This window comes from Streptomyces sp. NPDC006798 (assembly GCF_040635975.1).
GTDB lineage: Bacteria > Actinomycetota > Actinomycetes > Streptomycetales > Streptomycetaceae > Streptomyces.
Genome location: NZ_JBEYIS010000045.1, coordinates 1 through 56,619, shown reverse-complemented (window position 1 = coordinate 56,619; position 56,619 = coordinate 1). Strand labels below are relative to the sequence as shown.

General features: G+C 72.2%; 52 protein-coding genes and 2 pseudogenes. 34 read left to right on the top strand and 20 right to left on the bottom strand.

Features of this window, described 5'->3' with window-relative positions; genetic code table 11:
- Positions 1-136 precede the first annotated feature (136 nt).
- The gene (locus tag ABZ714_RS26390; RefSeq protein WP_358827816.1) at positions 137-1,621 is read left to right on the top strand and encodes a gluconate:H+ symporter; all 1,485 of its coding nucleotides are present in this window, start codon (positions 137-139) and stop codon (positions 1,619-1,621) included.
- Between the two features lie 363 nt (positions 1,622-1,984).
- Here the strand turns inward: ABZ714_RS26390 and ABZ714_RS26385 are convergent, their stop codons facing one another.
- The 3 genes and pseudogenes from ABZ714_RS26385 to ABZ714_RS26375 form a co-directional block, all read right to left on the bottom strand.
- The gene (locus tag ABZ714_RS26385; protein WP_358827815.1) at positions 1,985-2,806 is read right to left on the bottom strand and encodes a phosphotransferase; all 822 of its coding nucleotides are present in this window, start codon (positions 2,804-2,806) and stop codon (positions 1,985-1,987) included.
- A 59-nt stretch (positions 2,807-2,865) separates the two neighbouring features.
- Entirely contained in the window at positions 2,866-4,095 is a 1,230-nt protein-coding gene (locus ABZ714_RS26380; protein ID WP_358827814.1) for an NUDIX hydrolase, read from the bottom strand.
- Positions 4,096-4,538: 443 nt separating this feature from the next.
- Positions 4,539-4,820 (bottom strand): annotated as a pseudogene (locus ABZ714_RS26375) (transposase); the annotation flags it as partial.
- Positions 4,821-4,920: 100 nt separating this feature from the next.
- On the opposite strand from ABZ714_RS26375, the gene ABZ714_RS26370 reads away from it, so the two are divergent.
- Positions 4,921-5,469 carry a DUF3995 domain-containing protein gene (locus ABZ714_RS26370; protein ID WP_358827813.1) on the top strand — a complete coding sequence of 183 codons (549 nt, stop codon included), beginning with the start codon at positions 4,921-4,923 and terminating at the stop codon, positions 5,467-5,469.
- Positions 5,470-5,952: 483 nt separating this feature from the next.
- On the opposite strand, the gene ABZ714_RS26365 is transcribed toward ABZ714_RS26370, so the two are convergent.
- Positions 5,953-6,732, bottom strand: coding sequence for a sporulation protein (locus ABZ714_RS26365; RefSeq protein ID WP_358827812.1), 780 nt, complete (start codon positions 6,730-6,732; stop codon positions 5,953-5,955).
- 1,081 nt (positions 6,733-7,813) lie between these two features.
- On the bottom strand, positions 7,814-8,266 hold the full coding sequence (locus ABZ714_RS26360) for a MarR family transcriptional regulator (RefSeq protein ID WP_358827811.1): 453 nt from the start codon (positions 8,264-8,266) through the stop codon (positions 7,814-7,816).
- 52 nt (positions 8,267-8,318) lie between these two features.
- Here ABZ714_RS26360 and ABZ714_RS26355 point away from each other — a divergent pair, with 52 nt between their 5' ends.
- From ABZ714_RS26355 to ABZ714_RS26335, 5 genes are all read left to right on the top strand, one after another.
- Positions 8,319-8,834 (top strand): hypothetical protein, encoded by a 516-nt coding sequence (locus tag ABZ714_RS26355; protein WP_358827810.1) that lies wholly within the window; start codon positions 8,319-8,321, stop codon positions 8,832-8,834.
- A 487-nt stretch (positions 8,835-9,321) separates the two neighbouring features.
- A complete protein-coding gene (locus ABZ714_RS26350) occupies positions 9,322-9,759 on the top strand; it encodes a hypothetical protein (protein WP_358827809.1) in 438 nt (145 codons plus the stop codon).
- Between the two features lie 96 nt (positions 9,760-9,855).
- On the top strand, positions 9,856-10,305 hold the full coding sequence (locus tag ABZ714_RS26345) for an NUDIX domain-containing protein (RefSeq protein ID WP_358827833.1): 450 nt from the start codon (positions 9,856-9,858) through the stop codon (positions 10,303-10,305).
- A 367-nt stretch (positions 10,306-10,672) separates the two neighbouring features.
- Positions 10,673-11,455, top strand: coding sequence for a hypothetical protein (locus ABZ714_RS26340; protein WP_358827808.1), 783 nt, complete (start codon positions 10,673-10,675; stop codon positions 11,453-11,455).
- A 191-nt stretch (positions 11,456-11,646) separates the two neighbouring features.
- Complete coding sequence (locus tag ABZ714_RS26335; protein WP_358827807.1) at positions 11,647-12,069, top strand: hypothetical protein; 423 nt, start codon at positions 11,647-11,649, stop codon at positions 12,067-12,069.
- A 20-nt stretch (positions 12,070-12,089) separates the two neighbouring features.
- Here ABZ714_RS26335 and ABZ714_RS26330 read toward each other — a convergent pair whose 3' ends face one another.
- Positions 12,090-12,518 carry an NUDIX domain-containing protein gene (locus ABZ714_RS26330; protein WP_358827806.1) on the bottom strand — a complete coding sequence of 143 codons (429 nt, stop codon included), beginning with the start codon at positions 12,516-12,518 and terminating at the stop codon, positions 12,090-12,092.
- Between the two features lie 694 nt (positions 12,519-13,212).
- On the opposite strand from ABZ714_RS26330, the gene ABZ714_RS26325 reads away from it, so the two are divergent.
- Together ABZ714_RS26325 and ABZ714_RS26320 are read left to right on the top strand one after the other, a co-directional pair.
- Positions 13,213-14,217, top strand: coding sequence for a hypothetical protein (locus tag ABZ714_RS26325; protein ID WP_358827805.1), 1,005 nt, complete (start codon positions 13,213-13,215; stop codon positions 14,215-14,217).
- Between the two features lie 2 nt (positions 14,218-14,219).
- Positions 14,220-14,765: a GNAT family N-acetyltransferase gene (locus ABZ714_RS26320; protein ID WP_358827804.1), complete on the top strand. Its 546-nt coding sequence runs from the start codon at positions 14,220-14,222 to the stop codon at positions 14,763-14,765.
- On the opposite strand, the gene ABZ714_RS26315 is transcribed toward ABZ714_RS26320, so the two are convergent.
- Positions 14,755-15,666, bottom strand: a complete 912-nt coding sequence (locus tag ABZ714_RS26315; RefSeq protein WP_358827803.1) for a GNAT family N-acetyltransferase — start codon at positions 15,664-15,666, stop codon at positions 14,755-14,757. The two genes, ABZ714_RS26320 and ABZ714_RS26315, sit on opposite strands and share 11 nt — an antisense overlap.
- An 84-nt stretch (positions 15,667-15,750) precedes the next feature.
- On the opposite strand from ABZ714_RS26315, the gene ABZ714_RS26310 reads away from it, so the two are divergent.
- Positions 15,751-16,551 carry an aminotransferase class IV gene (locus ABZ714_RS26310; RefSeq protein WP_358827802.1) on the top strand — a complete coding sequence of 267 codons (801 nt, stop codon included), beginning with the start codon at positions 15,751-15,753 and terminating at the stop codon, positions 16,549-16,551.
- 50 nt (positions 16,552-16,601) lie between these two features.
- On the opposite strand, the gene ABZ714_RS26305 is transcribed toward ABZ714_RS26310, so the two are convergent.
- The 8 genes from ABZ714_RS26305 to ABZ714_RS26270 all read right to left on the bottom strand — a co-directional run bounded on the left by ABZ714_RS26305 (position 16,602) and on the right by ABZ714_RS26270 (position 25,859).
- Positions 16,602-17,861 carry a cytochrome P450 gene (locus tag ABZ714_RS26305; protein WP_358827801.1) on the bottom strand — a complete coding sequence of 420 codons (1,260 nt, stop codon included), beginning with the start codon at positions 17,859-17,861 and terminating at the stop codon, positions 16,602-16,604.
- Positions 17,858-19,123 (bottom strand): cytochrome P450, encoded by a 1,266-nt coding sequence (locus ABZ714_RS26300; RefSeq protein ID WP_358827800.1) that lies wholly within the window; start codon positions 19,121-19,123, stop codon positions 17,858-17,860. The genes ABZ714_RS26305 and ABZ714_RS26300 overlap by 4 nt, the downstream gene beginning before the upstream one ends.
- A complete protein-coding gene (locus tag ABZ714_RS26295; RefSeq protein WP_358827799.1) occupies positions 19,123-19,743 on the bottom strand; it encodes an ATP/GTP-binding protein in 621 nt (206 codons plus the stop codon). The genes ABZ714_RS26300 and ABZ714_RS26295 overlap by 1 nt, the downstream gene beginning before the upstream one ends.
- On the bottom strand, positions 19,724-20,080 hold the full coding sequence (locus ABZ714_RS26290; protein ID WP_358827798.1) for a DUF742 domain-containing protein: 357 nt from the start codon (positions 20,078-20,080) through the stop codon (positions 19,724-19,726). The genes ABZ714_RS26295 and ABZ714_RS26290 overlap by 20 nt, the downstream gene beginning before the upstream one ends.
- 5 nt (positions 20,081-20,085) lie before the next feature.
- Positions 20,086-20,511, bottom strand: coding sequence for a roadblock/LC7 domain-containing protein (locus tag ABZ714_RS26285; RefSeq protein ID WP_358827797.1), 426 nt, complete (start codon positions 20,509-20,511; stop codon positions 20,086-20,088).
- Positions 20,508-21,887 (bottom strand): ATP-binding protein, encoded by a 1,380-nt coding sequence (locus ABZ714_RS26280; protein ID WP_358827832.1) that lies wholly within the window; start codon positions 21,885-21,887, stop codon positions 20,508-20,510. The genes ABZ714_RS26285 and ABZ714_RS26280 overlap by 4 nt, the downstream gene beginning before the upstream one ends.
- Before the next feature lie 539 nt (positions 21,888-22,426).
- Positions 22,427-23,791 carry a M14 family metallopeptidase gene (locus tag ABZ714_RS26275; protein ID WP_358827796.1) on the bottom strand — a complete coding sequence of 455 codons (1,365 nt, stop codon included), beginning with the start codon at positions 23,789-23,791 and terminating at the stop codon, positions 22,427-22,429.
- 373 nt (positions 23,792-24,164) lie between these two features.
- Positions 24,165-25,859: a glycoside hydrolase family 18 protein gene (locus ABZ714_RS26270; protein ID WP_358827795.1), complete on the bottom strand. Its 1,695-nt coding sequence runs from the start codon at positions 25,857-25,859 to the stop codon at positions 24,165-24,167.
- A gap of 652 nt (positions 25,860-26,511) precedes the next feature.
- Between ABZ714_RS26270 and ABZ714_RS26265 the strand changes: the two genes are divergently transcribed.
- From ABZ714_RS26265 to ABZ714_RS26205, 13 genes and pseudogenes are all read left to right on the top strand, one after another.
- A complete protein-coding gene (locus ABZ714_RS26265) occupies positions 26,512-27,369 on the top strand; it encodes a hypothetical protein (protein WP_358827831.1) in 858 nt (285 codons plus the stop codon).
- Between the two features lie 384 nt (positions 27,370-27,753).
- The gene (gene cpaB, locus ABZ714_RS26260) at positions 27,754-28,467 is read left to right on the top strand and encodes a Flp pilus assembly protein CpaB (protein WP_358827794.1); all 714 of its coding nucleotides are present in this window, start codon (positions 27,754-27,756) and stop codon (positions 28,465-28,467) included.
- A 7-nt stretch (positions 28,468-28,474) separates the two neighbouring features.
- Entirely contained in the window at positions 28,475-29,728 is a 1,254-nt protein-coding gene (locus ABZ714_RS26255; RefSeq protein ID WP_358827793.1) for a P-loop NTPase, read from the top strand.
- Between the two features lie 148 nt (positions 29,729-29,876).
- Positions 29,877-30,248, top strand: a complete 372-nt coding sequence (locus tag ABZ714_RS26250; protein WP_358827792.1) for a TadE/TadG family type IV pilus assembly protein — start codon at positions 29,877-29,879, stop codon at positions 30,246-30,248.
- Between the two features lie 173 nt (positions 30,249-30,421).
- The gene (locus tag ABZ714_RS26245) at positions 30,422-30,871 is read left to right on the top strand and encodes a TadE/TadG family type IV pilus assembly protein (RefSeq protein ID WP_358827791.1); all 450 of its coding nucleotides are present in this window, start codon (positions 30,422-30,424) and stop codon (positions 30,869-30,871) included.
- Positions 30,872-30,980: 109 nt separating this feature from the next.
- Positions 30,981-32,324, top strand: coding sequence for a CpaF family protein (locus tag ABZ714_RS26240; protein ID WP_358827830.1), 1,344 nt, complete (start codon positions 30,981-30,983; stop codon positions 32,322-32,324).
- 127 nt (positions 32,325-32,451) lie between these two features.
- On the top strand, positions 32,452-33,393 hold the full coding sequence (locus ABZ714_RS26235) for a type II secretion system F family protein (RefSeq protein WP_358827790.1): 942 nt from the start codon (positions 32,452-32,454) through the stop codon (positions 33,391-33,393).
- Between the two features lie 18 nt (positions 33,394-33,411).
- Positions 33,412-34,302 (top strand): DUF5936 domain-containing protein, encoded by an 891-nt coding sequence (locus tag ABZ714_RS26230; protein ID WP_358827789.1) that lies wholly within the window; start codon positions 33,412-33,414, stop codon positions 34,300-34,302.
- Between the two features lie 513 nt (positions 34,303-34,815).
- Positions 34,816-35,064, top strand: coding sequence for a hypothetical protein (locus ABZ714_RS26225; RefSeq protein ID WP_358827829.1), 249 nt, complete (start codon positions 34,816-34,818; stop codon positions 35,062-35,064).
- 62 nt (positions 35,065-35,126) lie between these two features.
- Positions 35,127-35,768 (top strand): annotated as a pseudogene (locus ABZ714_RS26220) (pilus assembly protein TadG-related protein); the annotation flags it as partial.
- Between the two features lie 29 nt (positions 35,769-35,797).
- Entirely contained in the window at positions 35,798-36,430 is a 633-nt protein-coding gene (locus ABZ714_RS26215) for a hypothetical protein (RefSeq protein WP_358827788.1), read from the top strand.
- Positions 36,427-37,089: an OmpA family protein gene (locus ABZ714_RS26210; RefSeq protein ID WP_358827787.1), complete on the top strand. Its 663-nt coding sequence runs from the start codon at positions 36,427-36,429 to the stop codon at positions 37,087-37,089. Before ABZ714_RS26215 ends, ABZ714_RS26210 begins: the two co-directional genes overlap by 4 nt.
- Before the next feature lie 449 nt (positions 37,090-37,538).
- Positions 37,539-38,990 (top strand): hypothetical protein, encoded by a 1,452-nt coding sequence (locus ABZ714_RS26205; protein WP_358827786.1) that lies wholly within the window; start codon positions 37,539-37,541, stop codon positions 38,988-38,990.
- A 45-nt stretch (positions 38,991-39,035) separates the two neighbouring features.
- Here the strand turns inward: ABZ714_RS26205 and ABZ714_RS26200 are convergent, their stop codons facing one another.
- A complete protein-coding gene (locus tag ABZ714_RS26200; RefSeq protein ID WP_358827785.1) occupies positions 39,036-39,428 on the bottom strand; it encodes a DUF192 domain-containing protein in 393 nt (130 codons plus the stop codon).
- A gap of 128 nt (positions 39,429-39,556) precedes the next feature.
- On the opposite strand from ABZ714_RS26200, the gene ABZ714_RS26195 reads away from it, so the two are divergent.
- From ABZ714_RS26195 to ABZ714_RS26185, 3 genes are all read left to right on the top strand, one after another.
- Positions 39,557-40,318 (top strand): A24 family peptidase, encoded by a 762-nt coding sequence (locus ABZ714_RS26195; protein ID WP_358827784.1) that lies wholly within the window; start codon positions 39,557-39,559, stop codon positions 40,316-40,318.
- A gap of 101 nt (positions 40,319-40,419) precedes the next feature.
- Positions 40,420-42,054, top strand: a complete 1,635-nt coding sequence (locus ABZ714_RS26190; RefSeq protein WP_358827783.1) for a DUF2079 domain-containing protein — start codon at positions 40,420-40,422, stop codon at positions 42,052-42,054.
- A gap of 99 nt (positions 42,055-42,153) precedes the next feature.
- Positions 42,154-42,504, top strand: coding sequence for a helix-turn-helix domain-containing protein (locus ABZ714_RS26185; protein ID WP_358827782.1), 351 nt, complete (start codon positions 42,154-42,156; stop codon positions 42,502-42,504).
- Positions 42,505-43,043: 539 nt separating this feature from the next.
- On the opposite strand, the gene mgrA is transcribed toward ABZ714_RS26185, so the two are convergent.
- Positions 43,044-44,087, bottom strand: a complete 1,044-nt coding sequence (gene mgrA, locus ABZ714_RS26180) for an L-glyceraldehyde 3-phosphate reductase (protein WP_358827781.1) — start codon at positions 44,085-44,087, stop codon at positions 43,044-43,046.
- A 244-nt stretch (positions 44,088-44,331) separates the two neighbouring features.
- Here mgrA and ABZ714_RS26175 point away from each other — a divergent pair, with 244 nt between their 5' ends.
- The 5 genes from ABZ714_RS26175 (at position 44,332) to ABZ714_RS26155 (ending at position 50,595) form a co-directional block, all read left to right on the top strand.
- Complete coding sequence (locus ABZ714_RS26175) at positions 44,332-45,093, top strand: isoprenyl transferase (RefSeq protein WP_358827780.1); 762 nt, start codon at positions 44,332-44,334, stop codon at positions 45,091-45,093.
- A gap of 378 nt (positions 45,094-45,471) precedes the next feature.
- Positions 45,472-46,797 carry a PhoH family protein gene (locus tag ABZ714_RS26170; protein WP_358827779.1) on the top strand — a complete coding sequence of 442 codons (1,326 nt, stop codon included), beginning with the start codon at positions 45,472-45,474 and terminating at the stop codon, positions 46,795-46,797.
- Positions 46,798-47,279: 482 nt separating this feature from the next.
- On the top strand, positions 47,280-47,999 hold the full coding sequence (locus ABZ714_RS26165) for a transglycosylase SLT domain-containing protein (protein WP_358827828.1): 720 nt from the start codon (positions 47,280-47,282) through the stop codon (positions 47,997-47,999).
- A 170-nt stretch (positions 48,000-48,169) separates the two neighbouring features.
- The gene (locus tag ABZ714_RS26160; protein ID WP_358827778.1) at positions 48,170-49,786 is read left to right on the top strand and encodes an AI-2E family transporter; all 1,617 of its coding nucleotides are present in this window, start codon (positions 48,170-48,172) and stop codon (positions 49,784-49,786) included.
- Positions 49,783-50,595 (top strand): hypothetical protein, encoded by an 813-nt coding sequence (locus tag ABZ714_RS26155; protein WP_358827777.1) that lies wholly within the window; start codon positions 49,783-49,785, stop codon positions 50,593-50,595. The genes ABZ714_RS26160 and ABZ714_RS26155 overlap by 4 nt, the downstream gene beginning before the upstream one ends.
- A gap of 88 nt (positions 50,596-50,683) precedes the next feature.
- Here the strand turns inward: ABZ714_RS26155 and ABZ714_RS26150 are convergent, their stop codons facing one another.
- The 3 genes from ABZ714_RS26150 to ABZ714_RS26140 form a co-directional block, all read right to left on the bottom strand.
- Positions 50,684-51,220, bottom strand: a complete 537-nt coding sequence (locus tag ABZ714_RS26150; RefSeq protein WP_358827776.1) for an alkyl hydroperoxide reductase — start codon at positions 51,218-51,220, stop codon at positions 50,684-50,686.
- Positions 51,221-51,223: 3 nt separating this feature from the next.
- Entirely contained in the window at positions 51,224-51,778 is a 555-nt protein-coding gene (locus tag ABZ714_RS26145) for a peroxiredoxin (protein ID WP_358827775.1), read from the bottom strand.
- A gap of 163 nt (positions 51,779-51,941) precedes the next feature.
- On the bottom strand, positions 51,942-52,310 hold the full coding sequence (locus ABZ714_RS26140) for a hypothetical protein (protein WP_358827774.1): 369 nt from the start codon (positions 52,308-52,310) through the stop codon (positions 51,942-51,944).
- A gap of 469 nt (positions 52,311-52,779) precedes the next feature.
- On the opposite strand from ABZ714_RS26140, the gene ABZ714_RS26135 reads away from it, so the two are divergent.
- The 3 genes from ABZ714_RS26135 to ABZ714_RS26125 are packed head-to-tail and all read left to right on the top strand — an operon-like array spanning position 52,780 to position 56,422.
- The gene (locus ABZ714_RS26135; RefSeq protein ID WP_358827773.1) at positions 52,780-53,304 is read left to right on the top strand and encodes a PadR family transcriptional regulator; all 525 of its coding nucleotides are present in this window, start codon (positions 52,780-52,782) and stop codon (positions 53,302-53,304) included.
- 38 nt (positions 53,305-53,342) lie between these two features.
- Positions 53,343-54,026, top strand: a complete 684-nt coding sequence (locus ABZ714_RS26130) for an ABC transporter ATP-binding protein (RefSeq protein ID WP_358827827.1) — start codon at positions 53,343-53,345, stop codon at positions 54,024-54,026.
- Positions 54,023-56,422: an FtsX-like permease family protein gene (locus ABZ714_RS26125; RefSeq protein ID WP_358827772.1), complete on the top strand. Its 2,400-nt coding sequence runs from the start codon at positions 54,023-54,025 to the stop codon at positions 56,420-56,422. The genes ABZ714_RS26130 and ABZ714_RS26125 overlap by 4 nt, the downstream gene beginning before the upstream one ends.
- The last annotated feature ends 197 nt before the right edge of the window (positions 56,423-56,619 follow it).

Sequence of the window (56,619 nt, the reverse complement as noted above, 5' to 3'; positions counted from 1 at the left end):
GAAGCGCCTTCCGAACCATCGACGCACCACCGGTCACACCGGTCACGGCGCGGTCTCCCCGGCTCCTGTCGCCGGAGTGCCGTGCCGCGATCCGCCGTACCCGAGAACCCCTCCACCGACGTAAGGGTTTGTCGTGTTGCCCACCGCCACCATCGCCGCTACGGCGCCCGCCACCGAGGCGCCGCCCCACACCGGAGGACTTCTCCTCCTCATCGACGGCACCGCCGGTCTGCTGACCGTCGCCGCGCTCGGCATCGTGCTGCTGCTGGTCATGATCATCAAGGTCAGACTCCAGCCGTTCGTCGCCCTGCTGGCCGTCTCCATAGCCGTCGGCCTCGCCGCCGGACTCTCCGTCACCGAACTCTTCGGCACCATCCAGCGCTCCGCCGCCACCTCGGTCATCGAGACCGGAATGGGCGGCATCCTCGGCCACGTCGCCATCATCATCGGCCTGGGCACCATGCTCGGCGCGATCCTGGAGGTCTCCGGCGGCGCCGAAGTCCTCAGCAAGCGGCTGCTCGGCCTCTTCGGCGAGAAGCGCGCACCGCTCGCCATGGGTGTGACCGGTGTGATCTTCGGTATCCCGGTCTTCTTCGACGTCGGCATCTTCGTCCTCGCGCCGATCGTCTACGCCGCCGCCAAGCGATCCGGCAAATCGATCCTGCTGTACGCGATGCCGCTGCTGGCCGGTCTCTCCATGACCCACGCCTTCCTGCCCCCGCACCCCGGCCCGGTCGCCGCCGCCGGACTGCTGGACGTCTCCCTGGGCTGGGTCATCCTGATGGGCATCGTCGTCGGCCTCCCGGCCGTCGTCGCGGCCTGGGTCTTCTCCGACTGGATCGGCAAGCGGATCCACGTCGACGTCCCCCAGGACATGCTGGAGGCCGCCGAGGAGGCCAAGGCCACCGTCGCGGCCGAACGCGCCGCCGACGGCAAGGGCGCCCCGGAGGCCGAGGTCTCCCTCGGCACCGTCCTGCTGATCATCGGTACGCCGCTGGTCCTGATCCTCGCCGCGACCTTCTCCTCCATCGCCATGGACGAGTCCACCCCGCGGTCCGTGATCGAGTTCTTCGGCAACCCGTTCGTCGCCCTGACCATCGCCCTGGTGATGGCGTACTACCTGCTGGGCATCCGGCGCGGCTGGTCCCGCAAGTCCCTGGAGCAGGTCTCCACCTCGTCCCTGAAGCCCGTCGGCAACATCCTGCTGGTGGTCGGCGCGGGCGGCGTCTTCGGCGCCGTCCTCAAGGCGAGCGGCGTGGCGCAGGCCCTCTCCGACACCTTCGAGGACGTCGGCCTGCCGCTGATCGTGCTGGCGTACCTGATCTCCCTGGTCCTCCGGGTCGCCCAGGGCTCCGCGACGGTCGCCATCGTCACCACGGCCGGCATCGTCCTCCCCCTGGTCGAGAGCGGCGACCACTCGCAGCCGTTCCTCGCCCTGGTGATCATGGCCATCTCGGCCGGCTCCATCTTCGCCTCCCACGTCAACGACGGCGGCTTCTGGATCGTCGCCAAGTACTTCGGCATATCGGAGCGCGACACCCTCAAGTCGTGGACCGTCCTGGAGTGCGTGCTCTCGGTCGTCGGCTTCGCGGTCGCGGCGGCGCTCAGCCTCTTCGTCTAGACCCCGCCGCCCCGGGCCCCGGTCGGCGGCGCCCGGGGCGGCGGTCGTACACCTACACAGGAAGGGGTGTACGACGAGGGAGGGGGCGTACGGACTCCGGTCCGTACGCCCCCCTTTCGCCTTTCCCGCCCGGGAAAACCCGGCGCCTCGACCATGCCGGGGCGGGACCGAAAGCATCGGTACGGTACGAGCCGACGGCCCCTACGAGGGGAAGCCATGGGCGGATTACCGGGCGAGGCGGCCCTGATCGCCGGTGAGGAGTCCGGGGCCCTCTTCGAGAACTTCGAGCGCACCGCGTTCCGGCTGGAGACGCCGGCCGGGTACGACATCGGGGACGAGCGCGCGGAAATCGCGCGGTTCCTCTCACCGCCTACGGGGAGCGTCACCGCTGACGAGCAGGCGCCGGTAGCAGTTGTTGCTCCACTGGGCCCCCTGTTCTCCCACCACGGCGGTCCAGTGGCGGCAGACGGTCTCCACGAAAGCCCGGACGGCGGCGGGTTCGGCGGCCGGCCAGGACGGTACGGTCGCCAGCCAGCCGAGGGCGGCGGCGGGCGGCTGGTCGAACTCCATGAGCCGTACGGCGGTGTACGCGGCGTCGACCCAGCCGGGCCCCGTGGCGGCCATGGCCCAGTCCACGACGTACGCGCGCGGAGCCCGGTCCTGCTCGGTGACGAGGATGTTGTGCGGATTGGTGTCGGTGTGGAGCAGGGTCTGCCCGGCGAGGAGTTCCGCGTCTCCCGGGCCCAGGAACCCGGCGTACCGCTCGGCGAGCGGGGGTACGGCGACTCCGGCGGGCGGGCGGAGTTCCCGCATCCGGACGAGGACGTCCCGGACGGCGTCCAGGTCACGGCTGCCGGGGCCGAGGCCGGCATGGCGCCCGTCGATCCGATCGAAGGCCAGGACACGCCATCCGTCCGTACGAATGTCATACCGCAGTCGGGGGCCGATGCCGGTGACGGCGGGGTTCAGCAGGGTTTCGCGGTGGAGCGCGGCGGCCTCGTCGTTCGGGCCGTCGGGTACGCCTTTGAGGAAGAGTCCCCCGTGTCGTTCGGTGGCCACGGTCGCCGCGAACCGGCAGTTGAGCCCGTCGACCACGGTCGTCGCGTCGTACACGGCACCTACGAGGTCTTCGATACCGGCCCGCAGACCCGGCGGTAACCCGTCCCAGCCGAGGCGTTCGGTCACTTTCTTCTCCTTCCGGGACCGGGGGCACCGCGTGGGCGCCCCCGGCGTCATCGGTTCCGCTACGACTCCCGGGTGACCCCGCACAGACGGCAGCGCACCTTGCCGCTCCAGCCGACCCAGTCGTGTTCGCACCCGGCGGCGACGGGCCGTCCGACTGTCGCACAGACCGGTACGGGGACTTGGCCCGGGCAGCCGGGCCGAACAGGGGCATCTCCCGGGGCCGTGAGGGCGTTGGTCATATCGGGTCGTCCTTTCCGCTGTGCGGCGCTCACGGCGAGATATCGCCGGACCGGTGGATACACGTCCTGCGTTATGTACTGGTCGAGTTCGCCGTACGGCGCCCAGACGACGGCATCGATCTCGCGGGGCGCGGCGACCCGTGCGGTGGTGTCGGTGCCCCGGACGAGGGCGCAGGCGAGACAGACGAGGCGGCGGCGGGTGCGGGGGTGGTCGCGCTCGCCGAGGACCGGGCCCGCCGTGATCGTCAGGCCCGTCTCCTCGCGGGCCTCGCGGACCGCCGTGACGCCCGGGGGTTCGCCCAGTTCGGCCTTGCCGCCGGGGAACTGCCAGAGCAGCGGGCCCTCGGGCAGCCGACGGCGGACCAGCGGCACCCGGGTGCCATGGGTGATGACGGCGAGGACGACGGGCACGCTCACTGTATGGCCTCCCGGGCGCGGCCGTTGAGCCGGGTGACGGTGTGGTCGGCCAGCAGCCAGCGGAGGCGGGGGTCCTCGTACGGCACCCGGACCGGGTCGTCCGCCGCTCGCAGGCCGGTCCGCCGGGTGGCGTCCGGGCTGTGGAGGACGCCCGTGTACCCCCAGGCGCGGGGGGTAGCGCACTCGTACGGCGATATGACCGCGCAGCAGGGCCGGGCACTGGTCGACGGCGAGTGCGGCGCAGGACGGGCAGACGGGCGGAGTGACGGTGAGTTCGCCTTCGGGAAGGCGTCCGTCGTCGTCGGGGAGCAGCCAGAGGGGGCCGTGGGGGTGCGGGGGCGGCCGATGTCCGCAGATCTGGCAGAGCAGACGCGCGGTCGCCTTCCGCTGGCGGCGGGGGTCGAGCTGCTCGTAGAGCGGACGGCCCGCGACATCGGTGGCCCGGCGGCCCCGGCCCCGGGCGAGCAGGACACCGTCGTCGGTCCGGTCGTGGACGGTCTCGTCCGTATAGACGATCCGCCGTCGTACGGGGTCGAGTGCGAGGGGTTCGGCGAGGTTGGGCGCCCCCGACCAGGGCGTGACCCAGGGGACGACGCGCCCGTGGAAGCGGGGCAGCGGGTGGGGTCCGGTCACGGGAGTGGCCGTACCGACACCGCGATGCGCACCACCATCGCCCACGCCCCCTACGGCCACGGACCCACCGCGCCCCGGCCCCGTTAGCGGGACTACCGCGAGGTCGCCCTCCCCGCCCCAGGCGGTCGTCGTCTACTGCGTCAGCGTCCCGGCCGCCCTCATATCACCGTCGTCCGGCTCATCAGCCTCTGACGAGTTGCCCATAGGCAACCGGAACGCCCCGGTTCGAGGAGGGCAGTCGCCTATGGGCAACTCGTGTAAGAAGCCGTCTCACTTCTTCGCGGGAGTGGCAGAAGTGGCTGCTGGGAGTCCCGACGGCCTCCTGTGCATGCCCCCGGCCCTCCGGAGGAGCCCTGCCCCGGAGCAAGTGCTCCGGTGAGCGGGCCGGGCTCGTTTTCTCAGCCCGTGACCCGATCAAAGATCAGGGGATATGGGACCGCTTCTAACTGCGGGTCCTGGCCGTGGGCTTCTTCGCCGGTCACCCATGATGCACTCACTCCGGTGTCCAGCGCGGCAAGGATCATCTCCTCGGCCAGCCGGGGCTTGGTCGCGAAGGAGAGGTCCTCGGGCACCCCGGCAGCGTGGCGGCGCTCGGGATCGGGGTACCAGGAGCGCTCGGGCAGGTAGAGCCGTCGGTCGATCGGCGCGCGTCCCCGCTCAGTGGCGTAGGCGAGGAACACGCCGACCTGGGAGTTCTCGATCCGGCCCGCTGTGCCGGTGTACTCATCGCGGTCAACCGGCCTCCGCCGCGCGGCGGAGGCCGGTCGACCCCGTTGGTACCCCAGGCCGAAGCCCGGCCCGTGCCTCCTGGCACATGCTCATGCCATGACCTCTCAGGTACTCCCCGCGACCGACCAGCCGGCCGCCGCTCCTCTCCTTCGGGCCGCCGCGAATGCCGCCGTCGCGTGGTCCGTCCTCTTCGGCGTCTTCCACATCTACTGGGCCCTCGGCGGCAGCCTCGGGCTCGGCGACGGCGCACAGGTGAAGGCCGGGCTCACCGGCGGCATGCTCGCCTACGACCTGATGGTGGCCGTGCTCTGCTTCGTCGGAGCCTGGGTCGCCCAGGAATTGGGCAGGGCTCCCGCCGCACGGCCTCTGTTCCCCCGCTGGATGTTCCTCACCATGGCCTGGACGGCCACCATCGCCCTCGTCGCACGTGGTGGCATCGGCATCGCCGACGACATCCTGCGCTCCACCGACATCCTTACCAACGGCCTGAGCGGCCTGACCGTCCAGGACGTGTACGGAGAACCGCACCCCTCCGCGTACACGATGTGGTCGATGCGGATCGTCGACGGCTTCTTCGTCCTCGGCGGGCTGCTCTTCGGCACGGCCCTGCGGGGCCATCTCCGGCTCGCCGGGAAGGCCCGCTGAGCCGAACCGGCGACTTCACGGCGGCGAAAACTTGAGATACCGCCCGACGGCGCGGCCACGAACGCCGCCCTCCAGACAGAACCCCCCAGGCCGACGGCCCGGGGGTTTCGCGTTGCCCGGACCGTCCCAGCCGCCTCGCGCCGGTTCCCCGCCCGGGATACCGCAGCTCGGAGCAGGACTACCCGTACCGCGAGGAGTCGCCGACGGGACGTCGCCCGGTCAATGGTTTTTACCCGCCGGGAGGCTTGAAGGTCCTGACGAGCGGGCGTCGGATCACTCTTCCGGTGCGCCCAATTCGTGGGCCATCGCCCGCAACGGCTCCGGCGGCAGCGGGCGCATGGCGCAGAGATCGATGACGAGGCGCTTGACCACCTGCTGGCCCAAAACAGTTCGGGAGCCGCCCGACGCACCTTCAGTAGCGCGGCCACAGCTTCGTCGGTGGTCTCCGCGAGTGCGGGGATGTTCCCCGGAGTCGGCCCCCCCTTACATGCTTTCCATGAGCGCGATCTCGTCCAGCGCCTTCCGGACGCGCACCCCCAGGTCTGCGTGGCCGACTTCGTGATGCGCCACCGGAAAGCGGCGCACGGGAGGCTTCTCCCGCCAGTCCCGTTTGTTCAGGTCCGCCCGCCTGACGTGCGCCATCGCGCCCACCTGGTTGGTGAGGAACACCACTTCCAGCAGCTCCGGCCGGTCCGTCTCCGGCGCACGGCAGGCGAGTACGAAGGTCTGGTAGTAGCCCCGATGCATCTCCACATCTGGAATGTACGAGTCCATAACGTGCGACTGGTCGCAGAAGTACCCCTGCTCCGCGAAGGCGTCCATCACCACCTCGTGCAGGGGCAGCGCCGAGACGTGCAGCAGGTCGTTGTCGACGTCCGTGCCGTCGTCGTCCCAGTCCCGGAAGTATGTGCTCTTCACGGAGAGGACGACCCCGAGGGCCCTGCCGCCGAGTTCGCTGACCGGAGTCTCCCAGGGCAGCCGTTCCGAGAAGGCGAGCCGCAGCTCCTCGCCCCTGCGCAGGGCATTGCCCGACGGACTGGCGAAGGTGCTGTCGAACTCGTAGTCGCGTTCCTCGCCCCGGTAGTCCACGTAGCGCGCGGACATCTGGAGACGGACGCCCCGGACGGGCGTGTCCCGCGATCCGCCGCGCAGCAGGACCTCGCCCTTCACTGTGCCGCCCGGGTACACCGGGCCGTGGATCTGCGTGTCCACCTCGATCGCCTCGTCCGGGTTCCCCCGTCCGAACAGCCTTCTGAAACCCATGTCGTCCGCCCCGCCCTCGTCCCGCCCGGTGTATCGGCCGCATGCGGCCCGGCCCGGTTCAGCCCCGCTCGTTCTCCGTGGAGATCGGCTCAGTCTAGGGGTGAATGATCAGGCTCCTGCGGCTGCATCGGTGAGTGCCCAGCGGGGCCGGCGGCCCGTGGCGTAGGGGCCGGAGGCCAGCGCCCGGCAGTCGATTGCCGAGCAGCAGCGGCCGCGGGGGCGTGTCGTCGGGGGTGTCGAGCGTTCCCGGTTCTCCTTCCCGGCTGACGCCCCGCGCCCCACGACGACGGCTCTGCCGCCGGCGGTCCTGCCCTGGCCGGGACCCGTGCTGGGCAGAGCGGCCGACGGCCGGGACGCCGACGATCGGGCTGAATCCCGCGCCCGTATATCCCCGCAGGCGCGAGCCGGAGGCCCCGGACGTGGTCCGGGGCACTGCCAGACGCTCATTAGTCCTGCGAGCCACGCTGCCCGAACAGTCCGAGTGCGGTCAGTACGGAGACGCAAAGCGACGTCCAACCGACGAACGCGCCGCCGCCGTACAGTACGGCGCCAGGCGCCGTGGCCCCTGCTTCATGGGACAACGCTCCTGCCACCACCGCTACCAGTAGCGCGGACACCAAGGACAGGAGCAGGAGAAGTACCCGCATGGGGAATGTCAGCCTCACCAGTCGATCCCTTCGCGAAGGTGATCGAGCTGTTGGCGGGCAGCCTCAGCTCGACCACCGATCTTGATGGTCTGCTGAGGCTCTGCGACGGTTGGAGACTCACTGTGCCCACTCCCACCGGCTTCGGCGTGCTGTCCCCCATCGGACACGTCGCCAGCACACCGAGGCTTTCACATGGGCAACACTGACCATAGCGAGCCGCGTTGAGGACTGTCAGGAGTTCCGTCCGAACAGGGGGCGCGGGCCGGCGCGAACAGGGCCGACGTGTCGTCCGCGACGGGTCGGGCTCGGGGAACGCCCGGCGGGCCTTGGGCCGGGCGTCCTGGCTGCGGCCGAGCATCACCAGTACCGGATCCGGTGTGGTCCCCGCGCGTGCGGGGATGTTCCTCGTCGAGCCGACGGCCGCCCTGGCGCGGCTACCGTTCCGGGCTCCGCCGGCTCACCTCGGAGAGCGTGCGCAGGCTCCGCAGGAAGCTCTCCCGGTCGGCGTCCGCCAGTTGTCCGAGCCAGGACTCCTCGCGCTGTTGGATCTCGTCCCGCACGGAGTCCCGCAGTCGGCGGCCTTCGGGCGTGAGGGAGAGCAGCCGGGCCCGGCGGTCCTTCGGGTCAGGCCGGCGGGCGAGCAGCTCGCGCGACTCCAGGTCATCCAGCACGGCGATGATGCGGGTCTTGTCGGCGTTGATGGCCGTCGCCAGCGCGGCCTGGGTACGCAGGGCTGTGTCTCCGAGGGCCGACAGCACGACATACCCCCACATGCTCAGCCCGTGAGCGTCGAGGACGGGTTGCTCGGCGGCCATCAGCGCACGCCCGAGGGGTACGACCATCGCGGCCAGGTCGGGTCGGGGTGCGTCTCCAGTGGCAGCGTTCATGGCGTCGAACCTACCCGTTGACAATTAGTAGGCACAAGTAGATCGTAAGCGCATGCATACTAAAATTCTGAGGTCCTCCTGGACAGCCGGGTCGGCAAACGGCCAGCCCGGCCCCGTCCTGGTGAGCATCACCGACTTCGCGCCCCGCAGGATCACGGACTTGCCCGGGATCTACCGGGCAGCCCGGCGCCTCGCCTCCGGCTGGCAGGAGTTGGACGGGGCGCACGGCATGTGGCTGTGGGCGGAGCGTACCGGCCGCAGATGCGGGGCTGTGGCCGTCTGGCGCGATCATGCCGCGCTGCGCGGGTTCGTCGGCTGGCCGCCGCACATGGACATCATGCGGACCTACCACGGCAGGGGCGAGCTGACCTCGGTCACCTGGACCTCCGACACCTTCCACCCGGGAGCCGTCTGGGCGCGGGCCCAGGCCGAGCTGCTCGCCGCGCGAACGGCCCGACCCGGTCCCGACGGCCCGCCCCGGTACACCTGGCAGACGCCTCGCCGGCCCTGTCGCCGTCATCTGGCTGGACGACCGGATCGCAACAGAGGGCCCCGCCCCGCTCCGTAGCGGGCGGCACGGCACGGCCCGCTGACGCCGACTCTTCGGCGTGGTGGTTTGACCTGCCTCGCGGTAATTCGTTTGATCGGTTCTGGGCCCGTGGGCGCCCGGCCGCGCGAAGGAACAGCCCCGTTGATCCTTTGCCCAGGACCGGTCAGAAGCTCACTCTCGGCAGCTGTTTCATCATCGTCTTGAGCCGTCGCCGCATCGTCGGCCGTGCGGGGCCGGTCCGTCGTGGAAGATCCGGGATGAGCTCACCGAAGGCCCCTGGCCCGTACCGCCGACCGCCGCCGCAGTACCGGCGAGTCGCACCAGGCCCTCGCCCCGCTTCTGCCCTCCGACGAGAGCGTGCTGACCATCCCGGCCGCCCGGCATCAGGAGCAGGCGCGGCTGGAGGCGGAGGTTTCCCCCGGCCTCGGTGGGGTCGGCGGCCTCTCAGCGCACCCGCTCGGCATCGTGCGTCTGCGGCCGGAGCCCGACGGGCTCACCGTCCGGGTTGACCGACGCGCCCTGGGGCGTCATGTGCTGGGCGGACCTCCTTCTCTCCCGCCCCACCGGTGAACACGACAGTGATCCCCGCAACCGGATCACGGGCCCGGCCGGCCTCCGCTACCGACGCGACCACGGCGGCATCCACCTCCACCGGCCCGGTAGGCCCACGAGGATCACCCTCACCGGGTTCCCCGCCCACTGGTGGGACCACGTCACCCGATCCCAGACCACGGGCCGCTACTTCTATCCGGCGAACGGCGGCAACGCCGTCAACTTCATCCACGGTGCCGGCGTTGGGCCGTTCATCTTCCTGGTCCAGGCCGAGATCCTCGCCGCGATCAGAATGCTCACCCGCGGCGACCTCGCCCCCGGCATCCACGAGGTCCCCGCACCCGACCGCGAAGCCACTGCGGCGACCTGGCTCTCCTACTTCAACAGGTGATCACCATGGCCATCACAGCAGACACATCCGCACCACCATCGCCGCCTACCTCGATGAACACCCCGAGGACAGGATGAGCTCGGCCTCGTCCTCGGTCTGATCGACGTCAGCGACGACCTCACCAGCCGTAAGACGCTGCCCGGCCACATCACTGCCGGGGCGATCCTCGTCGGCCCCGACGGCCGCATCCTGCACATTCTCCACAACGCGACCCAGAAGTGGCTCTTGCCCGGTGGCCATCTGGAGCCCTCCGACAACACGCTCGTGCAGGCCGCCGGCCGCGAACTCGCCGAGGAGACCGGTATTCCGCCCCACGTCGTCACCGCGCACGGTGAGATCCCGCTCCATATCGACACCCACCTCATCGGCGCCAACCCCGCCAAGGACGAGCCCGCCCACCACCACTCCGACTTCCGGCTCCTCTTCCGCACCACCGCGGACATCGGCGAGCCACAGGCCGAAGAAGTCTCCGACGCCGCATGGCGAACGGTCGGCGCCCTCCACGACGAGATGTCGAGGGAACGCGTCGCTCATGCACTGAGCTGACTCCAAGACCGGCCGTCCCTGCGCCTGAGCCCCCAACGCGCGTCGGGGCGGCCTTCCGGCCCGCCCAGCGACAGGCCATCAAGGGTGGCCTTCGTCACCTGACGCGGTGATCGTTGCCATGGACAGCGACACGAGGCGCCGTCTCCACGAGACGCGGACCGGAGCGGCAGCCGCCGCCTGAACGACACGACCTGCATAGCGGGCCCGTCACGGGCGGGCCGTGTGTGGTCCTCCGGGGTGAGCCGGCTCCACCGCGCGGAGGAGCCGGATCGCTCCCGGTGGGCGATGTGGCGGGTCTCGAAGGCTGCGATCTTCGGAGCATGCCGGGGGAACCGAGCCCGCGGAACGAACGCCGGAGGGCTGGCGCATGAGCACCCACACCATGAAACGGACTCACGGAGCACCGGCCCCGGCCGGTCGGGTGCGGGCCGCCTGGGCCGCCGCCCACGCCCCGGTGGCCGGAGTTCCCCGCCGGGTGCGCAATGCCGCGCTCGCCGTTCCGCTCGTCGTACTGCCGTCCGGTCTCTGGCGGATCGCCACGGAGTACATCCCCGCCATGGAGAGCGGCGGAGACACGGGCGACGGCGGCCTCCCGGGCTGGCTGCCCGGCGAGGTGTACATCGTTTTGCTGTCCGTCTTCTCGGAGCTGGTGGCGTTCACCGCCGTCGGGCTGATCGCCGCCTGGGGCGAGGTGTTCCCGCGTTGGGTTCCCGTACTGCGCGGACGCGGGGTGCCGCCGCTCGCCGCCGTCGTTCCCGCCGCGATCGGCGCGGTGCTGCTGACGGTCGTCTGGACGGCCGCCTTCGCCGCGGACTTCGCCGGTGTCACGCTCCAAGGGGATCCGACCCCGGCTGGCTACCCCGGCGAGGCGGGCGGCTGGATATCCGCCGTCTACTACGTCTGCTACATCCCGCTGCTGCTCTGGGGGCCGCTGCTCGGCCTGGTCACCGCGGCGTACTGGCGGCGGCGCCGCGCCGGACGGCCGGAGGGGATCGCGGCCCGGCGCCGAGTCGCGGCGGGTGGGACCGGAGGAAGGGGCGCACGCCTCGACCGCTCGCGTTCCGACGGCCGCACCGGGACCGCGTGGCGGCAGCGACCGAAATCCGGTGGTGCGACGCGGCTTCGGCGTCGAGACTCGGTGGATGCGTGAAGTGAATCCGTCTGACGGGATCTCCACCCTGTCGCCGCTGTGCCTCGGTGACACGGCGGGCAGGGTTCACCGCCGGGAAGCAGCCGAAGCAGCCGCCCGGTGACGACGGCACACGGTTCGACCGGTACATCCGGCCCCTGTCCCGGTTGGCGTGATCCGGTCCGCCCCGGGAAGGAACAGGTGACCCACCGATGCGGTTCACGGACGGTCAGGTCGTCTGCCGCGCCCAGTTGAATCTCGCGGACGTCCGTACCGCCGCAGCGGCCCTCGACGCGTGGTCGCCGCTGGTGGCGCGGCTCTCACCGGTCGGCTTTCAGGTGGTCGCCGCGGATACCGGGGCCGGGCTGCGGCGCGGGTTCCTGGGCGAGCTGCTGGTGGCCGTCCCGGCGCGGGACGGTGTGGCGGGTGTGGTCGACGCCGTGGTGGCGCCGGCGCGGGTGCTGGGGCTCGACCCCGGGCGGTTCGTGGTCGACGCCGATGGAGAGGGCGGGACGCTGAGCGCCGAGTCCGGGCCCTGGGGCGCGTATCTGCTGCTCGCCCGGCGGGGCGCCGACCCTCTCGAACCGGAGGGCGAGGAGGCGGACTACACCGGTCGGGGTGACGACCTCCGCTGAGGGTCGGCGCGTTCGGGTGGTCAGTCCTCCTTCCGGGCCGGGGCCGAGGCAGGGGCAGGGGCAGGGTGGAGGTAGCGGCGGACCGGGGCGAAGACGCCGTACGGGACATAGCGGTCGATGCCGTCGTACGGGGCCCAGACCGTGGCCGCGATGTCCCGGGGGGCGGCGAGCCGCGGGGTCGGGTCCGTGCCGCGGGCGATCGCGCAGGCGACGTAGACGAGTCGGCGGCCCGTCCTGGGATGCCGGCGTTCGCCCAGGACCGGGCCCGCGACGACCGTCAGGCCCGTCTCCGCCCGGGTCTCCCGGACCACCGCGGCGGCCGGGGGTTCGGCTCTCTCGTTCTTGCCGCCGGGGAACTGCCACAACAGCACCCCCTTGGGGAGCCGGCGGCGGACGAGGAGCACCCGGGACTCATGGGTGATGATCGCCAGGACCACCGGGGCGGTCACCGCAGGGCTCCTTCCGCAGGCGGCCGGAACACCTCCGCGACCGGTGGCGGTGGCGGGGCGATCGGGCTTGTCCGGCGGACGGGAATACGAGTGGGGGTCGGCGTCAACAGAGAGGCGATAGCATCACGCATACGACTGATCAGCTCCTTGAAAAGCTGGTTGGTCACAGCTCCGGCGGACCGTGGCGACGGCCCGTCGGAGCGCCTTTTCCCCGCCGGGCCGCCCGGTCGGCGAACGGAACAGGGCCCGGCGAATGGTTCCGTCTCCGAGGAAAGCGGGTCCTCGCGGAGTCGAGCCAGGCAATTCGGCCGCCCGGCGTCCGGGGCGGCGGCGGAAATTTTTACCCGCACCCCGGCACGGTCGGTTCCCGCGGGGCTACCTTGGGCTGATGGTGCAGCCGGAGAACACCCGTTTCGCCGCTCATCTGCGCGCCACCGGGCTGTCGCAGGAGGAGTTGGCCGATCGGCTCAACGCTCATATCCAGGTCCTGACCGGCCGGCCCGGCAGCATTACCTCACGACACATCCGTAACTGGCTTACCGGAAAGACGAGGTGGCCCCAGGAACGACAGCGGCTCGCATTGCGGGCGGAGTTCGGATCCGACGCGTATGAGCTGGGATTCAAGCCGAGGAACAGTGCAGCAGTTCACGTTTTTACGGCCGAAGGCTCAGCGGACATGGATCCGGAGGAAATCGTGAAACGCCGTCACTTCACCGTCGCCGGTACCGCCGCAATCGGCGGATCGGCGCTGCCGGGCACCGGGTCCGCCGCGATTCCCCTGCCCCGGTTCGGCATGGCACAGGTCGACGCCCTCGGAAAGGCCTTCGACCGGCTGATCCGGGACGACGACGGCTCGGGCGCCACCGCCCGGCTGGAGGCCGAGGCCCTGGCCTTCAGCGAGCAGGCGCTGGCCCTGCTGCTCTCCGGCGGGATGCTGCCGGAGCGGGTCCGGTCCCGCATCTACGCCCTCGCGTCGTCCTTCACCGGCTTCGCGGTCTGGGCCGCCGTGGACCGCTGCCGCCCCGAACACGCCCAGCGGTACGTGGACCGCGCCCTCACCCTGGCCAGGCTCTCCGGCCGGGCCGAGACCGAACTGCGGATCTGGCGGCACGTCTCGATCCTCGCGGGCCAGCGGGGCGACCACAACGAGGCCATGGCCGCCGCCCAGGTGGCCCGTAACTCCTCCGCCTGCCAGCGGGATCCGCTGCTGGCCGCCATCACCTCCGCCCGGCTGGCCTCCGTCGACGCGGGCACCGGGAACGCCCGCGCCGGGCGGCGCGCCCTCGACAGCGCGCATACCGCCTTCGGCCGCGCCGACCACACGGCGGACCGCGACAGCTGGTGGGCGTTCTTCGACGCGGCCGAACTGCACGGCCTGTCCGCCCTGGTCCTCGCCAAGCTCGGCGAGTACGAGGAGGCGGAGGCCCATCTGCATCGCACCCTCGCCCTGCTCCGCCCCGAATACCGCCGCAACCGGGCCTACTACACCGCCCATCTCGCCCTCACCCAGCTTCGCCAGAAGGACGCCGAGACCGCCTGCGGCACGGCCCTGACCGTGCTGGCGGACCGGAGCGCTCTCACCGGCCGGACCCGTAAGACGCTGCGCAGGTTCGACCGGGGGCTGGCCGGAATCGCTCCCGGAGCCCGGTTCGCCGATGCCTGGGCCGAGCGCTTCCACGATGCGAAGGGGCGGCTCTGACCATGGAGTTCCGCCATCTCGACGCGGGCGGTCTGGAGGCCGTACGGCCCTTGGTCCTCGCCATCCATACCGAGGTCAGACACCAGGACTTCGGTATGACGGGCGACTTCCACAGCGGGGCCCGGTTCGATCTGCGGCTGAGCGCCTACGCCGCCCGCCCCGGCTGGGCCGCCGTCGTCGGCTACGACGACGGCGAGCCCGCCGGGTTCTGCTTCGGTATACCGCTCGCCGCCGACACCCGCTGGTGGCGGAGCATGAATCCGCCGCTCCCCGCCGACCTGGTCCGTGAGGACGGCCGCCGTACGGTCGCCCTCAACGAGATCGTGGTCCGCAAACGCTGGCGCGGCACCGGGGCCGCCCGGCGGCTGCACGACACCTGGCTCGCCCGGCGGACCGAGGAACGTGTCACGTTGCTGGTCGACCCCGTGGCCGGGGGCGGCCGGGTGAAGTCCGTCTACGAGAGCTGGGGCTACCGCACCCTCGGCGACCAGCAGCCCTTCCCCGACTCGCCCCGCTTCACCGCGATGATCAGGCCCGTCAGGCCGTAGCCGTAACCGAATCAGGGGTGGAAGGGTCCGGGTCCGGAGCCGCCGCCGTGAAGTCGTAGACCGCCCATTCGTCGAGGACCCGGAACCCCAGCCGGTGGTAGAGCGCGTTGCTGGTGGGGTTCGCGGCGTCCGTGAAAAGGACGAGGCCGGTGGCGCCCTCCGCGCGGGCCGTCTCGCAGGCCGCCGCGGTCGCCGCCGCCGCGTAGCCGTGGCCCCTGAGGTGGGCGGGGGTGTAGACGGGGTCGATCTGGACCACTCCGGCGACCGGCGGGTTGGCGCCCGCGATGGAGACCGGGGTGCCGTCGGGGGTCTCCCAGAACGTGTAGGTCTTGTCCGCGAAGCGGGTGTCCGGCCAGGTGTCGGTGGTGATGGTGACGGGTTCGCCGACGTCCTCGGCGAACCCCCGGCACCAGTCGACGACCCGCCCGAGGTCGGCGTCCCCGGCACCGCGGCCCCGGCCCGCCGGAAGCGGATCGGGCGGGGTGAGCGTACCGAGCCGGTGCAGGCGGAGTTCGACCCGGAGCGACGCGGTGGCACCGGTACGGCGCCGCCAGGCGGCGGCGAAGGCGACCGCCGTATCGCGGTCGCAGCTCACATAGGGGAGGTCGAGTCCCAGATCGGCCAGCCGGCCGGCGAGGCCGTCGGCCTGTCCGGGGGTGAGGGGGGTGATGCCGAGGCCCCGGCCGGGGAGGCGGTAGCAGACGCCGCGGACCTCGCCCCCGCTCTCCAGCCGCCCGTAGAGGACGGACTGGCCGGGGGCGAGGGTGTAGGTGCCCGCCCGGAGCCGGGCGATCACCGTCAGGGGCATCAGATGGACATCGGGCCGGGAGCGCAGGAAGTCGCCCGCCCCGGTGAGGAAACCGTCGAGGTCTTCGGTGAGGTGCCACTGATCGGAAGGCATCCCGCATGGTGCCGGTCGGCCCCGCCGGTGCTCAAGGCGATTTCGGCCGCAGCCCGAAGGGCCCACCGGTGGCATGCTGGGCGCATGCCGAACCCCGCCGACCAGCCCTTGGACCCCGACCGGCTGCTGCCCCTCGCCCTCACCTCGTACGGGCACTTCACCACCATGCTCGTCGGCGCGGACGGGCGGGTGCGGGGGCTCGGACTGCATCTGGAGCGGCTGGCCCGGGACTCCGAAGCCGTCTTCGGGGCGGGCGTGGACACCGGGCTCGTACGGGAGGCGGTACGGCGGGCCCTCGACGGGCGGGAGCTGCCCGCGGTCGTCCGGGTCACCCACCACGACCCCGGGTTCGACCTCGCCCGGCCGGTGGCGGCCCGGCGGCCCGAGCCGCTGGTCACGGTACGCCCGGCCGGGAGCGGGACGCCGCCGCCGGTACGGCTGCGGAGTGTGGCGTACGGACGCGAACTGCCGTACGTCAAACACTGCGGGCTCTTCGGCGCCCTGCACGCCCGGCGGGCCGCGCAGCTCGCCGGATACGACGACGCCCTGTTCACCGGGGGCGGCGGAGACGCTGGGCCGGTCTCCGAGGGACCGACCTGGAACATCGGATTCGTCACCGGGGACGGGGAGGTCGTCTGGCCCGAGGCGCCCGACGCACCCGCGTTGGCCGGGGTGACCATGGCCCTGCTCCGGCGGGGCTTCGAGCACCGGACCGCCCCCGTCACCGCCGCCGAGGCCCGCGACATGCGGGCCGCGTTCCTGACCAACGCGGCCGTCGGGGTCCGGGCCGTCGCCGCGATCGACGGGACGGACCTGGACCCCGGAGACCCGGTACTGGACGCGCTGCGCGAGGCGTACCGGGCCGTACCGGGCGAGGAGATCTGAGGGGTCCGCCTCACCCGCCCCGTACGGCGGCACGTGTCACCGGTGTCGGGTCAGCCGTGCAGCAGGATCGGGAACGCCTCCAGATCGTTCTGGGTCATCACCGGCATATTGCGCAGCTCGTCCGCCGGGACCGCCAGCCGGAGGTCCGGGTAGCGGGCGAAGAGCGCCGGGAGGGCGATATTCGCCTCCAGCCGGGAGAGCGCCGCGCCGGGGCACATATGCGGGCCGTGGCCGAAGGTCATATGGCGGATCGGCGTGGCCCGGCGGATGTCGAAGGAGTCCGCGTCGCCGCCGTGCCGGTCCCGGTCGCGGCCGATCGCCCGGTACGAGATCACCACACCCTCGCCGCGCTCGATCACGAAGCCGTCCACACCGTCCACGCCGTCGACTTCGATGTCCTCGGTGGCGAACCGCATCAGCAGATGGGTCGTCGGCGGGTCCCAGCGGAGCACCTCCTCGACCACAGTCTCCCAGGACACCTCGCCGGAGCGGACGAGTTCGAGCTGGTCGGGGTGGGTGAGCAGGGCGCGTACGGCATTGAGGACCAGACCGACGGTGGTCTCGTGCCCGGCGCCGATCATGTCCTTGAGGTTCCCCATCACCTCCAGTTGGGTGAGGGGTTCACCGCCCTCGTCGGCGAGGATCAGGGCGCTGGTGAGGTCGTCGCCGGGGGCCTGGGCCTTCTCCGCGACCAGTTCGGTGAAGATCTCGGTCAGCTCGGCGACGGCGGCCAGTCGCTCGTCCTGCGGGGTGAGGAGGGAGAAGAACGCCTTCCAGAGCCGCATCTGGCGGGGGATGGACTCGTCGGGGACGCCCATCAGATTGCAGACGACGCTCATCGGCAGCGGCTGGGCGAAGTAGGTCTTGAGGTCGACCCGGCCGTCGGGACCGGCATGGCCGGGCAGGGCGGCCAGCAGTTCGGCGGTGATGCCCTCCACCACCGGACGCATGGACTCCACCCGGCGGGCGGTGATGGCCTGGGCGGTCTTGGCGCGCAGCCGCCGGTGTTCGGCGCCGTCCACGGAGAACATGGAACGGCCGGTGTCGATCATGCCGACCAGCGGCCAGCGGCGGTCGATCTCACCGGACTGCCAGAGTCTCCACCGGTTGATGTCCTTCACCAGCCGGGCGTCGGTCAGCAGCCGCCGGGCGACGGCGTGTTCGGTGACGGTCCAGGCGGGGGCGCCGAGCAGATCGATCCGGACGAAGGGCCCGGTCTCCCGGAGCCGGGCGGTCTCGCCGTCGAGATCGCGGACCATGGGGTCGATGACCAGGGAGGGAGCGGGGGCGGGCGCGCTGGTACGGCTCATTGCTGATCTCCAGTCGGGCGAATGGGCGTGAACCGAACGGGAATCGCCGTCATGCCCCGCAGAAACGTGGACGGACGGCGGACCAGGGTCTGCGCGGGTACCGCGAGATCGACGTCGGGCAGCCGGTCCAGCAGTACCTCGATGGCGGTACGGGCGACGATCTCGGCGATCTCCTGGGCCGGGAGCGGGCAGCGGTACTCGCCGTGGCTGAAGGAGAAGTGGGCGCTGTTGCCGCCCTGCGAGGGCGCGAACTGCTGCTGGATCAGCGGGTCCGCGTTGGCGGCGGCCAGGCCGAGCATCAGCAGGTCACCGGCCCGGATCTGCCGCCCGGCGAGCAGGGTGTCCCGGGCCGCCCAGCGGCCCGCCAGGATCTGGGTCGGGGTGTCCTCCCAGAGGACCTCGTTCATGGCCTGGCCGATGCTGTGCCGGCCGCCGCCCAGGGCGGCGGCGAACCGGTCGTCGGTGAGCATCAGCCGGATCGAGTTGCCGATCCAGTCGGCGGTGGTGACGAAGCCGGCGCCCAGCACGTCCTTCACATTGAGCGCCACCTCCTCCTCCGTGAAGCCGTCCTGCGCCAGCATCCAGGAGGTGACGTCGTCCCCGGGCTCGTTCCGCTTGGCCTTCACCAGCCGCTGGTTGAGGGCGAGGTACTCGCCGTGGGCGCGCTGGGCGCCCGCGCCGCCGTCGACGAGTTCACCGAGCGCCCTGGCCAGGGTCGTACCGTCCTCGTCGGAGTAGCCGAGGACCCGGGCGAGCGCCAGCACGGGCAGCGGCTTGGCGAACTCGGCCACCAGATCGGCCTCGCCGCGCCCGCAGAACGCGTCGATCAGCCGGTCGGACAGCTCCTCGCAGGTCCGCCGGAGATCGAACGGGTCGATGCTCTCCAGCGCCGGGACCACCAGGGACACATGGCGGCGGTGGTCGGCGCCCGCGGTGAAGTAGATCGACGGCTGGGGCCGCTGGATCATCGGCAGCAGCGGCCAGTCGTCGGGGATGTTCGGCCACTGGTTCCACAGGCCCACGTCGCGCGGGAACAGCTCCGGGTCGCTGGTGACCTGGTGCATCTCGTGGTAGCCGACGATCAGCCAGGCGGGGATGTTCCCCGGCAGCTCGACCGGGACGACCGGCCCGTGCTCCCGGCGCATCTCCCGGTAGAGCTGGTGCGGGTCGGTGTGGAAGCGGGGGCCGCTCAGCGCCACGGGGGAGGTATTCCCCTGATGGGCCGGGCAGCCGCCGGTCCGGGCGGATTCTGGGGTGGTCATCAGGCCGTCTCCGGAGTGCCGACGAGTGCTTGCAGATGCTCGACCAGGGTGATCAGCACCTTCTTGCTGGAGTCCCGGGAGCGGGCGTCGCAGTCGATCAGCGGGATATGCGGATCGAGGTCCAGCGCGTCCCGGATCCGCTCCGCCTCGTGCGGCGGTCCGCCGAAGTCGTTACGGGCCACGATGAACGGCGTCCCGTGGTGCTCCAGCCGGTCGATCGCGTACCAGGAGTCCGCCAGCCTGCGGTCGTCGACCAGGACGACCGCGCCCAGCGTGCCGCTGAAGAGCCGGTCCCACAGGAACCAGAACCGCTCCTGGCCGGGGGCGCCGAAGAGATAGAGCACCGTACGGTCGTCCAGGCTGATCCGGCCGAAGTCGAAGGCGACCGTGGTCGCCGACTTGTTCGGGACCGCCCGCAGATCGTCGATGTCCCGCCCGGCCAGCGTCATGGTCTCCTCGGTGTTCAGCGGACGGATGTCGCTGACCGAGCGGACCATGGTGGTCTTGCCGACCCCGAAGCCGCCGACGATGACGATCTTCAGTCCGTTGTCGGCGGTCCGGCGCAGGGGCGTACGGGACGCCGGGCGCGGCTCGGCGAGGTCAGAGTTCGCGGAGTCCAACGAGCACCTTCTCCAGGGTCGCGTGGTCGGGAAGCCGCGCCGGCGACGCCAGGGTGCGCGGATGGCGGACGGTGATCCGGCCCGCGTCCAGCAGATCGGAGAGCAGGATCTTGGTGATGCTGACCGGTAACCGCAGCTCGGCCGCGATCTCGACGACCGCGACCGGCAGGGGGCAGAGCCGCAGGATGGCGGCGTGCTCCGACTGCATGCCCCGGGCCGGCTCGCACTCGGCGACCACCAGGGTCACCAGGTCGAAGTCATTGCGGCTGGGGCGGCTCCGGCCGCCGGTCAGCGTATAGAGACGGTCCGGGTTCTCGTCCCGGGCGGCGCGGACCATCCGGATCAATCCACGGGGGCGGGATCGGCGGACCGGGGCGGGGCGCTCAGGTGCTCGCCCAACTGCTCGACCAGCTCCAGCATGTTGTGGCCGACGAGTCCGGCGTCGGCGTCCTCGGCGGCGACCACGGCGACATGGCTGCCCGCGCCGGCCTCGGCGATGAAGAGGATGCCGCCGTAGAACTCGGTCATCGACTGGCGTACGCCGCCGGAGCCGTCGCCGAACTCCACGGACGCGCCGTGGGAGAGGCTCTGGATCCCGGCGGAGATCGCGGAGAGCTGGTCGGCCCGGTCGGCGGAGAGCTCGGCGGTATGGCAGAGCTTCAGGCCGTCCCGGGAGAGCACCAGGGCGTGCCGGGTGCCGGGGGTGCGCTCCAGCAGACCTTCCAGCAGCCAGCCGAGGCCAGCCGCGCCGGTGGCGGATACGGTCATCGGTCGTCCTCCGAAAGGGGAGTCGCGGGGGTTGTGGTCGTGGTGGTGCCGGGGCCGGAGTCCGGCGTACGGCCGGTGACGGCCCGGCGGAAGGCGCCGAAGCGGGCTCCGGCTCCGGCGGACTGCGGCCGGGCGCTCGTACCGCCGGAACCGGACTCGGCCGGGGCGGCGGAGCTGGGCAGTCCTTCGGGGTGGGTGGCCGCCAGGGTCCGGCCGCGCCGCCGCTTGGGCAGGTCGGCGGCCGGCCGCGACCGTTCGCCCGGCGTCTTCGCCGGGTCCGGTACGGATACGGGCTCGGGCGCCGGGGCGGCGGCCGGGGCCGGGGCGACGGCCGCCCGGCGGGCGGTGCGCCGCAGGGCGACCGGTACCTGGGGCTCGTCGGGGCGGCTGCGGGTGATCAGCTCCTGGGGGATCATCACGACCACCCCGGTGCCGCCGATGGCCGACGGGCGGAACGAGACCGTCAGTCCGTGCTTCTTCGCCAGCCGCCCGACCACGGCCAGGCCGAGCCTGGTGCCGGTGAGGGTGGAGAGGTCGCCGGAGTTCCCGGTGACCGCCCGCTCGGCCCGGCGCAGCGCCGTCTCGCCCATCACCAGACCGCTGTCCTCGATGGTGATCACGGCCCCGGCCGGGACCTCGGCGACATAGCCGTGGACGTCGGTGGTGGGGGGCGAGAAGTTGCAGGCGTTGTCCAGGAGTTCGGCGAGCAGATGCATCACGCCCTCGGCCGCGTGGCCCGCGACAGCGATGTCGGCGACCGAACGGAGGCGGACCCGCTGATAGCCCGCGATCCGGCCCATGGCCCCGCGCAGGATCGATTCCATCGGGATCGGCTTGGCCCAGCGGCGCCCGGAGCGGGCCCCGCTGAGGACGGCGATGGAGTCGGCGAGCCGCCCGGCCTGGGCGGTGCGGTGGTCGAGGTGGAGCAGATCGGCGAGGACGTCCTCGTCGTCGTGGAGATGCTCCATCTCGCGGAGGTCGGCGAGCATGCCGGTGGTCATGGCCTGCATCCGCCCGGCCGCGTTGGCACAGGCGGCCATCGCGGCGGCCCGGCGCTTCTCACCGAGCCCGGCGTCCGAGACGGCGGCGGCCCGGAGCCGCTCGGCGCGCTCCGCCTCGTCCGCGATCTGCCGCATCACCCGCTGGTAGGCGAGGTGTTCGGGGGCGGGTACGGCCGCGAGTGCCGAGCCCGGTCTCCCGCCCTGCCGGATCGCGGTCATCAGCGCCGGTACCGACTGGTCGGCGAACCGGTCGGCGGCGGTCGCGAGATCGGCCGCGCGGGCCCGTGCGCGACGGGCCTGTGACCTGTACACGAGCGCCGCCGCGACTGCGGCGAGTAAAAGGGCGGCGACTGCGGCGACGCCGAACACGGCCATCAACTGCTCCTCGTGCACAGCAGACGTGTGCGAAGTGGTCAACTCCGGGGACCCTATAGAACACTTGACGGGTTCACCACCGGCACCGGTGGGCAAAGTCCTTCACCGGCGGTCCGGAAAAGGCGACACGCGGGCGGTCCACGGAAAATTTCGGCCAACTTTGGTGGCGGCGGCCGGGAGTGTGGCTCGGCGCCGCCCGGTCCCGGGGCGGGAGGGCGCCCTCCGGCCGACGGTTACCGGCCGCAGCGCAGGACCGGTGCGTACGGGGGCGCCCGGACGGGGCCGCGCGCGGGGCGCGGGGGCGTACGGCTGGAGGGGGCGCCGGGTCCGGAGGCGTACGGCCGGAGGGTACGGGGTCCGGGGTTCAGGGCCGGAGGGGGCGTACGGCCGGAGGCTCCGGAGGCGTACGGGCTCACGCAGGGCGCGGGGCGGACACGCGGCGCGGGGCGGCGAACGAACGGCGCGGGCCCGGGGGCGCGCGCCGTCGTCCGACATGTCCTTACGGGCCCTGGGTACGGCTACGGCCCGTCATCCGGGTATCAGCAGTACTGGGCCTCCTTGCCGATCGAGCGGTACATGCAGTCGGAGTTCTCCAGGAGCTGGAGTACGGCGTCCCGGTTGCGGCTGGTCTCCCGTTCGATCACCTCGTCCGGCGGATAGAAGCCGCCGCCCGAAGCGCTGCGCGGGAAGAGCTCGAAGGTGTAGCCGAAGATCTTCTGGTTGCCCCAGAGCCAGTCGTCGATCGATCCGTCGGTGATGTACAGATCGCTGGACTGCTGCGGGGTGTAGCCGTTGCTGGCGGCCATCTTCTGGCCGACCGCCGCGAAGGCGTTCCGGTCGTCCTGGGTCATCCCGGCGGCGGTGTCGGAGTAGGTGTAGCCGTACGGCCAGAGCACCAGCTCGCTGTAGGTGTGGAAGTCGATTCCGGTCCTGATCTGCTGTTTGCCGCCGACGACCCGGCCGCGGACGAAGTCGGCGACGACCTTCACCTCGGGCGCGGACTCGGCGGCCCGGCCCCGGTAGGTCTCGGAGCCGGGGCTGGTGGAGGAGCCGCCGCAGCAGCCCCACCGGTAGTTCCAGTTCCGGTTGAGGTCGGTACCGACGGCCGTGGAGCCGGTGTTGGGCTGCCGGTTCTTGCGCCAGCTGCGGTAGGAGCCGGTGGCGATGTCGTACTCGCTGCCGTCCGGGTTGATGCTGGGGATGATCCAGATCTCCCGGCCGTTGACCGCGTTGGTGATCCGCGCGTCGGTGCCGTAGTCCTCGCCCAGCTCCCGCAGCAGATAGAGGGCCATCTCCACGGTCAGATGCTCGCGGGCGTGCTGCTGCGAGGTGAAGAGCACCTCGGGCTCGTTCTCGTCGGTGGCGACGTTGTCGCTGACCTTGACGGCGATGATGTCCCGGCCCTGGTGGGTCCGGCCGATCACCCGCTTGTTCATGATGTTCGGATGGGCCGCGATCCGCTGGTCGATCGCCGCGTTCATCTCCGCGTAATTGTGGAAGCGGGAGTCGGCGGGCGGGAAGTCGAGCGGCCGGACGTCGGTTCCGGCGGCGGTACGGGCCGGGGGCCCGGGCAGGGCCGTGAGCCGGTAGCCGAGCGCCTTGAGCTTCTTGGCCTGGGCCGGGTCGGCGCTGACGACGACCGCGCGGGCGTCGACCTCGTCGATCGCGACGCCGGTCGCGGCCAGGGCGGTCCGCTGGGCGGCGCCGACGACGCCGTCGACCTGGTACTGGGTGATCCGTTCGGCGGCCGCCGAGGCCGCCGCCGTCCGCCGGGTCCCTGGGTCGGGCGCGGCGTCGGACTGGACCGCGTTGGCGGTGAGCGGGGCCATGAGGGCGATCGCCAGCAGGCCGGTGATCGCCGCCGTTCGTCTGCCCCGGCCGCTGCCGCGGATGCGTAGGCGCATTGCTGTCTCCTGAGGGATGGGGGTGGAACAGGTATGCGACGCGGATGGATGGTGCCGTGTGGGCACACATCGTGGGGCCATGACATGGACTGGTCAAGATGGCGTCGGGGGTGCGGGCGGTGCGCACGCCGGTGCGGCGCCGGATACGCCCCCGTCGGCGGGGCGGTCCGGGGAGGGCGGCGGGCGGCCGGGGGGACCGGAAAAGCGCGACAGCGCCACCGGGACAGGTCGGTGGCGCTGCCGCTGGTGTCGTACGACCTCGGCGTGGGGGTGAACGGTACGTACGACTGGCCTTGTGGTCCGGCGGATCCGGACGGGGGCCGGGCCGTCCGGCGGCGTGCCGCCCCGGGTGGGGGGCCCGCCGCCGGGCGGGTTACGGAAGGCCGCGGACGTGCGGTCCCACCACGTTGGACCAGGCGTTGCCCGAGTGGGCGTCCCAGTTGATGGACCAGGTCATCGCGCCCCGCAGGGCCGGGTAGGTCTGGGCCGGGCGGAACGTGCCGCAGTTGGTGCCGCGGGCCAGGCAGTCCAGCGCCGCGGTCACCGTGGACGGGGAGACGTAGCCGCCGCCCGCGCCGCGCGGCGACGCCGGGACCCCGATACCGATCTGCGACGGGTCGAGGCCGCCCTGGAGCTGGATGCAGGTGAGCGCCGTCAGGAAGTCGACGGAGCCCTGGGAGTAGACCTTGCCGTCGCAGCCGAGCATGGCGCCGCTGTTGTAGTACTGGGTGTTGACGACCGTGAGGATGTCCTTGACCGCCAGCGCCAGCTTGAAGTACTCGGTGCCGGTCGACTGCATGTCGAGGGTCTGCGGGGCCATCGTCAGGACCATCCGGGGCCCCGCCTTGGCGGAGAGCTGGCGCAGGGCCTTGGTGAGGTAGGTCGAGTTGATGCCGTGTTCGAGGTCGACGTCGACGCCGTTGAAGCCGTACTCCTGCATCAGCGCGTAGGCGCTGTTGGCGAAGGCGGTCGCGGAGGCGTCGCTGTTGATGGTGACGTTCCCGATCTCACCGCCGACGGAGATGATGACCGACTTGCCCGCGGCCCGCTTGGCGGCGATGTCCGACTTGAACTCGGCGACGTTGGCGTAGCCGAGCGCCGGGCTGAGGTTGAACGTCAGCTCACCGGGTGTGGTGGTGGCGTCGGCGAAGGCGACGGCGATGATGTCGTAGTTCGGGCTGACGTCGCGCAGCTTCTGGACGGTCGCGCCGTTGTTGAAGTTCTGCCAGTAGCCGGTCACCGCGTGCCGGGGCACGGTCGGGTTGGTGTCCTCGATCCGGGTGCGGACCGTGATCGGCGGGGTGGAGGCGGCGGACTCGCCCGCGGCGTTGGCCGCCGAGACGGCGAACTGGTAGCTGGTGTCCGGGGTCAGTCCGGTGACGGTCGCCGACGTGGCGCTGGTCGACTGGACCTTCGCCCCGTTCCGGTAGACGTGGTACTGGGTGGCACCGGCGGACGCGGTCCAGTTCAGCGGGACCGTGGTGGCCGTCGGGGTGCCCGCGGCGAGCCCGGTCGGGACCGGCGGGACGACCGGCGGCTCCTCGCCGCCGCCTCCGCCGTCCGGGCCGAAGACGCTGACGTCGTCGACGAAGTAGGCGGACTGGCCGTACCAGCCGTGGGTGTAGACCGTCACCGAGGTGGTGGAGGCACCGGTACGGAAGCTGGTGGAGAGCTGGCTCCAGCCGGTGCCGCCGGGCGACCAGGTGGAGACGTCGGTGGTCCCGGTGCCGGAGGCGCCGAGATAGACGAAGCTGCCCTGGACATGGGCGCTCAGGGTGTAGCTGGAGTTGGGCTTGACCGCGACGGTCTGGCTGCACCGGGCGATGTCGCTGCCCGCCGGGGTGCCCTTGAGGGCGGCGGCGCCGGTCCGGACCGGGGTCGAGGTGGTCGCGCCGTTCCCGCCGGTGCAGGTCCAGTTGGCGAGCCCGGTCTCGAAGCCGGGGTTCTTGGCGTTGTTGATGTCCGCGGCCTGGGCCGGGCCGGCGGTTCCGAGCACGGTGAGACCGGCGCCTACGGCGAGCGCCAGGGCTCCGCCGAGCCATCTCCGCGGACGTCTGTCGAATACCACGTACTGCCTCCGAAGTGTGGGGGTGGAGGTACTGGGACGAGGTGGGTGTGGGGGGTGGGGGGATCCGGGAGGACCGGACCGACGACAGGAAGGAGCAGGAGAGAACAGAAAACAACGAGAAACACAGGGGTGGAACGGGGGAGAACCGCGTGAGTCCGCCGTTCGTTCCCTGAGCCACCGCTTGGCGTAAAACTGGTCCAGACCAATGGGGTTGTCAAGACCTCCGTCAGCGATTCGCGGTCCCGGCCCTCCCCGGGCGGGCCGCCGCCGACCGGCCCGCGACCGGGTTCGGCGGGGGCGATTTTCGGTCGATTCCCCGGTGGGTACGGAAGATTCGGGCCCCCCGGCCCTTGCGCCGGGCGTTCCGGGGGTATCGGGTGGGGTTCCGGGCGGATCACGGGTGACGGCTCCGGGGATACGACGGCCTTCACGGGGGTATGTACGGCTCTGGCCTGAGCGGAGCGTGTGCGGGACGGGGCGGTGAGTTCCGGCGGGGTGTTCTCCGGCCGCCACCTCGTGGCTAAAGTGCTGAGGCAGGAGCAGCAGGCAGTACGGAACCGCGGTCACGGACCCCCGTGGGCCGTTGTCGAAACGGGGAACCAGCGTGCCGACCGCAATAGCTGTCACCAGCGCAGATCTGGTGCTACCGCCGATGGATCCGCATACCCCCACGGCGGCGGCGCTGCCGTCCCCCGGCGACGCCCCGCTGGAAGACGCCCTGCGGACGGCCGGATTGCTGCTGGAGCAGTACGGACATCTCGTCGTGCCCTACCCGGCGTCCGTTCCGGTCGCCCACGAACGACGGCTGCACACCGTGCGCTCCATGCTGGAGAGCCCCCGGATCGCCCTGCTCAAGCTGGAACTCCCGCCGCTGGGAGTCGCCGTGATCACCCGCCAGCTCCGGCAGCTCTCGATCTGCGACCTCGGCCCCGGAGTCGTCGCCTCCGCCGCCCGGCTGCTCTCCCACTACGTCTACAGCGGGGCGCTGCTGCACTCGGTGGCCCGGCTCGACCGGGTCCCGGTGGGCCTGAAGTCGCACGCCAAGTCCTGGTTGCCCGGGGCCCAGTTCGCCGTACTGGCCAACCCCCAGCCCGAGCTGATCAGGATCGGTACGGCCGACCGTACGGGCCCACCGCTCACCGGCCCGGACTTCGCCACCCGGATGGTGATCGCCAAGGGGCAGGCCCAGCCGGACTGGGTCACCGGCACACTCGCCCCCGCCTGGCAGAGCCAGGCCGTGGACGAGGTCCCCCTGCCCGCCGACTCGCCCGGCTGGTGGGGCACGGCCAAGCTGGTGGAGTTCGCCGCCTTCCTGCCCGATATCTCGATCCTCTACCAGCTCGTCTCCTCCGTCCGCCGGTCCAAGTGCGTCTGGTGCGGGATCGAACTCATCGGCGACCTCTGTGGATTCTGTTCGGCGCCCGCCGCCCCGGCGGGGCAGGGCCACCAGCTCGAACCGGGTGGCCCGCGGAACTCCGGTGTCCTGGGCCATGGAACCCCCGCAGGCTGACCACGCCCGCCCGGCCGGGGCAGGACCGACCACGAGCGGAACCGCCGGGCCCCGGGGAGGGCCCGGGGGAGGACCGCCGTACGCCGTACGCCGCCCCGGGCTTCCGTACGCCGTACGCGGCTCCCGGCTCGCGTACGCGGTACGTCGCTTCGGGCCTCCGGGTGGCGCCTCCCGGCCGGGGCTTTCGCGCGCCGTACGAGGCCTGGGGCTCTCGCGCGCCGTACGCCGCGCCCGCACCGGCCCCTGCCCGCGCGTTCCGCACACCCCGCGCTCACCGCACACCTCGCGCTCACCGCACACCTCGCGCTCCGCGCACTTCCGGCACTGCTCGCGCTCCGCCCTCCCGTCGTCCCTTCCGTTTCCGCGAACGAGGTTCCCCAGCTCATGAATTCACGCCAACGCCGAGGCGTCATCCTGCTCACGATCTCGGTCCTCTGCGCCCTCGCCGCCTTCTTCGGCGTGATCACCGTGATCGGCGACGTGAATTCCAAGGTCGGCCCCGAGGTCACCGCGTACCGGCTGAAATCCGATATCGCGCCCTACACCGCCCTGCGCGCCGACCAGTTCGAGAAGACCGCCATCCCCGAGCGCTGGCTCTCCGACAGCGCCGTCACCGATCTCGCCCATATCCAGGGCCGGATAGCGGTCACCAAGCTCCGCAAGGGGTCCCTCCTCCAGGAGGACATGATCGTCAAGCGCCCGGCGCTGGCCGCGGGGGAGCAGGAGATCGCCATCATGATCGACGCCGCGACCGGGGTCGCCGGGAAGATCGCCCCCGGTGACCTGGTGAATATCTTCGCCACCTTCGAGGGGCGGCGGGAGAGCGACCCCGACGAGTCCCGGATCATCGTCTCCAAGGCCCGGGTGATCGACGTCGGCACCCTCACCCCCATCGGCGCCAAGCGCGACGAACGCCGGGACGCCGCCCGAGAGGCCGTCCCCATCACCTTCGCCCTGAACACCGCCGACGCCCAGCGCGTCGCCTACGCGGAGTCCTTCGCCGAGAACGTCCGGCTCGCCCTCCTCTCCAAGGGCAGCCCCGGCGCGCTGAAGCCCGGCGAGAGCACGTACACCCTCGACGAAGACAAGAGCAGGTGAGTGCCGGATGACCACACGCATCCTCCCGGCCGTGGGGGACCCGGAGGCGGCCCGGTCGGTCACCACCCTGCTCGGCCAATTGCCCGACGCCGAGCCACTGCCGCCGGTCGGCGACTCCACATCGCTGCTCGACCTGCTGGCCCGGCTCGCCGCCGAATCCCTCGACGAACTCCCCGAGGTCGTCCTGGTCCACGAGCGGATCGGCCCGGTCCCGGCGCTGGAGGTGGTCCGGGACGTCGCCCTCCGCTTCCCCGCCGTCGGGGTCGTCCTGGTCACCGTGGACGCCGGACCCGGGCTCTACTCGGCCGCGATGGACTCCGGCGCCCGCGGCCTGATCGGGCTGCCGCTGTCGTACGAGGAACTGGCCCAGCGGGTGCAGTCGGCCGCGGCCTGGTCCACCGGTGTCCGCCGCCACCTCGGGCACGCCGGGGAGCTGGTCGCCGGATCCGGCGGGACCGTCGTCACCGTCAGCGGCGCCAAGGGCGGGGTGGGGACGACGGTCACGGCCGTCCAGCTCGCCCTCGCCGCCCGCGCCTCGGGCCGGACGGTCGCCCTGGTCGACCTCGATCTCCAGGCCGGGGACGTGGCGTCCTATCTCGACGTCCAGTTCCGGCGCTCCGTCGCCGACCTGGCCCAGATCTCCGACATCTCGCCCCGGGTCCTCCAGGACGCCCTCTTCGCCCACCCCACCGGTGTCGGGCTGCTGCTCGCCCCCGCCGAGGGCGAACGCGGCGAGGACGTCGGCGACCGGGCCGTACGCCAGATCGTCAGCGCCCTGCGCGGCCGCCACGAGGTGGTGATCGTTGACTGCGGCACCCTGATGACCGGGGGCAACGCGGCGGCGATCGAGATGGCCGATACGACGGTCCTGGTGACCACGCCCGACGTGGTCGCGGTCCGGGCCGCCAAACGCATGGTCCGGATGTGGGACCGGCTCCAGATCCGCAAGGCGGAGGAGACCGTGACCGTCGTCAACCGGCACACCCGCTCCACCGAGATCCAGCCACCGCTGATCGAACGGATCACCGGCACGAAGGTCGCCCGCGCGACGGTCCCGGCGGGGTTCAAGGAGCTTCAGCCGGTGATCGACGCGGGCCGGATGCAGGACCTGGAGGCCAAGTCGGCGGTGAAGCAGGCGCTGTGGTCGCTCGCCGGGGAACTCGGCCTGGTCCGCGTCCCGGAGGAGGCCGGGGCGGCGAAGACCGGCCGGTTCCGGGGCGACCGCGGCTCCCTCGGCCTCCGCCGGGGGCGGTCCCGGTGACGGTGGTACGGGCCCGGGCCCGCAGCCGTACCGCCCGTGTCGTACTCGGGGCGCCCCGGGGTGCCGTCGGCGGTACGAGCCCGGGGGGCGTGCGGTGAGGGGCCGAGGCCGGGCCGCCCTTCGCCTCGTACGGCGCCGGACCGGGACCGTGCAACGGCGGTACGACGACCGGGGCCAGGCCGCGATCGAGTTCACCGGCACCGTCCCGGTGATCCTGCTGACCATCGGCCTGCTCTGGCAGGCGGCCCTCACCGGCTACACCTTCTCCCTCGCCGGGAACGCGGCCGACGAGGCCGCCCGGGCGGGCGCGGTCGGCGGCGGCGGCGCCTGCGACGCGGCGGCCCGCCGGACGCTCTCCGGCTCCTGGCGGGCCGCCGATGTCGACTGCCGCTCCGACGGGGAGCTGTACCGGGCCAGGGTGGAGCTGCGGGTCCCCGCGTTCTTCCCCGGCGGGGGCGATATCGGCCTCACCCTCACCGGCGAGGGCGCGGCGCTCGACGAGAGGGCCGGTGAACGATGACGGCGGGACGCGTACGACGGCCGCCGGGGGCGCCGACACCGGGCCCGGTCCGTCCGAGGGCCGGGGCCCGGTCCGTACCCGACTGTTCCCCGGCCGGTCCCGGCGCACCGGCCCGACGGGGGCGGACGGCGCCCGGGGCCGCTTCCCCGCATGCCGCCGCGGCCGACCGCGAGGTGGCGGCCGGGCACCGGGCCGTATCAGGCCGCAGGGCGTACGGCGAAGCACTCCGCGCCCGGCCGCTGCGGCGGGTCGCCCCCGCGCGGGGCCGCGACCGTGACCAGGGGCAGGCGGCCGTCGAGTTCGCCGGGGTGGTCGCCCTGCTCCTCTTCGTCGCCCTCGCCGCGATCCAGGTCGGGATCGTCGCCTACACCGCCCAGCAGGCCGGTACCGCCGCCCGGGCCGCCGCCAGGACCGAGGCCACCGAGGACGGCTCCGGCCGGGGCGCGGCGGCCGGGCGGGCGGCGATCAGCGGCTGGCTCGCGGACGGCGCCGACTTCGACCCGGGCCGCTGTGCCGACGAGGACGACGAGATATCCGTGACCGCCGTCGTCGACGTGCCGTCGCTGCTGCCCGGCTTAGACCTCGATCCGGCGGTGAGGACCGTGACCATGCCCTGCGACTGAGCCGACCGACCCGACCGAGTCCTACGGGCCGTACGAGTCCCACAGGCCGTACGGCACTCGCCGCCGCCCCGATCCACCGCACCACCGCATCACCTGGGAGATGACAGACATGAGCCTGCGGGCGCGCATCGGCAGCCCCGAACCGGTCGACGGCCGGGGCGAGGTCGGCCGTCTCGTCGCCGTCTACCGTGCCAAGCTGCTGGAGGAGATCGACCTCGCCGAGATGTCGGCGCTCGCCGCCGGTGACCGCCGGATCCGGCTGGAGCGGGTACTCGGCCACATCATCAGCCGCGAGGGCCCGGTCCTCTCCACCGCCGAACGCGCCCAGCTCATCCGGCGTGTGGTGGACGAGGCCCTGGGGCTCGGCATCCTCGAACCGCTGCTGGAGGACGCCTCGATCAGCGAGATCATGGTGAACGGCCCCGAACAGGTCTATGTCGAACGGTCCGGCCGGCTGGAACTGCTGCCCATGCGGTTCTCCTCCACCGAGCAGCTGATGCAGACCATCGAGCGCATCGTCTCCACCGTCAACCGCCGGGTGGACGAGGCCAATCCGATGGTGGACGCCCGGCTCCCCTCCGGCGAGCGGGTCAATGTCATCATCCCGCCCCTCTCCCTCAGCGGCCCCATCCTCACCATCCGCCGCTTCCCCCGCGCCTTCACCCTGCCCGAGCTGATCGGCGCCGGGTCGCTGGACGAACAGATGACCCTGCTGCTCGCCGGGTTCGTCCGGGCGAAGTTCAATGTGATCGTCTCCGGCGCCACCGGTACCGGCAAGACGACCCTCCTCAACACCCTCTCCGGGCTGATCCCGGAGGGCGAACGCGTCGTCACCATCGAGGACTCCGCCGAACTCCAGCTCCAGCAGAGCCATGTCATCACCCTGGAGAGCCGCCCCCCGAACGTCGAGGGCAAGGGCCGGGTCACCATCCGCGACCTGGTCCGCAACTCCCTGCGGATGCGCCCCGACCGGATCATCGTCGGCGAGGTCCGGGGCGGCGAGACCCTCGACATGCTCCAGGCGATGTCCACCGGCCACGACGGATCCCTCGCCACCGTCCACGCCAACAGCGCCGAGGACGCCCTGATGCGGCTCCAGACCCTGGCCTCCATGTCGGAGGTCGAGATCCCGTTCGCGGCGATCAAGGACCAGATCAACAGCGCCGTGGATGTGATCGTCCAGCTCACCCGGCACGCCGACGGCTCCCGCCGGGTGACGGAGATCGCCGTGGTGGACTCGTACGGCCGCGAGGAGTACCGGATCGTCTCCGTCTGCCGGTTCGACGCCCTGCCGATGTCGGCCGACGGCCGGGTCCACGGCCGGTTTCTCTACCATCCGGTGCCCCGCCGGATCGCCCAGCGGCTGCATCTGCGGAACGAGGTCCTGCCGCTGGTGTTCGGGGTCGCCGAGAGCGACGACCAGCTCGCCGTCCGGGGGACGCGGGCGCTGTGACCACGTACGCCACCACGTATCCGGCCCGCGGTCCGGCGCGCTGCGCCCGTACCGCCGCCAACCACCGGGCTCATTCGCCCGGCCCGGCCCCCGCCCCCGCCCTCGTCCCAGAAGGTTTCCGTCCGCTATGACCACCCCTGTACTCCTCACCCTCTCGGCCGTCCTGCTGGCGGGCGTGTGCGGGGTCCTCGGCGTCCACCACTGGTCCGTCGGCCGGGCCAGGGCGCAGGCGCTCGTCGCCCGGATGTCCCAGTCCGGTCCGCCCGCCGGGGCCGGCGCCCGCCGGCGCCGGTTCCCCGCCGTCGACCGCCGGGTGCGCCGGACCCGCTACGGCCGCCGGCTCGAACGCCGGATCAGAACCACCGGCCTCGACATCACACCCGGCGAGTACGTCGTCGCCACCGCCGCCGTACTCCTCACCGTCTATCTGATCGTCGCCGCCGTCTTCACCCCCTTCTTCGGCGTCCTGGCCGCCTTCGCCGCCCTCTGGGGCACCGAGTCCTTCCTCACCTGGCAGCAGGCGAAACGGACCGAGGCGTTCATCAACCAGCTCCCCGAACTCGCCCGGGTCCTCGCCAACGCCACCCAGGCCGGGCTCGCGCTCCGGACCGCCCTCGCGATGGCCGCCGACGAACTGGACGACCCGGCGGGCGCCGAACTCGGACTCGTCGCCGACCGGCTCGCCGTCGGCCAGAGCCTGGACGACGCCCTCGCCGAACTCGCCGACCGGCTGCCCTCCCGGGAACTCGTCGTCCTCGTCACGACCCTCGTCCTCGCCAACCGGGCGGGCGGCCAGGTCGTCAGCTCCCTGCGCAACCTCACCCAGACGCTGGAGGAGCGGAAGGAGACCCGGCGGGAGGTCACCACCATGCTCTCCCAGATCAAGGTCACCGCCTTCGCCGTCCCGCTGCTCGGCTTCGGCTTCCTGCTGATGATCAACGCCATGACACCGGGCGCGCTGGACGAGATGACCGGCTCGCTCGTGGGCCAGACGGCCACCCTGATCGCCGTCGGCCTCTACACCCTCGGCGGGCTGATGATCCGCCGGATGTCCCGGATCCAGGTCTGAGCGGAAGGAGTGACGACGATGACCGGACTGCTGCTGGCCGCCCTCCTCGCACTGTCGGTTTACGGGATCTTCCACGGGATCCGGATGTACCGCGCCGACGCCAAACTCCCCGGCGACCTCGTCCTGGCGCTGGAGGTCGGCGCCACCCGAACCACCGCCGTCGGCTCCGGTATCGACCGGCTCGGCATGCGGTACGCCCCCGCGGTCCTCGCCGCCATGGGACCCAAACGGGTCGACGCCCTGCGGCGGCGGCTGGACGCGGCGGGCAACCCCGGCGGACTCACCGTCGACCGCTACGCCGCCCGCCGGGCCGTCTACGGCGCCCTCGGCGTCGCCGCCGCCTTCTCGATGCTGCTGCGCGGACAGTTCCTGGTCGCGGCCCTGGCCCTGGTCTTCGGACTGACCTGGACCGATGTGATCATCCGGGCCGCGATCCGCCGCCGCCGCGCCGATATCGAACGCACCCTCCCCGATTTCCTCGACGTCCTCGCCGTCGTCGTCTCCGCCGGACTCGGCTTCCGGCAGGCACTGGAACGGGTCGCGGAGAAGTACAAGGGGCCGTGGGCCGACGAGATCCGGATCACCCTGCGCCAGATGGATATGGGCGTCAGCCGCCGCGACGCCTTCGACCAACTGCGCAGACGTAACGACAGCGAGCAGGTGTCGATGTTCGTCACGGCGCTCCAGCAGGGGGAGGAGCTGGGCGCGCCGATCGTGGAGACCCTGATCCAGATCGCCACCGACATGCGGCGTACGGACGCCCAGAACGCCCGCCGGGACGCCGCCCGGGCCATCCCCAAGGCGACCCTCGTGGTCACCCTGGTCATGCTGCCCGCCACGATGATCCTGATCGTGATGAGCTTCTACTACGGCTCGGGCGTCGACCTCGCCGACGTCCTCGGCGGCTGAGCGCCGTGCACTCGCGACACCGACCGGCGCCGAGGGACACCCGGCGGCCCGGACTCCCCGCCGCACGCGGCGAGTTCGGCCGACCGTCTTCGCTTTCGCAATCGGATGTGGGACATTCGACGGCGGACCCCGGTACGCCCGGCGGGCCGTCCACCGTCACCACCGGGCCGAACGAGCGGGAGGGGGAGCCCGTGACGCCACCAGCTCCCGAACCGGCGCGGGACGAGACGCCGAACACCCGCCGCGACCCCGGACGACTGTTCCCCGCGACCCCGTCGTCGGGGCCCGCCGACACCCCGCCCGGCCCCGGCCGAAATCGGCTGTTAGCTCATCAACTCGCCGCAGCAGAAGGACGTTCGGCCCTTGGCCCCCTTCGCAACGGTTCGGCCACGTCATACAGTGCAGACGACGCTGTCCGTACGTACCGCGAGGAAGCCGTCACGGCGGGTGGTGTCATGGACCGGTACGAGCCGGGCGGGTGTCGTGGCGCCTCCGGCGTCGAAGGGGAAGACGATGGCGAACGACGTGACGCTGAAGGCCCTGGTCAAGACCCGGGTCCACCTCGGGGCCTGGACGGCCGCCAGGACGCAGGCGCTGAAGGAACGGCGGGACCGGGGGCAGGGGGCGGTGGAGTACGTGGGGGTGATCGTGCTGGTCGGCCTGATCATCGCGGCCATCGTCGGAACCGGCGTGCACCGGGACATCGCCACAGGTCTGAGGAACAAGGTCAACGACATTCTCAACAGCGGCGGCGGCAAGTAGCCGAGACCTCGCGGCGGTCGGACGGCGGACCGTATGCCCGGGACGACAGGGGCCAGGCGGCTCCGCTGTACATCACGATGGTGGTCCTGGTCCTGTTCGCCGCCCTCGCGTTCTTCGTGGTCGGGCAGGCGGGCGCCAACCGCAACGGCACCCAGTCCGCGGCGGACGCCGCCGCGCTCGCCGCCGCCCAGGAGTCCCGGGACCGGATCGGGGACGAACTCTGGCAGCCGCCGATCGACGCGGACTTCCTCCGCAGGCTGCTCGAAGGGGACTTCTCGGATGCCTCGGGCGCGCCCTGCGGGGCGGCGACCGGGCTCGCCGGGGCCAACAAGGCCACGGTGGAAAGCTGCGGTGCCCTCACGGACGGCCGCTGGGGGTTCACCGTACGCACCCGCTCGCAGAACCCGGTCGGCGACACCGTCGTCCCCGGCACCGAGAACGACCACGGCGAGGCGCGGGCGACGGCGGTCGTGGAGTCCCGGTGCGACTTCGAACCCGCGCCGAGCCCCGAGCCGCCCCCGTCGCCCGACCCGTCGGTACCGCCGGAGGGCGAACAGCCCCCCGAGGAGGGCGAGGAGCCGCCCGAGGAGCCGCCGCTGGGCGAGCTGCGCTGCGAAGACGGCGATTTCACGATCGACCCCGAACGGCCGGACTCCTTCCCCGAGATGTCCGACCTCCTCGCCGTACGGCTCGCCGAGGACTGACCGTGACCCGAAACGAAGGAACAGCACTGATGAGGACCCGGCACGGAGCAAGGCCCCTGAGCAGAACCGGTACGGCCGCCGCCCTGACGGCGGTCGCCCTGATGTTCTCCCTCACCGCCTGCGGACTCGGCGACTCCGGCGACGGCGACGACAAGGGTTCGGACCCCGCGCCCGCGGGCAGCGCCGAACAGCCGGGACAGCGCGACGACGGCGGAAGTACGGAACGGACGCCGGACGGCACCACCGGCGAGAACGGGGAGACCGAGGGCCCGCTGGCGACCATCACCGGCGCCAACGGCTTCCAGCTCACGTTCCAGCGCGCCGAACGCGACAGCGGGGGCTTCCTCACCGTCTCGGGCATCCTCAAGAACGGCGGCGCCAAGAGCCAGTTCCCGCCGCTCGACTGGAGCGGCAACGAGACCAAGGTCAGCCAGACGGGACCGTCGCTGGCGGGCATGACCCTGGTCGACAAGACCACCAAGAAGCGCTACTACGTGCTGCGGGACACCGACAACAACCCCCTCACCACCACCGGCCTCAGCACCATGCAGCCCGGCCAGAGCCTCGACTTCTTCGCCCAGTACCCGGCGCCGCCCGCGGCCACCAAGTCCGTGGACGTACTGCTGCCGCTGATGCCGACCGCCACGATCGGGCTGTCATGACCGGCCGTACGCGCCCCGGGGCCCGCCGCCCCGCCGCCGCCGCGGTCGCCGCGGTGATCCTGGTGACGGGCGCCCAGCTCTCCGGCGCGACCCCGGCGTCCGCCGACGGGCAACCGCTCGCCCAGGCGCCCGCCGGTACCGCCGACGCCTCCGAACTGCCCCGGATCGACCCCACCGACCCCGGTCTGAAGATGCGGGACGGCGCCACGCTCGCCGCGCCGCGCGTCCTGGACATCGTCTCCATCGTGGAGACCGAGGGCGGCGAGGAGCGACGCGAGGAGACCACCACGTCCCTCACCCTCGCCCTCCAGGCCGAGGTGCTGTTCGGCAAGAACAGCTCGGCGCTCTCCCCGCAGGCGTCCGGCCGGATCGCGGCCATCGTCAACGAGATCCGGAAGAACCGGCCCAACCGGGTCCGGGTCTTCGGCTTCACCGACGACCTCGGCACGTACGAACACGGCCAGAAGCTCTCCACGGAGCGCGCCCAGGCCGTGCACCGGGCGGTCAGCGGACAGCTGAACGACCCGGCCGTCACCTACGAGGTCCGCGGCTACAGCGAGGACTATCCGATCGCCGACAACTCCACCGATGAGGGACGCCAGAAGAACCGCCGGGTCGAGATCACCTTCCCGACGGGCTCCCGCGCCGCGTCCGGCTGACGCGCCGCGCCTGGAGTCCCGGCCCGTGCCCGGCGGCCTGATGTTGTTCGCGGTCTGCGGACCGTGGCCGGCTGGTCTCGCAGTTCCCCGAGCCCCTGGTTGCCCTCCTGATCGCCCTCGGAAAGAGGCAGGCCCCTCTTGATGAGGCGGGCCTCCCTTTTCAGGGGCGGTGCCGGGGAGAGCCTTCAGGGGCGCGGGGAACTGCGCGAACGGCCCACGACCGCGCGCGGTCGCCCGGCAACGCTCGCCCCGCTGGACGGATGGCGTGGTGGGCCTCCCCCCGGAGGGCGGGGGCGCGGGCCGGGTCGACTGTCGTACCGGTCGTACAGGGGGCCGGTCGCGCGCTGTACGCTGCGCCCCGGTCGGGGTCCGCGCGGACCCGCCCCGCCCGGCGGGGAGTTGCCGGCCGTGCGGAGTGAGCGGATCGAGTGGACCGAGGAGCGGACGGGATGGTTCCTGGCCGGGTGGTGAGCGCCGTGACGACAGCCGGGGAGCCGGATCCCGGTCCGCCGCCGCGATACCGGCGGGGTCGCCGGGTCGCGGCGAAGCTGCGACGGCTGGCGATACGGGCCGCCGCCCTGCTGGCGTGTGCCACGGCGGGGCCGCTCGCGGCCCCGGAACCGGCGTCGGCCGCCGCCGGGGCGGCCCAGTCGGGCCGGACGACGGAGACCGCCACCGGAACGGCGCGTACCGCGCCGGCCGCCGCCGGGCCGGTCGAGCCGTACGAGACGGCCCCGGACGCCCGGCCCGTCACCGGCGGTACCGGTGACGACGAAGGGCCCCTGCTGCTGCCGGGTACGTATACCGACACCGTCGCCGTGGGGGAGCGCAAGACGTACCGGGTTCGGCTCGACGGGACGTCCAACGCCTATCTGTCGGCGGTTCTCGCGCCGCCGCCCGGAACCCGGGTCGCCGAGTCCGACGGTATCCGGATCGGGCTCGTCTCCTCCGGCGGGACGGAGTGCAGCGACAGTACGAACATCACCTTCGACACCCCCGTCGCCCGGCCCGTCGCCGACTACGCGACCCGGCGGATCGGACCGGGCCGGGAGTGCCAGAAGGCGGGCGAGTACCGGTACACGGTCGAGTCCGTGGGCGACGCCCGCGACTGGCCCGTGGAGATCCGGTTCATGCTGGAGCCCGGACTGCGCGCGGGCGCGGAGTTCCCGGCGGACACCGGTGACTCGTATCCGACCAGTGCGCCCGGGATGCCGTCGGGCGCGCCCCGGGACGTCGAGGGCGGTACGGGCTTCAACGACGCGCCCGCCACCGGCCAGGGCGCCTGGCGGGACGAACTCCGCCCCGGGGAGAGCCGGTTCTACCGGGTCCCGGTCGACTGGGGGCAGCAGCTCTTCCTCGACGCGGCGCTCTCCGGCCGGGGCCCCGGCGACGATCTGCGGATGACGGTCTTCAACACCGCCCGCGGCTATGTCGAGAGCGCCGACGCGGCGGGCCGGGACGGCACGGTCGCCCTCGGTACGGTGCCCGCGGCGTTCCGGAACCGTACCGCCAGCAGCAACGAGATCGGCGCGATGCGCTTCTCCGGCTGGTACTTCGTCCGGGTCACCCGGGAGTCGGCGGGCGACGGCGGGCAGGACGCGGGGGACGGCGCGGCACCGCTCACCCTGAAGGTGGCCGTGACGGGGCAGCCGGTCGGGGCGCCGCCGTACGCGGCCGACCCCCTCGCCGCGGGCTTCGGTATCACCGACGCCGACCGCGAGGCCGCCCGGGAGGGGCTGACCGGCGGGGAGTCCGACCGCCGGGCGACGATGCGGATGATCGCCCTGACCGGGTTCGGCACCGGTACGGCCCTGCTCCTCGGCCTGGTCGGCTGGACGGTCCTGCTCCGCCGCAGACTCGCCCGTACGCCCCCGCCGCCCTGGGACCCGGCGGCGTCCTGACGCCCCCGCGGCGGAGCCGTACCGCCGTCACCCGTATTCCCGGTGTCACGGACCCGGCTCCACCCGCAGCCGTACGCCCGGCCGGATGCCCCAGGCCGCCATCGCCCCGGCCTCCGCCTCCAGGACGTGCCGGGCGCGGAGGCGGGGGAGCGCCAGCCGGTGCGGGCGCAGGGTGTGCAGGGCCACGACCCGCAGCTCCCGGTCCAGATAGGCCACGTCGACGGCGAACCGCATCCCCAGGGTGTGGACCGCGTTGCAGGGGGTCAGCAGCAGGGCGCCGGTGATCCCGTCGCGGCCGAGCAGGCCCCGGCGGCGGGTGCCGTACGACGCCGCGATCTCCACCGGGATCACCACCCCGCTCCCGTCGTCCCATCCGCCGTCGCCGTTCGTGAGCCGCAAGGTGCCCGTACCGCACCGCCACCGCCGTCCTCGCCCCATGACCGACGACCCTAGAACCTTCCGCGGGACCTGTCGTACGCCGTGAACCGGACGCTTCCGTACCGGCCTTTGGGACATACGGGCAACGGCCAGGCCCAGGCCCGTCGCGGCGGCCTACGCTCTGAGCCGTGTACGTCACGCTGATCGCCGTCGCCGCCCTCTGGGGCGCGGGTAGCGGCCTGCTGGTGCCCCGGGCCGTGTACCGGCTCGCCGTCGAGCCGGACGAGGCGTGGCGCGACGCCTGCCCCGACGGGCATCCCCTCACCGGCCCGGCGGGCGGCTGGCTCGGCGGACCGGGCTGCCGGGCCGAGGGCGCGGCGGGCGGACACGGCACGGTCGTCGGCGTCCGGGGCGCGCACGGCCCCGCCGTCGTCGCCGCGGGCGTCTGCGCGCTGCTCGCCGCCGCCACCGGGCCCCGGCCCGAACTCGCCGTCTGGCTGCTGCTGGTGCCGTTCGCCACGGTGCTGGCACAGGTCGACATCCGGGTCCACCGGCTGCCCGACCAGCTCACCCTGCCGCTGGCCGCCGGGGCGGCCGGACTACTGGGCGCCGTCGCGCCGCTGCCCGGTGCCGCGGGTTCCTGGGCGACGGCGCTGCTCGGCGGGGCCGCCCTGGGCGCCGGGTACTTCGTCCTCTTCCTGCTGCATCCCGGCGGGCTGGGCTTCGGCGATGTGAAGCTGGCGCTCGGGCTCGGGGTCGTACTCGGCTGGTACGGCTGGTCGGTGCTGCTGGCGGGCGCCTTCGCCGGATTCCTGTTCGGATCGGTGTACGGGCTGGGGCTGATGGCGCGGGGCCGCGCGGGCCGCCGGGACGCCATCCCCTTCGGCCCGTTCATGATCGTGGGCGCGTTCACGGGTGTGGTCGCCGGAGCCCTCGCCGTACCGGCCTGACCCGCCGCCGTTCCGGCTCCCGCCGGTCCCGTCCGACACACACCCCGAATACCCCCGGAGCTGAACGGACCGGCCACGACCCCCGTCTAGCATCCGAATGTATGCGGACATTCTCTGACAACCCGGTAGTACGGCGCGGGGCGCGGCGCCCTTCCGGCGGCCCCCCGGTACCCACCGCCGCACCACCGCCGCACCCCGGTTCCCGGCTCGCGCCCCGGCTCCCCGCCGCTCTGCTCCCCTGGGCCTGGGCCGCCGTGTTCCTCGCGCTCTACGCCACCCTGTCCGTACGCCGTCATCTGCTGCTCCGGACCACCGGCTACGACCTCGGCATCTTCGAGCAGGCCGTCCGCGCCTACGCCCGGTTCCAGCCCCCCGTGGTGCCCCTGCGCGGCGAGGGCTTCAACCTCCTCGGCGACCACTTCCACCCGGCGATCGCCGTCCTCGCGCCCCTCTACCGGCTCTGGCCGTCCCCGCTCGCCCTGCTCACCGCGCAGGCCGCGCTGATCGCCGTCGCCGTCGTCCCGCTGGCCGGCTGGGCGCTGGAGACACTCGGCCGCCGCGCCGCCCATGCCGTCGCCCTGGTCTACGGCCTCAGTTGGGGCGTCGCGTCCGCCGTCGCCTTCGACTTCCACGAGGTGGCGCTCGCGGTACCACTCGTCTCGTACGCCGTCGTGGCCCTCGGCCGCCGCCGCTGGCGGGCCGCCGTGCTCTGGGCCGCGCCCCTGGTCCTGATCAAGGAGGACCTGGGGCTGACCGTCGCCGCCGTCGGCGCGTACATCGCCTGGAAGGGACCCCGGCGGCTCGGACTCCTCACCGCCGTCGCCGGACTCGCCGCCTCCGCCGTGGAGATCGAACTGCTGCTGCCCGCCTTCAACCCGGCGGGCGGCTACGCCCACGGCGGCAACCTCCCCGACGACGCCCGGACGTCCCTGCTGACGACCATCGCCCTCGCCCCGCTCGACGCGCTCCGCCCCGACGTCAAGGCGGCCACCCTCGTCCTGGTCTTCGCGCCCTCCGCGCTGCTCGCCCTGCGCTCCCCGCTGGCCCTGCTGGCGGTGCCCACCCTGGCCTGGCGGATGCTCTCCGCGAACGGCTTCCACTGGGGCACGTCCTTCCACTACAGCGTCGTCCTGATGCCGGTCGTCACCGCCGGACTGATCGACGCGCTGCGCCACTGGCGTACGGCCCCGGCCGCGACTCCGGCCGCGACTCCGGCCCCGGAGCCGGCCCCGGCCGCGGGCCGTCCGCCCGCCGCCCGCCATGTCCGGGCGTCCCTGGCCACGGCGCTCGCCGTGACCGCGGTGATACTGCCGAGCTTCCCCCTCGCCCTGCTCGCCCAGCGGGCCACCTGGCGCACCACCGAGCACGTCGAGGCGGCCGGGGAACTCCTCGCCCGGATCCCGGACGGGGCCACGGTCGCCGCGAGCAACCGGCTCGTGCCCCAGCTCACGGCCCGGACCGAGGTCGTCCTCTTCCCCGCCTTCCCGGTGGGTTCCCGGCTCTACGAGTACCACCGCGCGACCCTGCCGAGGCCCACCGCCGAGTGGATCGTCCACGACCGCCGGGCCCCGCACGCCTGGCCGTACCGCGCGGGCCACTGGCCCTATCCGCCCGAGCAGCAACTCGCCGAACTGGACCGGGCCCGGCTCGTCCACGGCTATCGCGAGGTCGCCGAACGCGACGGCATCACCCTGCTCAGGCTCGGCCCGCCCCGGGTCCCCGGCGCCCACGGCTGACCAACGCCCGGGGGGAAATACCCCGGGCCCCGGGATTGTTCCCCCGGTGGGCCCCGGCGGCCCCGCCCGATCCCGGACCGTACGAGGAGTCAGTTGCCCATGGCCGTCCGCAAACCGATCTACGACTGTGGGCTCGACGCGGCCGTCGACGTGGTCGACGGCAAATGGAAGCCGCTGATCCTCTGGGTGCTGGACGCCGAAGGACCGGTGCGGTTCGGCGCGATGCGGCGGGCGCTCACCGGAGTGAGCGAGAAAGTGCTGATCCAGCAACTGCGGGAGCTGGAAGCGGATGGAGTCGTCCACCGCGAGGTCTATCCGGAGGTACCGCCCCGGGTGGAGTACTCCCTCACCCCCCTGGGGCAGTCCCTCAACAAGGCCCTGGAGCCGCTGGGGGAGTGGGGCAGGACCTATATGGCCGAGATCGTCGCCAACAAGACCCGCGTGGCGTAGCGGTGCAGCGGTACGGGACCTGACGCCCGCCCCCCGAACCCCGGCCCGCCCCGGCAGCCGCCGCGCCGCCCCGGTGACCGCCGGAACTCCCTCGGAAGCCGATTCGCCGTCAACTCGCCGCCCCTCGGGGGTTCCCCCTTCGGGGGACGCGCCGGACGGCGCCCGAAGGGCCGCCGCGCCGACGCCGTTCGGTGCGAACCCCCCGAAAACCCCGGGAATACGGGGTTCGCGCCCGCGTACGCTCCGCCGTTCGACTCAACCTGACGGCGAAACCCGCCCCCGGCGCCGCGTCAGTGGCGTCCGGCGGCGGGCATCTCGCGTTATGGTGGAAACCCCCCCTCGGGCCGGTCCGTATCCCCCCCCCCACGGACCGGCCCGGTTTCTTTTTCCGGGCCCGGCGGCCGGGGCCCGGCCGATCACGGCCACCGCGGCCGGGCCGTCCGGCCGCCGCGCCCCGGCCGCCGAGCCGCCGGTCGCGTACCGCCCGCACGGAGCCGTCAGCCTCCGGCCCGGCCCCCGGCCGCCGGACCCCGGAGCCGTCAGCCCAGGCCGCGCCCGGCCCAGATGTTCGTCCCCTCGGTGTCCACCGCGAGGGTGTCGATCTCCGCCAGCTCGGCGGCGGTCAGCGGCGCCGCGGCCAGCGCGGCCACGTTCTCCTCCAGCTGGGCCACGCTGGAGGCGCCGATCAGCGCCGAGGTCATCCGCGGATCCCGCAGCACCCAGCTGAGCGCCAGCTGGGCCAGCGACTGGCCGCGGCGGGCCGCGATGTCGTTCAGCCCGTTCAGCCGCCGGACGACGTCGTCCGAGAGCAGCCCCGGGTCGAGCGACTTCCCCTGGGTGGCCCGCGAGCCCTCCGGGATCCCCTTCAGATACTTGCCGGTGAGCAGCCCCTGGGCGAGCGGGACGAAGGCGATACAGCCCATCCCGGCGGTCTCCAGGGTGTCGAGCAGGCCGTCGTTCTCGATCCAGCGGTTGATCATCGAGTAGGACGGCTGGTGGATCAGGGCCGGGACGCCCATCTCCCGGAGCAGCCGGGCGGCCTCGGCGGTCTGCTCCGCGTCGTACGAGGACACGCCCGCGTAGAGCGCCTTGCCCTGGCGCACCGCCGTGGCCAGCGCGCCCATCGTCTCCTCCAGCGGAGTCTCCGGGTCGAAGCGGTGCGAGTAGAAGATGTCGACGTACTCCAGGCCCATCCGCTTCAGGGACGCGTCCAGCGACGAGAGGACGTACTTCCGGGAGCCCCACTCCCCGTACGGCCCCGGATGCATCAAATATCCGGCTTTGGTGGAAATGATTAGTTCGTCCCGGTAGGCCGAGAAGTCCTGGCCGAAGATCTTCCCGAAGTTCAGCTCGGCCGAGCCGGGCGGCGGGCCGTAGTTGTTCGCGAGGTCGAAGTGGGTGACGCCCAGATCGAAGGCGCGCCGCAGGATCGCCCGCTGCGAGTCGAGCGTGCGGTCGTCCCCGAAGTTGTGCCAGAGGCCCAGCGACACGGCGGGCAGCTTCAGCCCGGACCGGCCCGTACGGCGGTACTCCATGGCGTCGTAACGGTCGTCTGCGGCGAGATACGTGGAGGAATCAGTCACGTATCTCTCCTTATCACGGACTTGTGACAGACCGGGTTGGGCCGGGGTGGCCGGTCCGCAGTACTGTGGCGGCTTCAAGGGATTCGCCGCACGGCCCGGACGGTGTACACCGCACGGGTACCGGGTCCGGTGCGCGATCGCCCGTACGGACCCGGGACAGCCCCCTGGTCCCCCATTCGCCCCCGGGTCCGCCGCGCCCAGGACCGGAGCGGGTGAACCCCATCGGACCGAGAGGTGGACTTCTGTGAACTTGCGGGACCTGGTGTACAGGCTCTACGCACGCCGGGTGGAAGGCCGACTCGACCACGCGCAGGTGCCCAAGCACATCGGAGTCATCCTCGACGGCAACCGGCGCTGGGCCCGCGCCTCCGGCGGTACCGCCGAGCAGGGCCACCAGGCCGGTGCCAGCAAGATCCAGGAGTTGCTCGGCTGGTGCGCCGAGACCGATGTCGAGGTCGTCACCCTCTGGATGCTCTCCACCGACAATCTCGACCGGCCCGACAACGAGCTGGTCCCCCTGCTCGGCATCATCGAGCAGTCCGTCCGGGAGATGGCCGCCGACGGCCGCTGGCGGGTCCATCACGTCGGCACCCTCGATCTGCTGCCCGCCAGGACCCAGACCGTACTCAAGGAGGCGGAGCAGGCCACCCTCGGACATACCGGGATACTCGTCAACGTCGCCGTCGGCTACGGCGGCCGGCAGGAGATCGCCGACGCCGTCCGGTCCCTGCTCCAGGAGCACGCCGAGCGGGGCACCGGCATCGAGGAGCTGGCCGAGACCGTCGACATCGACCTGATCTCCGAGCATCTCTACACCCGAGGCCAGCCCGATCCCGATCTGGTCATCCGGACCAGCGGCGAGCAGCGGCTCTCCGGCTTCATGCTCTGGCAGAGCGCCCACTCCGAGTACTACTTCTGCGAGGTCTTCTGGCCGGCCTTCCGGAAGGTCGACTTCCTGCGCGCCCTGCGCGACTACGCGGCCCGCCACCGCCGCTACGGCGGCTGACCGGACCCGCCCGGCCGGGGCCCGGACCGGTTCCGCTTCCCGGCTTCACCCGCTGTTCTCCCACCCGTCGCCGCCCCTCCCGGCATGGCGGCCCCTGATCGAGGGCATATTCCCGGCAGGTCACGGCGTCCGGCCCACGGGCGCCGGATCTCCGTGGGCGGCTCGCGCCGCCCGCCCGGGAGGCCCTTTGCACACGAAGGAACGCACCCTCGGTGCGGACCGGGCGGAGGGCCGGAGCTCGGCCCGTGCACTGCGGCCCGCAGCCCGGCTCTCCCCGCCTGACGGCGGGGCCGGTCCCCCGCCGTCCGTGGCGGGCGGGCCCTGGCCCGCGACGGCACCGGTCCGTCGACCTCTTCCGAGGGGGTACGTCCTTCCGTGGTGAACAGCAGCTCTAAGCGCCGCATGCCCGACCGGCGCACGTACGTTCTCGACACCAGCGTCCTGCTGGCCGACCCCAACGCGCCGACCCGCTTCGACGAGCACGAGGTGGTGCTCCCGATCGTGGTCATCACCGAACTGGAGGCCAAGCGGCACCATCCCGAGCTGGGGTACTTCGCCCGGCAGGCGCTCCGCCTGCTGGACGAGTTCCGCATCCGGCACGGCCGGCTGGACGCCCCGCTTCCGCTCGGCGAACTCGGCGGCACCCTCAGGGTCGAGCTGAACCACTCCGATCCCGGGGTCCTGCCCGCCGGTTTCCGGCTCGGCGACAACGACTCCCGGATCCTGGCGGTGGCGCGGAACCTCCAGGCCGAGGGGTACGACGTCACCGTCGTCTCCAAGGACCTGCCACTGCGGATCAAGGCGTCGTCGGTCGGTCTCCTCGCCGAGGAGTACCGCGCGGAGCTGGCCATCACGGACTCCGGCTGGACCGGAATGGCCGAACTGACCCTCCCCGCCGACCAGGTCGACCTGTTGTACGGAGGTGAGGAGAGCGTCTACGTCCCCGAGGCGGCCGCATTCCCCGTCCACACCGGACTGGTCCTCCAGTCCGACCGGGGCAAGGCGCTCGGCCGGGTCACCGCCGAGGGGAACGTCCGGCTGGTCCGGGGCGACCGGGAGGCGTTCGGCATCCACGGCCGCAGCGCCGAACAGCGGATCGCCCTCGATCTGCTGCTCGACCCCGAGGTCGGCATCGTCTCCCTCGGCGGCCGGGCCGGAACCGGCAAGTCGGCGCTGGCGCTCTGCGCCGGTCTGGAAGCCGTACTGGAGCGGCGGCAGCACCAGAAGGTGATGGTCTTCCGTCCCCTCTACGCGGTCGGCGGCCAGGAACTGGGCTATCTGCCGGGCACCGAGGCCGAGAAGATGAACCCCTGGGCGCAGGCCGTCTTCGACACCCTGTCGGCCGTCGCGGGCCGAGAGGTCATCGAGGAGGTGCTGGAGCGGGGCATGCTGGAGGTCCTGCCCCTCACCCATATCCGGGGCCGGTCGCTCCACGACGCCTTCGTCATCGTCGACGAGGCCCAGTCCCTGGAGCGGAACGTCCTGCTGACGGTGTTGTCCCGGATCGGCGCCGACTCGCGGGTGGTACTCACCCACGACGTGGCCCAGCGGGACAATCTGCGGGTCGGCCGGTACGACGGAGTGGTCGCCGTGGTCGAGAAGCTGAAGGGGCATCCGCTCTTCGCCCATGTCACGCTCACCCGGTCCGAACGCTCCCGGATCGCCGCACTGGTCACCGAGATGCTGGAGGACGGACACCTGTAACACCCGCGATATCCGCGGCACCTGTAAGCCGGTGCGAACCGTGTAGACCGCTGCGGACCAGTTCGGTCCGGTTCGGTTGACTTCGGGTCCTCCCGGACCTCTTGGGGCAACTCGGCCGCTTTACGGCGCCGTTCCGCGCGAGGCGCAAGAGCCTAGCGGGACGGCGCCGTTCCGTATCGGAGTTCGGCCGAAAAACTCGGGGCTTAACCCATGTGAGCTTTCCCACGCAACCGGGAATTGCCTTGCGGTGCCGGGTTCCGGCAGAGTCTTGCTTCCGTCAGGCCCCGCACACGACACTCGCGTACCACCCGTGGTGCCCCGCACCGCGGCCACAACTCCACACCTGCCGTCGTGTGCCGCCCGGAAGCTGCACCGGCCGTTCCCGAAGGGGAGTCGGCCACGGGCCAGCGCCTCCCGTGACCTGTTTCAGTGGAGGCCAGCGCCAGGGGCACGATTCGCCCGCGGGGTCACCTGTGCGGGTGATGCTGGAAGGAAACCGTGTGAGCCGGATCTCGGTCCGGGGATTCGCGGTGGCGTCGGCCACCGCGGTCACCACCGTCGGAGCCGTTGTCGGCGTTGCCTCGGGCAACCCCCAGTCCTCGGACACCGTGGAGACGGCCGCGTCCGACGCGACCACCACTCTCCTCGCGGACGTCCCGGCGGGCGAACAGGTCCAGGTTCAGGCCCTGACGCTGGCCGAGCAGGCGAACGCCCAGTCGGCGATCGCTGAGGCATCGGCCAAGAAGTCGGCCGAGGAGTCCGCCCGCGTCGCCGCCGCCGAAGCCGCCAAGGACAAGAAGGCCGCCGCCGAGGCCAAGGTGAAGAAGGAGCGCGAGGAGGCGAAGAAGCGGGCCGCGCGCAAGGCCGCCGCCGCCCGGGACGCCTCCAGCTTCACCCCCAAGTCCTCGTACTCCATCTCCGAAGTCAAGGACATGGCCCGGCAGATGGTCCCGGCCGGACAGTTCCAGTGCTTCAGCAACATCATCGAGCGCGAGTCCAACTGGAACTATCTCGCGCAGAACCCCTCGTCGGGTGCGTACGGCCTGGTCCAGGCCCTGCCCGGGTCGAAGATGTCGTCGGCCGGTGCCGACTGGCGGACCAACCCGGCCACTCAGATCAAGTGGGGCCTGAAGTACATGGACAGCCGCTACGGCAGCCCCTGCGGCGCCTGGGCCTTCTGGCAGAACAACAAGTGGTACTGACCCGGCCGGGACGGTTCCCCCGGAGCTCCGGACGGACCCCCTGAATCACCGTGGTCGCTCAACTCCGCGGAACCCCTCACCGTCTCTGGGTGAGGGGTTCCGCCATGTTGTTGTAGCGTCAACGGACCCCGGAGTGCCGGGGGATCTCAGGGGGAACATTGGGGGATGTCATGTCACGTCTGCCGGGGTGGCTGGCCGGAGCCGCGGCCGGACTGAGCCGGGCGTCGGAGCTGTTGCGGGAGCGCCGGACGGCGGCGGCCGAGGGGGACGACGGCACCGACGGCACCCAAAGCGCCGACGGCGCGGGCGGGAAGGACCGGGGCGGCCCGGACGCCGGGAAGCCGGACACCGCGACCGCTGATCCGGCCCCCACCGGGACGGACGATGCCGGTACGACGGTCACGGGCACGGCCGTCGTACCGCCGCCGCCCGACTACGCGCCCGCCGTACCGCCCCGCCCGGACCCCACATCGGCCATCCCCTGGGGGATCCGGGTCGCCGCCGAGGCCGGCTGGCGACTGCTGGTACTGGCCGGGGTGTTCTGGGTGCTGATGAAGGTGATCAGCGCCGTCCAGCTGGTGATGATGTCCTTCGTCGCCGCCCTGCTGATCACTGCCCTGCTCCATCCGACCGTCGCCCGGCTGAAGCGCTGGGGCATGCCGCGCGGACTCGCCACCGCCCTGACCGCGATCCTCGGCTTCGTGGTGATGGGCCTGGTCGGCTGGTTCGTGGTGTGGCAGGTGATGGAGAATCTCGACACCCTCTCCGAGAAGGTCCGGGACGGTATCGACGAGCTGAAGCTCTGGCTCCTCGACGGCCCCTTCCGGGTCACCGAGTCGCAGATCAACGACATCGCCGACAACCTCAGCGACGCCATCGGCAACAACACCCAGGAGATCACCAGCGCCGGACTCCAGGGCGTGACGGTGATCGTCGAGTTCCTGACCGGCATTCTGCTGGCGATGTTCTCCACCCTCTTCCTGCTCCACGACGGCGACCGGATCTGGCGCTGGACCCTCAAACTGGTGCCCGCCCAGGCCCGGGAGGGGGTCGCCGGAGCCGGTCCCAGGGCCTGGCGGACCCTGACCGCCTATGTCCGGGGCACGGTGATCGTGGCCCTGATCGACGCCATCTTCATCGGGCTCGGGATCTACTTCCTCGATGTTCCGATGGCCGTACCGCTCGCCGTCTTCATCTTCCTCTTCGCCTTCATCCCGCTGGTCGGCGCGGTGATCTCCGGGGCGCTCGCGGTGGTCGTGGCACTGGTGACCCAGGGCCCGTTCACGGCCCTGATGGTGCTGGTGGTGGTGCTCGCCGTCCAGCAGATCGAGGGCCATGTGCTCCAGCCGTTCATCCTGGGCCGGGCGGTCCGGGTCCATCCGCTGGCCGTCGTACTGGCGGTCGCGGTCGGCGGACTCACGGCGGGTATCGGCGGTGCGGTGGTCGCGGTACCGCTGGTCGCCGTCGGCAATACGGTCGTCGGCTATCTGCGGGCGTACGGCAGGGAGCAGGCGGCGCGCGGCGCGATACCGGCCGGGGCGGTACCGGTGACCGGGACCGCCTCCGCCGCCGTACCAGTACAGATATCGGCGGGCCCCGCGGATTCGCCGGGCGGTACGGACTCCCCGGGGCTTACGGACGAGGACAGGACGGCCTCCGCGGACCGGCCGGGTGGGGCCGGGACGCCGGAGGCGGCAGCATCCGCCGGGCCCGTAGGGGCGACCGGCGGGCCGGGTACGGACGGGCCCGCGGGGGACTCCACCGCGGCCGGAGGGGAACCGAGATGATCACCGAGCCCGAACTGGTCGGCGGGGACGAGCCGGAGCGGCCCCGCGCCTGGCACGCCGGACCCGGGGAGCGGGTACCGGACGGAGACCCGGCGGAACACCCGCCCGCCGAGGACGTGACGCACGGCGGCGAGGGCGGCGGCAGCCGTTGGCGCGCGCCGGGGAAGGGCTGGCAGTGGGCGCTCGGCGGCGCGCTGCTGGCGTCCGTCCTGTGGGCGGGCGGACTGTACGCGTACTCCGCCACCACCGACGGCGATCCGGACACCGGGCCCTACCGGGCGGTGGACGACCTGTGCCAGGTCGCGACGTTGCCGAAGCTCACCGAGGTGCTGGGCGAGAAGGCGCCGACGAGGTTCGACGAGGAGTACCGCCATCCGGCCAGGGACCAGTCGGTCTGCAACATGGAGCTGGTTCTGAAGCCGGGCGAGGTCCCGGCGGGTCTGACGACGGGCAATCCGGCTCAGGACGACCTCGCCCTGACCACCAATGTGATGATCGTCTACACGCTGCACAAGAAGACCGACCCCGGCCCCGAGTTCGACGCGGCCGTCGCGGCCGAGGCGAAGCAGATGACCCGGGAGCCGGAGCGGCTGGAGGGGCTCGGTGAACGGGCCTATCTGATCGACGACGACGGGATGTACACCACCCTGCACATCCTCGACGGCCAGGCGGTGATCGAGCTGACCAGCGACACCTACCGGACCGAGAAGGAGAACGGCAACGGGGTTGCCCAGCCGGTCAAGCGCCGGGGCCCGCTGATCGAGGACGCCAGGACGCTGCTCAAGGAGCTGCGGTCCGGCCGGGGCTGACCCCCGGAACCGTGGGCGCGCGGAAATGGGCCCGTACGACTCATCAGTCGTACGGGCCCCTTCGTTCGGGCCGTTCGGCGGTACGGGCTCAGCCCGCGAGCGCCGCCTCGGCGTCGAGGGTCGTCCCCACGGCCTGGACGACGGAGGCGATCTTGAACGCCTCCTGGACCGTCTCGCGGTCCACGCCCGCCTTGCGGAGCACCTGCTCGTGCGAGTCGAGGCACTGGCCGCAGCCGTTGACGGCGGAGACGGCGAGCGACCAGAGCTCGAAGTCGACCTTCTCCACGCCCGGGTTGCCGATGACGTTCATCCGCAGACCGGCGCGGAGGGTGCCGTACTCCGGGTCGGAGAGCAGATGCCGGGTCCGGTAGAAGACGTTGTTCATCGCCATCACCGCGGCGGCGGCCTTCGCGGCCTGGTACGCCTCGGGCGACAGGTTCGCCTTCGCCTCCGGCTCCAGCTCACGCAGGACGATCGGGCTGCGCGAGGCGATCGCGGTGGCCAGCACGGTGCCCCACAGCTGCTGCTGGGTGAGCTTGTCGTTGTTGCCGATGACCGAGCCCAGGTTGAGCTTCAGGTCCTTGGCGTACTCCGGTATGGCCGACTTCAGCGTGTCGAGAGCCATCGGTCACTCACCGGCCAGCAGGGCGCCGGCGTCGAGGGTCTGCTCGCCCTTGCTCCAGTTGCACGGGCACAGCTCGTCCGTCTGGAGCGCGTCGAGGACCCGGAGGACCTCCTTCGGGTTACGGCCCACGGATCCGGCGGTCACCATGGTGAACTGGATCTCGTTGTTCGGGTCGACGATGAAGACGGCGCGCTGCGCGAAGCCGTCCGCACCCTCGATACCGAGGTCGCGCATCAGCTCGTGCTTGGAGTCGGCCAGCATCGGGAAGGGCAGGTCACGCAGGTCGGCGTGGTCCTTGCGCCAGGCGTGGTGGACGAACTCCGAGTCACCGGAGAAGCCGAGGACCTGGGCGTCGCGGTCGGCGAACTCGTCGTTCAGCTTGCCGAAGGCGGCGATCTCGGTGGGGCAGACGAAGGTGAAGTCCTTCGGCCAGGCGAAGACGACCTTCCACTTGCCCTCGTAGGACTTGTGGTCGATGACCTCGAACTCCTTGCCGCTCTCCAGGGAGACGCAAGCCGTCAGTTCGAAGGTGGGGAACTGGTCGCCGACAGTCAGCACGATGTTACTCCGGGTGGTTCGAGGGTTGGACAAAATGCACCCTGTCACAGGGAGAACGGCGGGGGAAATTGATCAAACTGGTCAGTATGATCCGGTCGCCCGATCAATCCGCGCGTCCGGCCCCGGTCGCCGCCCGTGCCGGGGGCGGAGGGGGAGTGCCAGGTCAGGGGTGGCGGGTCAGGAAGTCGTAGGCGAGTTCCAGGGCCTCCTCATGGTTTTGGCCCGTGTCCGCGTGGATCTGGCCGGACCGTTCGCAGGCCGTGCGGAGGGCGGCGCTCCGTTCCCGCGCCGGGGCCGCCGTCCGTTCGTACACCTCGGGGGGCGAGCCCGCCGGCCGGTCGTCGGGGGCGGCGCGCGGCAGGGCCGGGGTGATCACATCGCCCTCGACCGTACGCCCGTCGGCCGGGTCCGCCGGATCGAGTGAGGCGGCGACGGCGGTGAGGAACGGCAGCGGGAAGGGCTGGGCCGGTCCGGCCTTGCCGGGGTGGTCGCCGTGCCGGACGCCGTATTCGGGGGCGGCCTCCTGGGGCATCGTGACCAGGGTGTCGGTGGGGAGTAGGGCAGTCCGGCCCGCTCCGGGAGTATCAGCGTGAGGGTGGTCTTGCCGACCCGCGGCGGGCCTCCGATGAGGTGGATCTGCCGGGATGCCGGGGTCTGGCGGCGCGGATGGTGCCCCCACCGCAGTGGCTCATTCCTCCGCCTTGCGATCCGCGGCACCAGACCCCGCTCGCTTTCCCGGCCTGGTCCGGAAGGAAGACCCGGGGTGCGTCCGGGATGATTTTCCGCCGCTTTCCGTGATCACCGGCGCGTTGCCGACGGTGTCGAACCGGCCGTCCCCGGGGGTCGGGGTGGGGGTCGGCGGGGTGAATCCGGCCCGCTCCGGGGTCCGTTCGGGCCGTGGCCCGCAGTCCGCCGGGCGCCGCACTCGTCGAAGCGTAACGCTGTGACCTCAGTAAATGATCTATACATCGTGTGTATACATGGCGTGTATAGTCCTCGGTATGTCCATCGGTCACACCCTTCTCGGGCTTCTGGAATCCGGCCCTCGCCACGGCTACGACCTCAAACGTGCCTTCGACGAGAAATTCGGCCACGACAAGCCCCTCCACTACGGCCAGGTCTACTCGACCATGTCCCGGCTCCTGAAGAACGGCCTCGTCGAGGTGGAGGGCGTCGAGGCGGGCGGCGGCCCCGACCGGAAGCGGTACGCCATCACCGACGCCGGGATCACCGACGTCGGCCAGTGGCTCGCCCGCCCCGAGGCGCCGGAGCCGTACCTCCAGTCCGTGCTCTACACCAAGGTTGTCCTCGCCCTGCTCACCGGGCGCGGCGCCGCCGAGCTGCTCGATGTCCAGCGGTCCGAGCATCTGCGGATGATGCGTGCCCTGACCGAGCGCAAGCGGGCCGGTGACCTCGCCGACCAGCTGATCTGCGACCACGCCCTGTTCCATCTGGAAGCCGATCTGCGCTGGCTCGAACTGACCGCCGCCCGGCTCGACAAGCTCGCCCGCGAGGTCGGGGCGTGAAAAAGGAAGACGTGACCGTGACCGTGAACGACGAAGCCGTGAACCACTCCGAGGGGCTGCTCGTCGCCGAGGACCTGCGCAAGGCGTACGGGCCCACCCCGGCGCTCGACGGCGCCCACTTCGCCATCCGCGCCGGTGAGGTCGTCGCCGTGATGGGCCCCTCCGGCTCCGGCAAGTCGACCCTGCTGCACTGTCTCGCGGGCATCGTGCCGCCGGACTCCGGCTCCATCCGCTACCAGGGCCGGGAACTGGCCGGGCTCTCCGACCGGGAGCGCAGCCTGCTGCGCCGTACCGAGTTCGGCTTCGTCTTCCAGTTCGGCCAGCTCGTGCCGGAGCTGACCTGTGTGGAGAATGTGGCGCTGCCGCTGCGACTGGCCGGAACCGGCCGCAAGGCCGCCGAGGCCGAGGCCCGGAAGTGGATGGCCCGGCTGGAGGTCGACCAGATCGGGCACCAGCGGCCCGGCGAGGTCTCCGGCGGCCAGGGCCAGCGGATCGCGGTCGCCCGCTCCCTCGTCACCACCCCCCGGGTGATCTTCGCCGACGAGCCGACCGGCGCCCTCGACTCCCTCAACGGGGAGCGGGTGATGGAGCTGTTCACCGAGGCCGCCCGGGCCACCGGCGCCGCCGTCGTCCTGGTCACCCACGAGGCCCGGGTCGCCGCCTATTCGGACCGCGAGGTCGTCGTCCGTGACGGACGTTCCCGGCTGGAGTACGCGGCATGACCCTCCGTACCTGGGCCCGGGACCTCGCCCTCGGCATGCGCTTCGGCGTCTCCGGTGGCCGCGAGGGCTGGGTCCGTACCCTGCTCACCGCCTTCGGCGTGGGCGTCGGCGTCACCATGCTGCTGCTCGCCTCCTCCGTACCGAACATGATCGACAGCCGGGACCTCCGCGGCGACACCCGGACCCCGATCGAGGTCAAGGGGCTCGGCTCGCAGGAGCGCCCGGCCACCGACACGTCCGTCGTCTGGCGGGCGATGTACGACGACTTCCGCGGCGAGTCGATCTCCGGCGCGATCATGCGGGCCGAGGGCGCCGACCCCGTCCGCCCGCCCGGGGTGTCCGTCTTCCCGAAGCCCGGCGAGATGCTCGTCTCGCCCGCCCTCGCCGAACTCCTCGACTCCCCAGGCGGCGAACTGCTCCGCGAGCGGTACGACCGGAAGGTCGTCGGCACCATCGGCGACCAGGGGCTGCTCGGCCCGAAGGAGCTGTACGTCTACCTCGGCAGTGACACCCTCGCCACCGACAAGGGCGGCACCAGGATCACCGGCTACGACGAGCGGGCGGGCCTCTCCGACCCCTGGGACCCGGTCCTGATCGTCCTGATCGTCCTGATCTGTGTGGCGCTGCTCGTCCCGGTCGCGGTCTTCGTCGCCGCCGCCGTACGGTTCGGCGGCGACCGCCGCGACCGGCGGCTCGCCGCCCTGCGGCTGATCGGCGCCGACGCCCGGTCGGTCCACCGGATCGCGGCGGGCGAGGCGCTCTTCGGCGCACTGCTCGGACTGGCCGTCGGGATCGGCCTGTTCGCGGCGGTCCGGCCGCTGGCCGCCCGGATCAGCCTCTACGAACTCAGCGCCTTCCCCGCCGATGTGCTGCCGTCGCCGTTCATCGGCGTCCTCGTCCTGGTGGCCGTTCCGGTGGCCGCCGTGGCCGTGACCCTGGTCGCGCTGCGGACCGTGACGATCGAGCCGCTGGGAGTCACCCGGAACACCAAGACCAGGCCCCGCAGGCTCTGGTGGCGGCTGCTGCTCCCGCTCGCCGGGCTCGCACTGGTCCTGGCGGGCGGCCGGCTGGACGACGGGAGCGGCGCCTCCGACGCCGCGGTGATCCCCGTCGCCGTGGGCGCGGTGCTCGTACTCGGCGGGCTGACCACCCTGCTGCCCTGGCTGATCGACGCCCTGGTCGGCCGGGTGCGGGGCGGCCCGGTGCCCTGGCAGCTCGCCATCCGCAGGCTCCAGCTCAGCAGCGCCGCCGCGGCCCGCGCGGTCAGCGGGATCATGGCGGCGGTCGCCGGTGGCGTCGCCCTCCAGATGCTCTTCGCCGGGGTGTCCGGCGACTACCGGACCGAGACGGGACAGGACCCGACCCGGGCGGCGGTCGCCGTCACCGCCGACGTCGACGGCGAGCGGGCGGCCCGGGACCTGGTCACGGGCCTCACCGGGACCGATGGCGTACGGAAGGTCACCGGGGTGCTCCAGTCCTTCCTGTACCCGTACGGACCGCGGGGGGCCTCCTCACAGGAGGACCCGAAATCGGTCCGGGTCACCGTCGCCGACTGTCCGGCCCTGCGCGATCTGGCGGCCATCCGGAACTGCTCCGACGGCGACGCCTTTGTCGTCCACGGACCGGACCCGCAGCTGAACGCCAGTATCGACCGGACCGTCGTCGGGGGGAAGCCGCTGGCACTGGAGTCCGGGGAGCCCGAGGAGAACGGCGACGGCCGTGACGCCGCCGGCGGGAAGACCCCGGACGCGATCCCGACCTGGGACGTCCCCGTCGGCCTGTCGACCGTCAGCGCCGTCAGGGACGCCCAGGGGCAGTGGCACACCGGGGTGTTCGCCACCCCCGGCGCGCTCGACGCCGGTGAGCTGAGCTCGCCGGACGTACTGGCCCTGGTCGCCGTGGACGAGCGGGTGCCCGACCGGGTGGAGCACGTCCGCAACACGGTCGCCCGGATCGATCCGATCGCCCAGGTCGCCGAGCTCCAGGCGGTCGAGACCAACGACCGCTTCGGCGATGTCGAACGGGGCATGCTGATCGGTTCGATCGGCACCCTGGCGCTGATCGCCGCCTCGATGCTGGTCTCCCAGCTCGAACAGTTGCGGGAACGGCGGCGGCTGCTGTCGGCGCTGGTCGCCTTCGGCACCCGGCGGTCCACGATCGCCTGGTCCGTGCTCTGGCAGACCGCCGTACCGGTCCTCCTCGGTACGACCGTCGCGATCGCGGGCGGGATCGGCCTCGGGGTCGTCCTGCTGCGGATGGTCGGCGGCAGCGTCGCGGACTGGTGGGGATTCCTGCCGGTGGCCGGGGCCGGTGGCGCGGTGATCCTGGTGGTGACGGCGCTCAGTCTGCCGTCGCTGTACCGGATGATGCGCCCGGAGGGGCTCCGTACGGAGTAGGAGCACGGAGCGGTACGCGGTACGGGGTGTGTCCGGGGGCCGTACGTGTCCCCGGGCCGCCGGCCCGAGGGGCGGTTCACGCGGTGGGCGTACGTCCCCCCTGGGCTCCGTCCGGGGGACCCCCACCCGCCCCGGGGGGAGCGGGTGCCGGGCCCGTAGAGCCCCGGCAGGATCCGGAAGAGGAACTGGTGCTGTGG

Coding starts and splice junctions, on each gene's coding strand:
- ABZ714_RS26370 (WP_358827813.1), top strand. CDS start 4,921: ATGACCTCTCAGGTACTCCCCGCGACCGACCAGCCGGCCGCCGCTCCT.
- ABZ714_RS26365 (WP_358827812.1), bottom strand. CDS start 6,732: ATGGGTTTCAGAAGGCTGTTCGGACGGGGGAACCCGGACGAGGCGATC.
- ABZ714_RS26360 (WP_358827811.1), bottom strand. CDS start 8,266: ATGAACGCTGCCACTGGAGACGCACCCCGACCCGACCTGGCCGCGATG.
- ABZ714_RS26355 (WP_358827810.1), top strand. CDS start 8,319: ATGCATACTAAAATTCTGAGGTCCTCCTGGACAGCCGGGTCGGCAAAC.
- ABZ714_RS26340 (WP_358827808.1), top strand. CDS start 10,673: ATGAGCACCCACACCATGAAACGGACTCACGGAGCACCGGCCCCGGCC.
- ABZ714_RS26335 (WP_358827807.1), top strand. CDS start 11,647: ATGCGGTTCACGGACGGTCAGGTCGTCTGCCGCGCCCAGTTGAATCTC.
- ABZ714_RS26320 (WP_358827804.1), top strand. CDS start 14,220: ATGGAGTTCCGCCATCTCGACGCGGGCGGTCTGGAGGCCGTACGGCCC.
- ABZ714_RS26315 (WP_358827803.1), bottom strand. CDS start 15,666: ATGCCTTCCGATCAGTGGCACCTCACCGAAGACCTCGACGGTTTCCTC.
- ABZ714_RS26310 (WP_358827802.1), top strand. CDS start 15,751: ATGCCGAACCCCGCCGACCAGCCCTTGGACCCCGACCGGCTGCTGCCC.
- ABZ714_RS26305 (WP_358827801.1), bottom strand. CDS start 17,861: ATGAGCCGTACCAGCGCGCCCGCCCCCGCTCCCTCCCTGGTCATCGAC.
- ABZ714_RS26300 (WP_358827800.1), bottom strand. CDS start 19,123: ATGACCACCCCAGAATCCGCCCGGACCGGCGGCTGCCCGGCCCATCAG.
- ABZ714_RS26290 (WP_358827798.1), bottom strand. CDS start 20,080: ATGGTCCGCGCCGCCCGGGACGAGAACCCGGACCGTCTCTATACGCTG.
- ABZ714_RS26285 (WP_358827797.1), bottom strand. CDS start 20,511: ATGACCGTATCCGCCACCGGCGCGGCTGGCCTCGGCTGGCTGCTGGAA.
- ABZ714_RS26280 (WP_358827832.1), bottom strand. CDS start 21,887: ATGGCCGTGTTCGGCGTCGCCGCAGTCGCCGCCCTTTTACTCGCCGCA.
- ABZ714_RS26275 (WP_358827796.1), bottom strand. CDS start 23,791: ATGCGCCTACGCATCCGCGGCAGCGGCCGGGGCAGACGAACGGCGGCG.
- ABZ714_RS26265 (WP_358827831.1), top strand. CDS start 26,512: ATGGATCCGCATACCCCCACGGCGGCGGCGCTGCCGTCCCCCGGCGAC.
- cpaB (WP_358827794.1), top strand. CDS start 27,754: ATGAATTCACGCCAACGCCGAGGCGTCATCCTGCTCACGATCTCGGTC.
- ABZ714_RS26255 (WP_358827793.1), top strand. CDS start 28,475: ATGACCACACGCATCCTCCCGGCCGTGGGGGACCCGGAGGCGGCCCGG.
- ABZ714_RS26240 (WP_358827830.1), top strand. CDS start 30,981: ATGAGCCTGCGGGCGCGCATCGGCAGCCCCGAACCGGTCGACGGCCGG.
- ABZ714_RS26235 (WP_358827790.1), top strand. CDS start 32,452: ATGACCACCCCTGTACTCCTCACCCTCTCGGCCGTCCTGCTGGCGGGC.
- ABZ714_RS26230 (WP_358827789.1), top strand. CDS start 33,412: ATGACCGGACTGCTGCTGGCCGCCCTCCTCGCACTGTCGGTTTACGGG.
- ABZ714_RS26225 (WP_358827829.1), top strand. CDS start 34,816: ATGGCGAACGACGTGACGCTGAAGGCCCTGGTCAAGACCCGGGTCCAC.
- ABZ714_RS26215 (WP_358827788.1), top strand. CDS start 35,798: ATGAGGACCCGGCACGGAGCAAGGCCCCTGAGCAGAACCGGTACGGCC.
- ABZ714_RS26210 (WP_358827787.1), top strand. CDS start 36,427: ATGACCGGCCGTACGCGCCCCGGGGCCCGCCGCCCCGCCGCCGCCGCG.
- ABZ714_RS26205 (WP_358827786.1), top strand. CDS start 37,539: ATGGTTCCTGGCCGGGTGGTGAGCGCCGTGACGACAGCCGGGGAGCCG.
- ABZ714_RS26200 (WP_358827785.1), bottom strand. CDS start 39,428: ATGGGGCGAGGACGGCGGTGGCGGTGCGGTACGGGCACCTTGCGGCTC.
- ABZ714_RS26190 (WP_358827783.1), top strand. CDS start 40,420: ATGCGGACATTCTCTGACAACCCGGTAGTACGGCGCGGGGCGCGGCGC.
- ABZ714_RS26185 (WP_358827782.1), top strand. CDS start 42,154: ATGGCCGTCCGCAAACCGATCTACGACTGTGGGCTCGACGCGGCCGTC.
- ABZ714_RS26165 (WP_358827828.1), top strand. CDS start 47,280: ATGCTGGAAGGAAACCGTGTGAGCCGGATCTCGGTCCGGGGATTCGCG.
- ABZ714_RS26160 (WP_358827778.1), top strand. CDS start 48,170: ATGTCACGTCTGCCGGGGTGGCTGGCCGGAGCCGCGGCCGGACTGAGC.
- ABZ714_RS26155 (WP_358827777.1), top strand. CDS start 49,783: ATGATCACCGAGCCCGAACTGGTCGGCGGGGACGAGCCGGAGCGGCCC.
- ABZ714_RS26150 (WP_358827776.1), bottom strand. CDS start 51,220: ATGGCTCTCGACACGCTGAAGTCGGCCATACCGGAGTACGCCAAGGAC.
- ABZ714_RS26140 (WP_358827774.1), bottom strand. CDS start 52,310: ATGCCCCAGGAGGCCGCCCCCGAATACGGCGTCCGGCACGGCGACCAC.
- ABZ714_RS26135 (WP_358827773.1), top strand. CDS start 52,780: ATGTCCATCGGTCACACCCTTCTCGGGCTTCTGGAATCCGGCCCTCGC.
- ABZ714_RS26125 (WP_358827772.1), top strand. CDS start 54,023: ATGACCCTCCGTACCTGGGCCCGGGACCTCGCCCTCGGCATGCGCTTC.